The sequence below is a fragment of the Dendronalium phyllosphericum CENA369 genome (assembly GCF_016056275.1).
GTDB lineage: Bacteria > Cyanobacteriota > Cyanobacteriia > Cyanobacteriales > Nostocaceae > Dendronalium > Dendronalium phyllosphericum.
Window position 1 is genome coordinate 116,277 of record NZ_JAECZA010000001.1, and the last position, 57,671, is coordinate 173,947.

At 41.6% G+C, this 57,671-nt stretch carries 46 protein-coding genes and 1 pseudogene (2 of these 47 cut by a window edge); 29 read left to right on the plus strand and 18 right to left on the minus strand.

Annotated elements, in window-relative coordinates; genetic code table 11:
- On the plus strand, positions 1 to 2,151 hold the 3' portion of the coding sequence (locus I8752_RS00565) for a GumC family protein (protein WP_214430370.1). It extends 48 nt beyond the left edge of the window; only the last 2,151 of its 2,199 coding nucleotides appear in the window; the start codon falls outside the window, past its left edge; its stop codon occupies positions 2,149 to 2,151.
- Positions 2,152 to 2,225: 74 nt separating this feature from the next.
- Here I8752_RS00565 and I8752_RS00570 read toward each other — a convergent pair whose 3' ends face one another.
- Positions 2,226 to 2,705 (minus strand): hypothetical protein, encoded by a 480-nt coding sequence (locus I8752_RS00570; protein WP_214430371.1) that lies wholly within the window; start codon positions 2,703 to 2,705, stop codon positions 2,226 to 2,228.
- 263 nt (positions 2,706 to 2,968) lie between these two features.
- Between I8752_RS00570 and I8752_RS00575 the strand changes: the two genes are divergently transcribed.
- Entirely contained in the window at positions 2,969 to 4,264 is a 1,296-nt protein-coding gene (locus I8752_RS00575) for a hypothetical protein (protein ID WP_214430372.1), read from the plus strand.
- Between the two features lie 91 nt (positions 4,265 to 4,355).
- On the opposite strand, the gene I8752_RS00580 is transcribed toward I8752_RS00575, so the two are convergent.
- The 3 genes from I8752_RS00580 to I8752_RS00590 all read right to left on the minus strand — a co-directional run bounded on the left by I8752_RS00580 (position 4,356) and on the right by I8752_RS00590 (position 9,129).
- The gene (locus I8752_RS00580) at positions 4,356 to 5,501 is read right to left on the minus strand and encodes a SpoIID/LytB domain-containing protein (protein WP_214430373.1); all 1,146 of its coding nucleotides are present in this window, start codon (positions 5,499 to 5,501) and stop codon (positions 4,356 to 4,358) included.
- A 258-nt stretch (positions 5,502 to 5,759) separates the two neighbouring features.
- Positions 5,760 to 8,438 carry a non-ribosomal peptide synthetase gene (locus tag I8752_RS00585; protein WP_225895366.1) on the minus strand — a complete coding sequence of 893 codons (2,679 nt, stop codon included), beginning with the start codon at positions 8,436 to 8,438 and terminating at the stop codon, positions 5,760 to 5,762.
- Positions 8,439 to 8,451: 13 nt separating this feature from the next.
- Complete coding sequence (locus tag I8752_RS00590; RefSeq protein WP_214430374.1) at positions 8,452 to 9,129, minus strand: DUF6875 domain-containing protein; 678 nt, start codon at positions 9,127 to 9,129, stop codon at positions 8,452 to 8,454.
- Between the two features lie 868 nt (positions 9,130 to 9,997).
- Here I8752_RS00590 and I8752_RS00595 point away from each other — a divergent pair.
- The 5 genes from I8752_RS00595 (at position 9,998) to I8752_RS00615 (ending at position 16,173) form a co-directional block, all read left to right on the plus strand.
- Positions 9,998 to 11,614, plus strand: coding sequence for a serine/threonine-protein kinase (locus tag I8752_RS00595; RefSeq protein ID WP_214430375.1), 1,617 nt, complete (start codon positions 9,998 to 10,000; stop codon positions 11,612 to 11,614).
- 595 nt (positions 11,615 to 12,209) lie between these two features.
- Positions 12,210 to 12,971, plus strand: coding sequence for an FHA domain-containing protein (locus tag I8752_RS00600; protein ID WP_318780803.1), 762 nt, complete (start codon positions 12,210 to 12,212; stop codon positions 12,969 to 12,971).
- A gap of 166 nt (positions 12,972 to 13,137) precedes the next feature.
- Positions 13,138 to 14,682 carry an NAD(P)/FAD-dependent oxidoreductase gene (locus tag I8752_RS00605; protein WP_214430376.1) on the plus strand — a complete coding sequence of 515 codons (1,545 nt, stop codon included), beginning with the start codon at positions 13,138 to 13,140 and terminating at the stop codon, positions 14,680 to 14,682.
- A 22-nt stretch (positions 14,683 to 14,704) separates the two neighbouring features.
- Complete coding sequence (locus I8752_RS00610) at positions 14,705 to 15,412, plus strand: actin-binding WH2 domain-containing protein (RefSeq protein WP_214430377.1); 708 nt, start codon at positions 14,705 to 14,707, stop codon at positions 15,410 to 15,412.
- Between the two features lie 53 nt (positions 15,413 to 15,465).
- On the plus strand, positions 15,466 to 16,173 hold the full coding sequence (locus I8752_RS00615; protein ID WP_214430378.1) for an actin-binding WH2 domain-containing protein: 708 nt from the start codon (positions 15,466 to 15,468) through the stop codon (positions 16,171 to 16,173).
- 60 nt (positions 16,174 to 16,233) lie between these two features.
- Here I8752_RS00615 and I8752_RS00620 read toward each other — a convergent pair whose 3' ends face one another.
- Both I8752_RS00620 and I8752_RS00625 read right to left on the minus strand, forming a co-directional pair.
- Positions 16,234 to 16,584, minus strand: a complete 351-nt coding sequence (locus I8752_RS00620) for a Rieske (2Fe-2S) protein (protein ID WP_214430379.1) — start codon at positions 16,582 to 16,584, stop codon at positions 16,234 to 16,236.
- Between the two features lie 234 nt (positions 16,585 to 16,818).
- Entirely contained in the window at positions 16,819 to 17,421 is a 603-nt protein-coding gene (locus I8752_RS00625; RefSeq protein WP_214430380.1) for a Uma2 family endonuclease, read from the minus strand.
- Positions 17,422 to 17,701: 280 nt separating this feature from the next.
- Here I8752_RS00625 and I8752_RS00630 point away from each other — a divergent pair, with 280 nt between their 5' ends.
- The 4 genes from I8752_RS00630 to I8752_RS00645 all read left to right on the plus strand — a co-directional run bounded on the left by I8752_RS00630 (position 17,702) and on the right by I8752_RS00645 (position 23,699).
- Positions 17,702 to 19,819 carry a caspase family protein gene (locus tag I8752_RS00630; protein WP_214430381.1) on the plus strand — a complete coding sequence of 706 codons (2,118 nt, stop codon included), beginning with the start codon at positions 17,702 to 17,704 and terminating at the stop codon, positions 19,817 to 19,819.
- Between the two features lie 44 nt (positions 19,820 to 19,863).
- Complete coding sequence (locus tag I8752_RS00635) at positions 19,864 to 21,222, plus strand: hypothetical protein (RefSeq protein ID WP_214430382.1); 1,359 nt, start codon at positions 19,864 to 19,866, stop codon at positions 21,220 to 21,222.
- 259 nt (positions 21,223 to 21,481) lie between these two features.
- The gene (locus tag I8752_RS00640; protein WP_214430383.1) at positions 21,482 to 22,645 is read left to right on the plus strand and encodes a KamA family radical SAM protein; all 1,164 of its coding nucleotides are present in this window, start codon (positions 21,482 to 21,484) and stop codon (positions 22,643 to 22,645) included.
- Between the two features lie 4 nt (positions 22,646 to 22,649).
- Positions 22,650 to 23,699: a D-alanine--D-alanine ligase family protein gene (locus tag I8752_RS00645; protein WP_214430384.1), complete on the plus strand. Its 1,050-nt coding sequence runs from the start codon at positions 22,650 to 22,652 to the stop codon at positions 23,697 to 23,699.
- Positions 23,700 to 24,064: 365 nt separating this feature from the next.
- On the opposite strand, the gene I8752_RS00650 is transcribed toward I8752_RS00645, so the two are convergent.
- Both I8752_RS00650 and I8752_RS00655 read right to left on the minus strand, forming a co-directional pair.
- Positions 24,065 to 25,429 carry a DUF3370 domain-containing protein gene (locus I8752_RS00650; RefSeq protein ID WP_214430467.1) on the minus strand — a complete coding sequence of 455 codons (1,365 nt, stop codon included), beginning with the start codon at positions 25,427 to 25,429 and terminating at the stop codon, positions 24,065 to 24,067.
- Between the two features lie 40 nt (positions 25,430 to 25,469).
- Positions 25,470 to 25,982: a pyroglutamyl-peptidase I family protein gene (locus I8752_RS00655; RefSeq protein WP_214430385.1), complete on the minus strand. Its 513-nt coding sequence runs from the start codon at positions 25,980 to 25,982 to the stop codon at positions 25,470 to 25,472.
- Between the two features lie 58 nt (positions 25,983 to 26,040).
- Here I8752_RS00655 and hisH point away from each other — a divergent pair, with 58 nt between their 5' ends.
- Positions 26,041 to 26,676 carry an imidazole glycerol phosphate synthase subunit HisH gene (hisH, locus tag I8752_RS00660; protein WP_214430386.1) on the plus strand — a complete coding sequence of 212 codons (636 nt, stop codon included), beginning with the start codon at positions 26,041 to 26,043 and terminating at the stop codon, positions 26,674 to 26,676.
- Positions 26,677 to 26,813: 137 nt separating this feature from the next.
- Positions 26,814 to 27,368, plus strand: coding sequence for a 16S rRNA (guanine(966)-N(2))-methyltransferase RsmD (rsmD, locus tag I8752_RS00665; protein WP_214430387.1), 555 nt, complete (start codon positions 26,814 to 26,816; stop codon positions 27,366 to 27,368).
- A gap of 143 nt (positions 27,369 to 27,511) precedes the next feature.
- Here the strand turns inward: rsmD and petG are convergent, their stop codons facing one another.
- Positions 27,512 to 27,628, minus strand: coding sequence for a cytochrome b6-f complex subunit V (petG, locus tag I8752_RS00670; RefSeq protein WP_214430388.1), 117 nt, complete (start codon positions 27,626 to 27,628; stop codon positions 27,512 to 27,514).
- 210 nt (positions 27,629 to 27,838) lie between these two features.
- On the opposite strand from petG, the gene I8752_RS00675 reads away from it, so the two are divergent.
- Complete coding sequence (locus I8752_RS00675; protein ID WP_214430389.1) at positions 27,839 to 28,213, plus strand: c-type cytochrome; 375 nt, start codon at positions 27,839 to 27,841, stop codon at positions 28,211 to 28,213.
- 218 nt (positions 28,214 to 28,431) lie between these two features.
- Positions 28,432 to 28,689: a hypothetical protein gene (locus I8752_RS00680; protein ID WP_225895367.1), complete on the plus strand. Its 258-nt coding sequence runs from the start codon at positions 28,432 to 28,434 to the stop codon at positions 28,687 to 28,689.
- A 459-nt stretch (positions 28,690 to 29,148) separates the two neighbouring features.
- Here I8752_RS00680 and I8752_RS00685 read toward each other — a convergent pair whose 3' ends face one another.
- Positions 29,149 to 29,379, minus strand: a complete 231-nt coding sequence (locus tag I8752_RS00685) for a helix-turn-helix domain-containing protein (RefSeq protein ID WP_214430390.1) — start codon at positions 29,377 to 29,379, stop codon at positions 29,149 to 29,151.
- Between the two features lie 2,199 nt (positions 29,380 to 31,578).
- Here I8752_RS00685 and I8752_RS38335 point away from each other — a divergent pair.
- A complete protein-coding gene (locus I8752_RS38335) occupies positions 31,579 to 33,480 on the plus strand; it encodes a right-handed parallel beta-helix repeat-containing protein (protein ID WP_214430391.1) in 1,902 nt (633 codons plus the stop codon).
- Positions 33,481 to 33,700: 220 nt separating this feature from the next.
- On the opposite strand, the gene I8752_RS00695 is transcribed toward I8752_RS38335, so the two are convergent.
- The 3 genes from I8752_RS00695 to glyA form a co-directional block, all read right to left on the minus strand.
- Positions 33,701 to 34,954, minus strand: coding sequence for a competence/damage-inducible protein A (locus I8752_RS00695; protein ID WP_214430392.1), 1,254 nt, complete (start codon positions 34,952 to 34,954; stop codon positions 33,701 to 33,703).
- Positions 34,955 to 35,067: 113 nt separating this feature from the next.
- Complete coding sequence (locus tag I8752_RS00700; protein ID WP_214430393.1) at positions 35,068 to 36,114, minus strand: glycosyltransferase family 4 protein; 1,047 nt, start codon at positions 36,112 to 36,114, stop codon at positions 35,068 to 35,070.
- 450 nt (positions 36,115 to 36,564) lie between these two features.
- Complete coding sequence (gene glyA, locus I8752_RS00705; protein WP_214430394.1) at positions 36,565 to 37,848, minus strand: serine hydroxymethyltransferase; 1,284 nt, start codon at positions 37,846 to 37,848, stop codon at positions 36,565 to 36,567.
- Positions 37,849 to 38,387: 539 nt separating this feature from the next.
- Between glyA and I8752_RS00710 the strand changes: the two genes are divergently transcribed.
- Together I8752_RS00710 and I8752_RS00715 are read left to right on the plus strand one after the other, a co-directional pair.
- Positions 38,388 to 38,585, plus strand: a complete 198-nt coding sequence (locus I8752_RS00710; RefSeq protein WP_214430395.1) for a hypothetical protein — start codon at positions 38,388 to 38,390, stop codon at positions 38,583 to 38,585.
- Between the two features lie 126 nt (positions 38,586 to 38,711).
- Positions 38,712 to 39,191, plus strand: a complete 480-nt coding sequence (locus tag I8752_RS00715) for a Tic20 family protein (RefSeq protein WP_214430396.1) — start codon at positions 38,712 to 38,714, stop codon at positions 39,189 to 39,191.
- Positions 39,192 to 39,194: 3 nt separating this feature from the next.
- Here I8752_RS00715 and I8752_RS00720 read toward each other — a convergent pair whose 3' ends face one another.
- Positions 39,195 to 39,968 (minus strand): fumarylacetoacetate hydrolase family protein, encoded by a 774-nt coding sequence (locus tag I8752_RS00720; RefSeq protein WP_214430397.1) that lies wholly within the window; start codon positions 39,966 to 39,968, stop codon positions 39,195 to 39,197.
- A 132-nt stretch (positions 39,969 to 40,100) separates the two neighbouring features.
- On the opposite strand from I8752_RS00720, the gene I8752_RS00725 reads away from it, so the two are divergent.
- The 3 genes from I8752_RS00725 to I8752_RS00735 all read left to right on the plus strand — a co-directional run bounded on the left by I8752_RS00725 (position 40,101) and on the right by I8752_RS00735 (position 41,511).
- On the plus strand, positions 40,101 to 40,244 hold the full coding sequence (locus I8752_RS00725; protein ID WP_214430398.1) for a hypothetical protein: 144 nt from the start codon (positions 40,101 to 40,103) through the stop codon (positions 40,242 to 40,244).
- A gap of 176 nt (positions 40,245 to 40,420) precedes the next feature.
- Positions 40,421 to 40,747 carry a 30S ribosomal protein S6 gene (gene rpsF / locus I8752_RS00730; RefSeq protein WP_214430399.1) on the plus strand — a complete coding sequence of 109 codons (327 nt, stop codon included), beginning with the start codon at positions 40,421 to 40,423 and terminating at the stop codon, positions 40,745 to 40,747.
- Between the two features lie 212 nt (positions 40,748 to 40,959).
- Positions 40,960 to 41,511, plus strand: coding sequence for an Npun_F5560 family protein (locus tag I8752_RS00735; RefSeq protein WP_214430400.1), 552 nt, complete (start codon positions 40,960 to 40,962; stop codon positions 41,509 to 41,511).
- A 629-nt stretch (positions 41,512 to 42,140) separates the two neighbouring features.
- Here I8752_RS00735 and I8752_RS00740 read toward each other — a convergent pair.
- Positions 42,141 to 42,494, minus strand: coding sequence for an STAS domain-containing protein (locus I8752_RS00740; RefSeq protein WP_214430401.1), 354 nt, complete (start codon positions 42,492 to 42,494; stop codon positions 42,141 to 42,143).
- A 574-nt stretch (positions 42,495 to 43,068) separates the two neighbouring features.
- Between I8752_RS00740 and I8752_RS00745 the strand changes: the two genes are divergently transcribed.
- On the plus strand, positions 43,069 to 43,698 hold the full coding sequence (locus I8752_RS00745) for a DedA family protein (protein WP_214430402.1): 630 nt from the start codon (positions 43,069 to 43,071) through the stop codon (positions 43,696 to 43,698).
- Positions 43,699 to 43,773: 75 nt separating this feature from the next.
- Here the strand turns inward: I8752_RS00745 and I8752_RS00750 are convergent, their stop codons facing one another.
- Positions 43,774 to 44,973: an argininosuccinate synthase gene (locus I8752_RS00750; RefSeq protein WP_214430403.1), complete on the minus strand. Its 1,200-nt coding sequence runs from the start codon at positions 44,971 to 44,973 to the stop codon at positions 43,774 to 43,776.
- A gap of 992 nt (positions 44,974 to 45,965) precedes the next feature.
- On the opposite strand from I8752_RS00750, the gene smc reads away from it, so the two are divergent.
- Positions 45,966 to 49,580 (plus strand): chromosome segregation protein SMC, encoded by a 3,615-nt coding sequence (gene smc, locus I8752_RS00755; RefSeq protein ID WP_214430404.1) that lies wholly within the window; start codon positions 45,966 to 45,968, stop codon positions 49,578 to 49,580.
- A gap of 58 nt (positions 49,581 to 49,638) precedes the next feature.
- Positions 49,639 to 50,625 carry a PRC-barrel domain-containing protein gene (locus I8752_RS00760; RefSeq protein ID WP_214430405.1) on the plus strand — a complete coding sequence of 329 codons (987 nt, stop codon included), beginning with the start codon at positions 49,639 to 49,641 and terminating at the stop codon, positions 50,623 to 50,625.
- Positions 50,626 to 50,960: 335 nt separating this feature from the next.
- On the opposite strand, the gene I8752_RS00765 is transcribed toward I8752_RS00760, so the two are convergent.
- Positions 50,961 to 51,200: a hypothetical protein gene (locus I8752_RS00765; protein WP_214430406.1), complete on the minus strand. Its 240-nt coding sequence runs from the start codon at positions 51,198 to 51,200 to the stop codon at positions 50,961 to 50,963.
- A gap of 403 nt (positions 51,201 to 51,603) precedes the next feature.
- On the opposite strand from I8752_RS00765, the gene I8752_RS00770 reads away from it, so the two are divergent.
- On the plus strand, positions 51,604 to 51,741 hold the full coding sequence (locus I8752_RS00770) for a hypothetical protein (protein ID WP_214430407.1): 138 nt from the start codon (positions 51,604 to 51,606) through the stop codon (positions 51,739 to 51,741).
- A gap of 75 nt (positions 51,742 to 51,816) precedes the next feature.
- Positions 51,817 to 52,131 carry an S-layer protein gene (locus I8752_RS00775; protein ID WP_214430408.1) on the plus strand — a complete coding sequence of 105 codons (315 nt, stop codon included), beginning with the start codon at positions 51,817 to 51,819 and terminating at the stop codon, positions 52,129 to 52,131.
- A gap of 304 nt (positions 52,132 to 52,435) precedes the next feature.
- Here the strand turns inward: I8752_RS00775 and I8752_RS00780 are convergent.
- Positions 52,436 to 53,179, minus strand: a pseudogene (locus I8752_RS00780) (ferritin-like domain-containing protein).
- A 101-nt stretch (positions 53,180 to 53,280) separates the two neighbouring features.
- Between I8752_RS00780 and I8752_RS00785 the strand changes: the two are divergent.
- The 3 genes from I8752_RS00785 to I8752_RS00795 form a co-directional block, all read left to right on the plus strand.
- The gene (locus I8752_RS00785; RefSeq protein WP_214430409.1) at positions 53,281 to 53,889 is read left to right on the plus strand and encodes a thermonuclease family protein; all 609 of its coding nucleotides are present in this window, start codon (positions 53,281 to 53,283) and stop codon (positions 53,887 to 53,889) included.
- Positions 53,890 to 54,004: 115 nt separating this feature from the next.
- Complete coding sequence (locus I8752_RS00790; RefSeq protein ID WP_214430410.1) at positions 54,005 to 54,994, plus strand: helix-turn-helix transcriptional regulator; 990 nt, start codon at positions 54,005 to 54,007, stop codon at positions 54,992 to 54,994.
- A gap of 153 nt (positions 54,995 to 55,147) precedes the next feature.
- On the plus strand, positions 55,148 to 57,671 hold the 5' portion of the coding sequence (locus tag I8752_RS00795) for a TonB-dependent siderophore receptor (RefSeq protein WP_214430411.1). 89 nt of this gene lie beyond the right edge of the window; only the first 2,524 of its 2,613 coding nucleotides appear in the window; it begins with the start codon at positions 55,148 to 55,150; the stop codon falls past the right edge of the window.

Below are 57,671 nucleotides of genomic sequence, written 5' to 3' on the forward strand. Positions count from 1 at the left end.
GCTCAATTAAATGACAGTGATGAGGGTGGATTAAATCTGGGTCAAATAGGAGCAGTTCTGCGTCGCCGAATCCTGTTAATTCTTGGTATAACAGGCTTTTTAGCAACGGCGGCGGTGTTGAAGGCAGAAACCGATCCTCCAGTATATCTGGGGACATTCGAGATTTTAACTAGACCAGTAACGGGTGAGAGCAAAGTTATACAAGATGTTCCTCAAGCCCTAGGTGATGAAGATGCAGCCGGAAAATTAAACAACACAACAATTCAAGTTTTACAAAGTCATCGAGTTCTCGATCCGATTATTGAAAAGCTGCAACCTAAATACCCAGACCTGACTTATCAATCACTAGTTGATAGCTTAGTTATTCAACCTGCTGTCAAGAACGGACAGATTTTACAAGTTCAATATACCGATGATGACCAACAGAAAGTTATCGATGTTTCCACTTTACTTGCTGATGCTTATCTGAAGTATAGCTTGCAAGATCGTCAATCAGACATAGATCAGGCGATTAAATTTGTTATTGAACAAAGAAAGCCATTGGATGAGCGAGTTAAATACTGGCAAAACCAATTGCGAAACTTGAGATGGGAAAATAGCTTAATCGATCCAGCACAGAAAGCTAATGAATTATCTGGTCAAATTGCTAGTTTTCGGCAAGAGCAAATAAATAATCGGGTGGAAATAGAAGAATTAGTAGCTAGATATGAAGATTTGCGAAGGGAATTAGTGCAACAGCCAGGTGAAAGGGCTGGAAACAGCGTGTTAAGCGAAAATGCCAGATATCAAAGGATACTGGATCAAATTCAAACAGCGGACATTGAAATCAAGCAAAAGTCAGCCGTGTTTACGGATGACAATCCAGCAATGGAGACATTAAGGCAAAGGAAAGCTTATTTACTTCCCTTACTTGCACAAGAAGAAATGCGAGTTCAAAGAGATTTTCAAAGTCGCATCCGCTCTTTGATAGCGCGCGATCGCGCTCTTGAAGATAAAATAAAAAATCTCAACAATAGTGTTAGAGAATTAGCAACTATTAGCCGGAATCACGATAACATTCAACGTGAATTACAAATTGCCAACAATGGACTGACGCAATTTACAGCTAAACAACAAGCATTAGAAATTGAGAAATCTCAAAAGCAACAACCTTGGTCGTTACTCGATCCGAAACTCACTGAAGTGAATGAACCTGCTACCGTCTCAGACAGTGCTAAGAGAAACTTAGCCCTAGGAGGTATTTTAGGTTTATTGTTGGGTGTAGGAGCAGCTTTAGTTGTGGATAAACTCAGCGATATCTTCTACTCTGCTCAAGAACTCAAAGAGACTACTAGACTACCACTACTAGGGACAGTTCCTTTAAGAAAAGAACTTGAAGGAGCAGGAGCAAATGTCTCAAGAGGGGTACAACAACCACTTCGTGCTTCCTTTTTTGAAGTTTTTCGCTCTCTATACACCAATATTCTGCTTTTAGGTTCAGATACTGCTATTCGTTCTTTGGTGATTAGTTCAGCAGGACAAGGAGATGGTAAATCTACCATTGCAATACAGCTAGCACAGGCCGCCGCCGCAATGGGTCAAAGAGTATTACTGGTAGATGCTAATCTACGTTGTCCTAGCCTACACAATCGAGTAGGACTGATGAATATTCAAGGATTGACGGATGTAATTTCCCAAGATTTAGACTGGCACAACGTCATCGAGCGATCGCCCATAGAGGAAAATTTATTTGTCATGACTGCTGGGCCCATTCCTCCAGACTCGGTTAGGTTGCTTGCATCTCATAAAATGCAAGATTTGATGAACGACCTCCAAGCAAGTTTCGACTTAGTTATTTATGACACCCCACCTCTATTAGGATTTGCAGATGCCTACCTCCTAGCTAATAATACTAATGGTATTGTGCTAGTGGCTGGTTTAGGTAAGCTAAAACGCACTGCCCTACAGCAAGTCTTAGAAGAAATTAAAATATCAGGGACTCCTTTCTTAGGGATGATAGCCAACAAATCCAAAGATGCTACACCTGTTTCTCACAACTACTATCAGCAATATTACAAACAGAGCAGTAGTGCTGAGAGGGTCAGTGTAGAAGTGGTAAATGAAAGTAATTCCTCAGCTACTTCTGCTTTAAGAAGAACTAGAAGACCTTAGACTGGATAATTAAGACAATCAAAAGTCAAAAGTTTTTCTTTTGACTTTTGTATTATTTACATAGCAACAAAAACTTACTTATCGGGCGATTTCAAAGCCTCGTCTAAAACTTGTCTAGCCTGTTCTGCCCTTGCCCGCGCTTCTTGGTAACGCACATTAGCTTGAGCAAAATTTTTGAGAACTTTAAAACCTTCCTTGAGGCGTGTAATTTCCTCTTCAGTGACTGAGTTATCTGAAAATAGAACATCAACAGCCTTGCGAATTTCTAATGCTTCAGTGCGAGATTCCTGAACTTTTAGCTTGAGTGTAGCTAGGTTGTTTAGAACCTGGACAGCTTGTGTAATAGCGTCCTCACCGCTAGTAGAATCAGTAGTTGGTTCTTTCACTTCAATTAATTGTTGAGGGCCAAATCCTTCTTCTAATTCCGTGGATAGCTTACCTGCATCCATCAGTTCCACCAACTGATCCATCGCTTTTTCACGGGCTTTAGCTGAATCTTTGCCAGGAACAGTGAGGATAATTTCTGGGCTTTGAGCGAGAGTATACTGAGCCATATTTAGGACAGAAAAGTTGCTGGTTAACCAAGCCAAGGTAGATTATCTTAACATGAAGAGAGTGGCAAATAGCAGCTTTTTAATTCAACTAATCTAATCTTCTCTGGCAAGCTGCCAATGCTGTTTCTAGATATTGGCAAGTGTCAAGCTTAAAATCAAAGTAGGCTGGGCGATCGCAAACTAGACAAATCTGAGAATAAGGGACTCAATAATAAAACTTTATACTTAAGAGAGAAAGTGAATTTCAACAAAAGGGGAGAGCTATGGCTCCTAATCCCACCATTATGCAAGCTGTGGAACAACTGGGCTACCGCGTTACCATTGGTGATGTGGCAACCCAGGCAGGATTAAATGTTGCGGAAGCTGGACAAGGATTACTAGCTTTAGCTTCTGATGCTGGCGGACATTTACAAGTAGCAGAAACTGGTGATATTGTTTACCAATTTCCGCGAAATTTTCGAGAAATTTTACGTAACAAATACTTGCAATTACGATTGCAGGAATGGTGGAAAAAGGTTTGGGGGATTTTGTTTTACCTCATTCGCATTTCCTTTGGAATTGTTTTAGTTGCTTCTATCTTCCTAATTACTATTACCATCATTATCATCGTCACTGCTGCCAACTCAGACCGGGATAGTAACGATCGCGGTAGCAATTTCGGTGGTGGGTTCTTCTTTTTCCCTGATTTATTCTGGTACTTTAGCCCAAATTACGATACTCACTACCAACAACGGCGGCTTGAAAGGCATCAACAAAGCAATCTGAATTTTTTTGAGGCTATATTTTCGTTTTTATTTGGCGATGGTAATCCTAACGCCAACTTAGAAGAACGCCGTTGGCAAGAAATTGCAACCGTAATTCGTAGTCATCGTGGCGCAGTAGTAGCAGAACAAATCGCCCCATATTTAGATAATCTCGGTGAGGTATATCAACAAGAATATGAAGATTATATGTTGCCCGTTCTCATCCGATTCAACGGGCAACCAACGGTAAGTTCTCAAGGAGAGATTGTCTATTACTTCCCAGAATTGCAAGTACGTGCAGCTAAACAGCGTCGGGAGTCAGTCCCAGTGTATTTAGAAGAATTGCCTTGGCGTTTTAGTGCAGCTAGTTCTGGGCAAATCACTTTAAGTGCTGGGTTAGGTATACTCAATTTTGTTGGTGCATTGGTTTTGGGAAGTTTGTTAAGAGATGGCACAGTTGCCGCCCAATTAGGTGGTCTAGTAGCTTTTGTACAAGGGATTTATTGGCTGCTATTGGCTTACGGAATCGGTTTTTTAGGCATACCATTGGTGCGGTATTTCTGGATTAAGTGGCGCAATCGCAAAATTGTGGCACGCAACCGCGATCGCCTTTTGCGAGCTAGGCTATTGGCAAGTCCAGACGCAGCTTTACAGCAAAAAATTGACTACGCCCGTCAGTTTGCCAGCGAAAAAGTCATTGGGCGAGAAGACTTAGTATATTCCACCGAAACTGACTTACTAGAACAGGAAGTCGAGCGTTCTGCCCAAATTGATGCTGAATGGCAAAAACGCCTCCAGCAAGGGAGTGGGGAGTAGGGAGTGGGGATTGGAGATTGGGAATTAGGGATTAGGGATTAGGGATTGGGAAAAGTACTTTTTTATCTTTTTCCCAGTCCCCAGTCCCTAATTACTTCGTCTTAATTGGTGTGAGGGCTACACCTTGGTAATAATGACCTAAAATTTGCAAGTGGTTGGCTCCTTGTTTTGCCAGATTGTATGCACCCCACTGACTCATACCTAAAGCATGACCGAAGCCAAGCCCTTGCAATACAAAACTGCCATCTGCTCCTTTGGAGACGCTAAAGCGGGTGCTTTTAAGTTTGAGTGCAGTCCGCACTTCCTCACCTTGTAGTACTTTTGTACCTCTGTCGCCAACTATTTTCAAAACTTTGACACTGCGGAAAGGAGAGTAGCTTTCTGGAATCATATCCTTAACATTGCCAACCCCAGAAATTCTGGCACTAATTTCAGCAGGCGAGAAGGTTTTTACCCAATTACACTCGCTGATATTTTGATCGTAGTCCTGAACAGCGCGCAGATAAGGTTCTTTACTTCCCCAAACATCCTCCACATTTTCGGTATGTCCTCCAGAACAAGCATGAAAGACTGAAAGAATAATTTGGTTTTTGTAAGTTAGTACCTGCCCTGCTGTAGAATCGACTGCGGCATACGTAGCAGGAGATTCACTGCTGACACCTTTGTAAATTTGCCAGCGATCTGGACTATCACCTAAATCGTAAACAGGATTATTGCGTTGTTTTTCCCGCTCGTAAAGGGCATAAGTACGAGCCGCGATCGCTTGAGCTTTGAGGGCTTCTTGGGGCCAGCTGGCATCCATTTCCCCACCTATAACGCTGTAGAGATATTCTTGGTCGTCAACCCAGTTAACGGCGGTTAAACCTTTTTCTGTGGGGACGACTAGAATTCTACCTCGAAACCAGCGATCGCCAATATAAACGAATCCTTTACCTGTCGGCTCAATCCAAAACAAACCAGACTGCCACTTATCCAAAGCAACTCCGCCAGGAATCGGCTGGGCATAAAATGCACTCATCCCCGGTAATTGTCCGAGAGTACGACCAGTACTATCTTTAATAAGTGCAGTTGTGGAACTACCGACTTTTACTTGATTGACATTCCTCTCAATTGCCACACGCAAAATTACAGCTGCTTGAGTTGGAGCAACCAAAGCAATCCACAAGAAAATACTGAGCCACCAATGACGTACTTTGATCTGGGAAAATAAAGAGCCGAGGTACAGTTGGAATTTCATACCGATCGTTTAAATCAAAATTAGTATCTGTTTGACGCTCCGGACTCTAGCGCCTAGTACTTAAAATTAGACAGTTCTCCAACACAGGAGGTTGCCACTTCCTACTAATTATGCATTGCATTTTGATTAGCCTGTGGGGTACAAGTCAACTAATCGTCGTTCTTGCTTTAAGCGATCGATTTTGGTATGTAGCTTTTGTGTCTAATTCATGCATGGGGAATAGCCGGGCTAGCGCTAAAGCAGCAACCCCTTCACGAATTAGTAATTTTCAGCCAAGCCTTTATCTATGGCAACCTTCAATTTTTCAGCCAGCAACTGGACATTAGGCTTTTTCAAAAGACCAAAGTGATCGCCAGGAATCTCATAGCTTTCCAATTCTCCCGCTACTAACTTAGTCCAGCCCAGTTCTGGCTCAACTCGAACCAACTTCTCCCTAGCCATGAAGAGAGTAATGCGACCTAAGTAAACTTGCGGTACATAGTGTTTGGCATACTTTAAAACAGCACCGTAATATGCCGCGTGCCCAACTAAGTGTTCGAGAGTTTTAATTCTAAAAAACTTATGTTTCAAAGCGAAGGAGCCATAACTTTTGCTCAACTTCTCTATGACATTTTTTACAATGTACGTAGGGCCAATTTGTAAAAGCTGATTCAAGTGAAATGAAAGTCTCTCGGAGCTTGATATTGCTTTTGTTGTACCTGGTAGAAAAGTATCTAGCAAAACTAGCAAAGCAACTTTTTGACCTTGTGAGATTAATTGTTGAGCCATTTCAAATGCAATAACACCTCCAAAAGAATGACCTCCTAGTAGATAAGGTCCTTCAGGCTGGAGAGTTTTTATTTCTTGAATGTAGTCAAATGCTAGTTCTTCTAGTCGATTCTGCTTAACTAGCTTTTCCTGCTCATGGCCTGATAATAGTCCATAAACAGGTTGCTCTGGATCTAAATAAGAAATTAAAGGTTGATATATGCTAATACCTTGGCATAGAAATAAAGGTGGTTTAGAACCACAGGGTTGAAGCGGTACTAAATATGACCAAGACTTCACTAATGCCGATTTGCTAAGAATTATAGCTAATTGCTCGATAGTCGGATTTTGAAGAAGAATACTCACAGGCAAATTTTTTTTAAAGACTTTCTCTACCTGGGCAAGCAGGCGCACTGCTAGTAGAGAGTGTCCGCCTAAACTAAAGAAATTATCTTTGATGCCAATAGGTTGCATCCCTAAAACTTTTTGCCAAATTTTTACTAGTTGTATTTCCACCTCATTGCGAGGAGCGACAAAAGTTCCTTCTAGTTCTTGTCTGATTTGAGCGGGTTCTGGTAGAGAACGTCGGTCTACCTTGCCGTTAGGAGTCATTGGCAAGGTTTCCAAAAGTACAAAAGCTGAAGGCACCATGTACTCAGGCAATCTCTGTTGAAGAAAACGCCGCAGTTGAGCAATCTTGACTGCGCGATCGCGATCGAGAACAATATAAGCTACTAAGTACTTATCTCCAAGAACATCTTCTCTGGCTATGACCGCAGACTGCTGCACAGCAGGGTGTTGAGCTAGTACTGCTTCAATTTCGCCCAACTCGATACGGAAGCTACGAATTTTTACTTGCGAGTCTTGTCTACCAACGTACTCAATGTTACCATCTCCCAGGTAACGAGCTAAGTCACCAGTCTTATACATTAGCGCTCCTGGTTCTTGACTAAAGGGGTTAGGAATAAATTTCTCCCTCGTCAAATCAGGACGTTTGAAGTAGCCACGGGCCAGTCCAGCACCACCAATATGCAGTTCACCTAAGTCACCAACTCCCACAGGCTGCAAATCTTCATCCAAAATATAAATCTGTGTATTGGCGATGGGGCGACCAATAGGGGCAATCAGATAATTGCTGTTTTGCTGGCATTTCCAGAAAGTAGCATCAATGGAAGCTTCTGTCGGGCCATAGCAGTTATGCAAAACATTGTCCAATTTCAATTTGCTAAAGAAATCTTCAATTAGTTTGACAGGTAAAGCTTCACCACCACAGGTAATGTGCTTGAGAGTTTGACAATTTTCGATTCCCTTTTGCTCTAGTAATGCACGCAGCATAGAAGGCACCAAGGCCATGACAGTAATTTGCTGCTCAGAAATCAGCTTCACAAGGTAAGCAGGATCTTGATGTCCGCCAGGGCGAGCTAAAACCAGTTGCGCTCCGAAGCACAACGACCAGAATATCTGCCATACCGAGGGATCGAAGCTCAGAGAAATATTCTGTAAAACTTTGTCTGCTTGAGTTAATTCAAAAGTTGTTTGCCGCCATTGGAGTTGGTTGTAAATTCCCCGATGGGGAATCATTACACCCTTGGGTTGTCCTGTAGAACCAGAAGTGTAGATTATGTAGATGAGATTATCGGGTGTTACCTCACAAACCAAATTTTCTAGACTATTTTGGGTCAGCATTTCCCACTCTGAGTCTAAACAAACTACTTGCGCTTGATGAGCTGGTAGGCTTTTTAGCAAGCGCGCTGTGGTTAGAATCACAGGTGTCTGAGTGTCTTGCAAAACAAAGGCTAGGCGTTCTGTAGGATATGTGGGATCTAAAGGCACATAAGCGCCTCCCGCTTTGAGAATTGCGAGCAATCCCACTATCATCTCCAAAGAGCGCTCCAAACAAATGCCAACGAGTACCCCAGATTCAACACCTAAGCTACGTAAATGGTGCGCTAGTTGATTTGCCCGTCGGTTGAGCTGCTGATAAGTTAGTTGTGTATTTTCAAATACCACAGCAGTTTTATCGGGCGATCGCTCTACCTGAATCTCAAACATCTGATGAATGCATAGATTCTGGCAATGAACTGTTTGGGCGATATTCGATTCCTGGATAATGCGATCGCCAATCAGCTGAGTTAAAGTGTCTAAATGAATACTTTGTTTATCTGCGGTCTTCTCAGTATTTATATTCATTTTGTATAGATGATTACTTTATGAATAAATGTTCTTTTTTAAGTTGTTCTTGAGCTAACGCTAATGCTTGATAAGCACTGTTTAATTTTGTTCGATCTCCAATTTTGTGAGCGAAATGCTTTAAATAAGCTTCGAGATACCTTATACGTAAGTAGGGTTGGTCATCCTGACTCTGAAGAAAAGGAAGATCGGATTCAACCATAAAACGAATTGCCAATAAGGGAATGGGACTACGAAGCGGACGAAAGTTGGGGTTATGCAGACCAGAACTTTGAGTATGCTTGTGAAATTCACCTATCATTAATCCTGACTCCACAAACAACGGTTTAAGTTTTCTTTGAACTTCATCAATTAATTCAAAAGTTTCATTTTTATGGATATCAGGGAAGATCAGTAAAAAAGCTCTGTTAATTGCTAATTCTTCATCTTCTACATCTATCTTCAGGAATATATCGCGATAGCTTCTAACAATTTCTTCTAATTGCTGTGAATCTAAATTTTTCGCACGAATAACCGCCATACGAATGCTGTTTGTTTTGAGAGCGTGATTCACATAAGGGCAAACTGGCCCAGTTCTGCCTAAATCTGGGTGATGTCTTCCTAAAAAATTTTTAACCCACTCCATGACTTCAATTAAGTAAGGAAGGTCTTGCTGGAGTTGTTCGATTTCAATAGGTGTATAGAGTTGCATTATTTTGGAACAGACGCACTAACTGTGTAATTTCCCATTCAAAATTATTCATAAACTTACAACAAGCATATGAATAACTATCACCAATTCAATCAAAATATCTTGACGATTATCTATCTTTGGATTGATATAGTTTAGAAGATGATAAAATGCTCTGCTATTTTTAATGAAAAATAATTTATTGCTAGTTTTTGCATGTTTCAGACTATAGCGTTTGACTTTTTGCATTATCAACCCGCTATTATATTTACCAAAAAAATTGTAAAGCTGATATTGAAATACTGATTTGCATTATGAAGTTTTAGTATAGATTTAACATAACTTTATGATGTAATTAAAAATCTAAATATAATTACTTATTTCAATAAAGTATAAATAAAATAATAGAATTTATGCTTTGACAAACAATGAATTAGAAGGTCTACACTTTACTCCGATGTCAGTGCAAGTAATTTGTTGTAGCAAAATTATCGTTTCAAAAAAATACACTTGTCTCGCGTATTCCCTTAGTACAGCAGATACACAATAAACCTAACCTTGGGTAACGCTGTACTAACACCAGTCCCTTGAATGGAGAAACTCTATTTAAAGCTTGCCTAGAGGGAAACTAACCTACTTGCGCGGCTGTCAGGAAACCGCTCAGGGAGGGTATTACAATCAGGCTAAATGCTTGTCGGAAGTGTAAGTATAATAAATTGTCTAATTTTTAGATTAGTTTACGTAGTAGTTTGCGTAACTCTAGGTTTACTTTAGGAACTCTTCAAAGGATTTCCAGCAAAAATCACCTGGTAAGAGTCGATTGCAATCTCAATAATTGAGACAGAGTGTAAAACTCCCCGTGATTATTCGTGCAGCGAGTTGACAGTGCATGAGCTACTGCTTAAATCCTACCTGTCCCAATCCAGAAAATGTGGCATATAGCCAAAGATGTCAGTCTTGTGGCTCGCGACTACTGTTGCGCGATCGCTATCGGGTACTCGAACCATTAGGTCAAGGTGGCTTCGGAGCAACTTTCTTAGCTCTAGACGAAGCCTTACCAGGAGAACCGAGTTGTGTGATCAAGCAACTGCGTCCCTCAGGAACCGCACCACATGTTTTACAGATGGCGCGAGAACTCTTTGAGCGAGAAGCTAAAACCCTAGGCAAGATTGGCAATCATCCGCAAGTACCAAGGTTACTTGATTATTTTGAAGAGCAGGAACAATTTTACTTAATTCAGGAATACATCAGCGGTGCTACCTTACAGCAGGAGGTTAAACTTAACGGGATCTTAAGTGAAACCGGAGTCAAACAATTCCTGAGTGAGATTTTGCCATTACTGCAATATATCCACGAGCAAAAGGTAATTCACCGCGATATCAAGCCAGCTAATTTAATTCGCCGCACTCAAGATGCCAGAATGGTACTCATTGACTTTGGTGCTGTCAAAAACCAAGTCAGCCAAGTAGCAACCAACCAATCTGGACATACAGCACTAACCGCATATGCGATTGGTACTCCTGGTTTTGCACCACCAGAGCAAATGGCGATGCGTCCAGTCTACGCCAGTGATATCTATGCTTTGGGAGTGACATGCATTTACCTACTAACTGGCAAAACTCCTAAAGATTTGGATTACAACCCCACAACAGGTGAGATGATGTGGGAGCAACTGGTGCATGTGAGCGACCATTTGACTAGTGTGCTGCGGAAAATGTTAGATGTATCTGTTCGCAATCGCTATCAGTCGGCTACAGATGTACTCAGAGCATTAGAGATAGAACCATATTTAGAAAGTTTATCTAAGGGCTTATTAGTTAAATCTGATACTACTATTAAAGAGCGATCGCACAACCGTCACGAAGATTCTGCTGTTTTATGCAGCAATCCTTCTGCTCCTCCTACTGGTATTGGAGTGGCACAAGTAGCAGCCGCAATTCGAGCTAGACGAGCAAAGGCTGTGGAAGCAGCTGGATTAGATGCAGGAGGAATGCGTCACGGTTATGGGACGGCTAAATCAACTTTGCCCAATAGCAACAGTAATGGTTCGCAAACTCAAGTTTCTAAAGTAGTGCGGAAATTAGATACCCAAAGTTTACTCACAGCCTATCTCAAGGGAAGACGGGACTTTGCCCTTCACAATTTAAATTTGCTAAACCTGCAAGGTGCTGACTTATCCGAGACAAATTTTCATTCAGCTCAATTGCAAAATACTAATCTCCAGGGAGCTAATCTGCACAATAGCGACTTTGGCAGAGCTAGTCTAACTAAAGCAAATCTCAAAGATGCTAATTTGAGCAAAGCTTATTTCAACCATGCTGATTTAGAAGGAGCAGACCTTAGAGGTGCAGACCTCAGCAATGCCTATCTCAGTAACGCCAATCTTCGTGGAGCTAATCTGTGTGGAGCTAATCTCAGTGGTGCTAAGATTTCTGACGAACAGATGGCACTAGCAAAGACTAACTGGATGACAGTACGTCCCAATGGAAAACGAGGCTTGTTGTGATTTGAGAGTTAAAATTTGGAATCTTAGAAGGTCGATTCCAAATTTTAAATTACAAATCAAAGTTATTTGAATTGCCCCATTGCTATGAGGGCAACGATCGCTAAAAACTAGCAGTTAAATTTATTGTGTTAGCATTTTGGAAGTGATACCGAATTGGGATAAATAATATTGTTTGAGAGTTCTGGAACAGCTTTGTAGTAAAGGCTTTTAATCTAACATCTCAAATCAAAAATTTGTCCGGCCGGTTTTCGTGCGATCGCAGCGACTTGCTGTGAAGTTATGAAATTAGAAAATTTTGCTAGTATCTTGCTATTTTAAAAATTAATTATAATTTTGCTTGAGGATTTATTACAAAATTCTTAACAATTTCCATCTGTTAAAAACCTAATATTATACTTTACAATAAACAACAAAGCATTACAATAATTCTTACTATTGAATTTTTTTATTATATTTATGGTTGTAAGGAATATTATAGGTAAAGTTCTATGGATAAAATTTTCAAGTTTAACCAACTACAGCCGCTGAATTGTCCATAATAATAGCGGCAAGAAAAAAGGCAATTATTCTAATTATCGACTGAGATTAATTATTCATGATGACTGAAATCAGCAAGTCAAACTTGTGGCCTGTAACAGAATTGGCTATGATGGCTGAGTCGCAAGATCGAGAATTAAAACGACGATTAAGTTTATATCAAGTATTCCTGAAGTTGTATGAGCATCATGGCACGCTTCTAGATGAAATACTTCAGCTAGAAAACTCACCCCAGCCTTCATTAGCTCTAATGACGATACCTTATGTAATGGGTGTAGTTGATGGTTCTGCTGTGTATGTGATGACTAATTTGTACAAACGAACGGAAACTTTACAACAATCACAAAAGATTTGGACAATCGGTCGAGATCGCAATAGTGGAATCTACCTTGAAGATCGATATATGTCTCGTCGCCATGCTGCTATTCAATATATTGAGAATAAAGGCTTTTGCTTAATCGACTTCAAAAGCACAAATGGTTCTTTCGTAAATGGTAAACGCACTCTCCAATCAATTGAACTAAAAGATGGCGATCGCATCCGATTAGGGAATATGACTTTTGATTTTTTCTCTAATGATTCTAACCGCATCTTACCGACCGTAGCTATGGAGTTACTAATGCAGCTTACGCCTCGAATAGGTGGTACAGAAGAAACACTTGGCATAGTTAGTAATTTACAAACACCTCGACCTAACAACCTAGATAAAACTCAACAGATTTCTCAAGACCACAGCTTGATTAATAACTTAAATGCCAAGCAGCAATCAGAAATTTTAGACCGCTTTTTTAATAGAGAGATACCAATTAATCCTAGCTAGAAAATTTTCAGTCCAAAGATTTAAAATAAAATTTCAGTTTATTGAACTTATTGTTTATACATCTCAGACGGGAGCATTCCAAGTTTGAAAATCTAACTTCTGTGTTTTGATTCCTAATCCAACAAAGATACTATCGATAGTAGTAACTCTGCTGGAATGAACTTTTATGTCGCTCACTGAAGAAATTCTCTCTCAATTACCGGGTGATGTTTTGGGAGGGTTGCGTCGAAGCGATCGCATCCTTACATCTATTAGAGAGAACACTGCACCATTACCAACAGTAGTAACAGAAACTCAACAGCCTTTAGACTCCGTAGACTGGGATGTAATTATCTGCGGTGGCACTTTAGGCATTTTAATTGGTTGCGCCTTAGCAGTGAAGGGACTGCGAGTGGCGCTGATGGAACGGGGTATTTTGCGTGGGAGAGAGCAAGAATGGAATATCTCCCGCCAGGAATTAGAAGTATTTTTGGAATTGGACTTACTGACAGAGGCGGAGTTGGAAACAGCGATCGCCACTAAGTATAATCCGGCGCGTGTCAGCTTTCACGGTGGTACAGAAGTTTGGGTAGAGGATGTCTTAAATATCGGCGTAGATCCAGTTTATTTACTGGCTACGTTGAAAAGTAAATTTTTAGCTGCTGGTGGCAAGTTGTTAGAAAATACACCCTTTACTGAGGCGGTGGTTCACCCGAATGGGGTGATGGTAAATAAATTTACAGCTAGGTTGTTAATCGACGCAATGGGACATTTGTCTCCCATCACCCAACAAGCACGCCAAGGAAAAAAACCGGATGCTCTTTGCTTAGTTGTGGGAAGTTGTACCCAAGGTTTTCCGGAAAATAACTCAGGCGATTTGTTGTTATCATTTACATCTTTGCAAAATCAATGCCAGTATTTTTGGGAAGCTTTTCCAGCCAGAGACGGTAGAACCACCTACTTGTTTACTTACATGGATGCACATCCACAACGTCTAAGTTTAGAAGCTTTGTTTGAGGAATATCTGCGCCTCTTGCCAGAATATCAGGGTGTGGAATTGAGCCAGCTAAAGTTTCAACGGGCGTTGTTTGGCTTCTTTCCCACTTACCGCCAAAGTCCCCTAAAAACACCGTGGAGTCGCATTCTGCCAGTGGCAGATAGCAGTGGTAGCCAATCTCCTTTGAGTTTTGGTGGTTTTGGTGCAATGGTGCGTCATCTGAAGCGTTTAACATTTGGCATCAAAGAAGCACTGCAAACAGATCGATTATCTGCAAAAGCACTAGCACTACTGCAACCTTATCAGCCGAGTCTGAGTGTGACTTGGTTATTTCAAAAGGCGATGAGTGTTGGTGTGAATCAAAAAATTGCTCCAGATCGAGTTAACCAATTACTCTCTGCGGTATTTCAGGAAATGCAACAGTTGGGTACACCAGTACTCAAACCATTTTTACAAGATGTGGTACAGTTTTCGGCGCTAACACAAACACTATTGAAAACTGGTTTCTCCCATCCTGGGTTAGTTGTCAAGATAATTCCGCAGGTAGGGTTAGAAAGTTTGCTCGATTGGATAGTGCATTACAGCAATTTAGGTGTATATACTGCCTTATTTTGGTTCAGTCCAATGCTAGAAACGTGGATTAAGAGTCAACCCAGCGAACAGCAATATTATTGGCATCGCTTGTTTGACTCCTGGAAGTTTGGTTCTGGCTGTGATTACGCGGATGAAACTTGAATTAATCTAGTGTGAGGATAACATGATCGAACGGAAATCAGTAGGAATCAAATACTTTGCAGTACTCATTGGCTTACTGCGCGATCGCGAAGCATTTCTCGAAGAAATTCGCCAAGGTGTGAGACTGCCAAATAAAATCATTTCTTTGCTGGTTTGTAGTTCTCTGTTTATTGCCATTTATGGCGGAATCATTGGTGCATTTCATAGCTGGATGCAAGCTTTATCTTCCGCCATTAAACTACCAGCCCTCTATTTAATTACACTGCTGATTTGTTTGCCAACATTGTACTTTGCCAATGTGATTTTTGGTTCAAAGCGCACTTTTAGTCAGCATTTTGCACTAGTCTTAACTGCGGTTTCTGTCACAGCCGTACTTTTATTTAGCTTTGCACCGATTACATTATTTTTCTTAATTACTACCAATAACTATCAATTCTTGATTTTATTAAATGTGTTGATATTTGCAATGACAGGATTTATTGGTATTTCTTCTTTATATCAAGCAATGAATTTAGTTCTAGAACAAGAGGATGAAAGTAGCAAAACTCGTAAGAAAATTTTACAATCTTGGCTATTCCTTTATGCTTTCGTAGGTAGTCAGCTAGGATGGACTCTCAGACCTTTTTTTGGTACGCCCGGTTCTCCTTTTGAACTATTTCGAGAAAGAGAAGGCAATTTTTATCTCAGCGTGATTCAAGCTATTAGCTATCTTTTGGGAATTCGCACCTGAATTATGAGTAAATAATCAAAGTTTAAATCATCTTGATGATATCTTAAATTGTTATGTTGGAAAAGCCATCTTATAAAATTAAACACTTTGGTGTTTTGATTAGTTTGTTACGCGATCGCCAGGGATTCTTAGAAGAAATCCGTCAGGAAGTGAGATTACAAAATAAAATTAGTTCTCTGTTCGTTTCTAGTTCTATTTTCTTTGCAATCTACGGTGCAATTATTGGTGCATCTCACAGTTGGGCACAAGCATTATCAGGGGCTATTAAACTGCCGGCATTTTATTTATTAACACTCATCATTTGTTTTCCGACTTTATTCTTCTTTAATGTTCTATTTGGTTCGCGCAGTAGTATCCAACAGCATTTTGTTGTCTTGCTGACATCTGTATCAGTGATTAGCGTACTTTTATTCAGTTTAGCCCCAGTCACGCTATTCTTTCTCATCACCACCCCAGATTCTTACCAATTTTTTAAACTGTTGAATGTATTGATTTTTGGGATCACAGGTATCTTTGGTGTGAAATTCCTTTATGAAGGAATGCAGTTACTTTCTCAACAAGATGAAGTTGGCAAAAAAACCCGAACTACTATTTTAAGATCCTGGTTATTGCTTTATGCCTTTGTTGGTATGCAGTTGGGATGGTTTCTCAGACCGTTTTTTGGTGCTCCTGACTCGAAATTTGAGTTATTTAGGGCAGTGAAGGGTAATTTTTATCTTGATATTGTCGCCGCAATTACTGAAATTTTGGGTGTGCGTTAAATGGATATTAGACTTTAGATTTTGAATCTTTCAATCCAAAATCTAAAATTCGCTCAACTATTACAACCCCACCCAAATACTTCCTTCTTCTAAACGGGTGGGAAAGACTGGTAGGGCTTTTTCTTTGGAAACTACACCTAATACTTTTCCAATACCAGGAGGAAAAGTACTCCATTCCTTAACATTGCCAGTGGCTAGATCGAACGCACTGCGGTGAAAAGGACAGATAATTGCTCCATCATCGGTGACTTTGCCCTTCCGCATGGGTAGCTTCAGGTGGGGACAGGAATTCTCTACCGCGTAAATTTGGTTGTTGTGGTTCAGCAGTAAAATAGCGCGTTGTTCGACTTTCACTACTTTGCGCTCGTTCAACGGTAGTTGATCTTGAGGAAGAACTTTAATCCAGTTCATCAATACCTCGCTTGATTTTTACAGGGCTGGTTGACAAAAGGCCTTGTAAACTTATACCAATTTTCTGTAACAATGAACTTGATAATAGTAGTAAAAATTTACCATTGCTTTGAACTTACAATGAGAAGTACAAAGTGTATTTTTTCATGGCACATTGGTGGGGAATTGATGAGTTACCAAAGCCGGAAGACACATCTGAAGATTTTGAGTATGAGCGATCGCACCAAAATTGATTCACCAGATTTTTGCCATCTGCAAGACGAATCCTGGTAGTACTGAATTACCGCTGACTGTTTCGGGATCGTCCAAAATTTCAACTTCTTGGTTGAGGCGATAGATGTAGACTTTTCGATTTTGGCGATCGATTAACCAACCGAGTGATGCACCATTGGCAATGTATTCTCGCATTTTGTCTTGCAATCCCCTGAGGGTATCGCTCTGAGAACGCAACTCAATGGCAAAGTCAGGACAAATCGGTGCAAATGAGGCTTTTTGTTCGTCAGTTAAGGCATTCCAGCGTTCTAGTTTTATCCACGCAGCATCAGGCGAGGGAATTGCTCCATTGGGCAAAGTAAAGCCTGCACTGGAGTCAAAAGCTTCGCCTGTCCCATCTTGTTCTGCCCAGTTCCCCAGTTGTACGGCAATATTGAAGTTGTGATTACCTGTATCTGAAAAGGCTGGTGGCATAACGATTACCTCACCACTAGCACTACGCTCGATTCTCAAATCGGGATTGGCTTGACAGAATTCATAGAACTGTTCAGTTGTCATCGATTTGATAGAAGGAAGATTGACAGTTAGCGGGACGCTTTGAGTTTGAATTAATAGCGTTGTCATTCTTTGTCGCTCATTTTGTGAAATTGAGCAAGCACAGGCAGGCTACCTTGAGTTTATACCCTCTTAACTGAAGTGCTGGAAGCGATCGCCTAGTCGTTGTCAAAACTCATACTAAAAATTCTGTTAGATTTTCTTAACCTAGAATTCGCATAAAATCCAGAATACTACTTGAATAGACTGTATTACGCCATCTCAAAGTTTAGTTGTAACAGTATATTGCGCTGCAAACGATTTGGAATATCTGAGATTTACATAAAACTTCTAAACTCGTGGAGTCCAAATGACTGAAGAAACTCATAAAGTACCGAATTTATATGCGTTATTAATTGGAATTGATTGTTACATGCCTAATATCCTACCCGATGGCAGTTACTACAAAAGTCTGGGAGGATGTGTCAGGGATATTAACCATGTGGAAGCTTTTCTCAAAGATACGCAAAAAGTTCCCGATACGCAGATTTTGAAGCTGACAGCTTCTATTAATCCCGACAAACCAGACAAACAACAGCCTCTAGAACCTCCAGAAAAGCTGCCGACTCGCAAAAATATAATAGATAGTTTTAGAAAATTAGGCGAAATCGCTCCCCAAACAGCACAGGTTTACATTCAATATTCTGGGCATGGCGGACGCGCAAAAACAGTATTTCCTGAAATCAAAGGTGTTGGTGAAATCGATGAGGGATTAGTACCTACTGATATCGGTACTTCAGAAGGACAGTATCTCCGCGATTTAGAACTCGCTCAACTCTTAAAAGAGTTAGTAGATAAAAAACTCACAGTCACTCTTGTACTAGACTGCTGCCATTCGGGTGGTGCAACGCGGGGAGACGCAGAAATTCGGGGTATGGATGTGGAGGATGATAAACCCCTGCAAGCTACGTTTGAGCCTGTTGCTCCATTAGAAGTTTTGGCTGCAACTTGGCAATCTTTAGGCGGAGGAACTCGCGGACTCAAAGCAAGTGGAGTACCTGAATCTAGAGATTATGTTCTGTTGGCAGCATGTCGGCAAAACGAATACGCTTATGAGTATGCCTTTAATCGGGAAACCAGAGAACGCAACGGAGCGCTTACCTACTGGTTGCTAGATACGCTCAGACAGCAGAATCCCGGACAAACTTACAAAGATTTATACGATCGCATCCATGCTCAAATTCACAGTCAGTTTCCTTCGCAAACGCCGATATTGCTAGGTGAAGGCGATCGCTTGATTTTTGGCACTGAGCGAGTCAAAACTGTATTTGCTGTACCTGTGATGAAGGTAGAACAGACAGAAACAAAAGAAATGCGAGTTTTACTAGCAGTTGGGCAAGCCAATGGAGTCACAAAAGGAGCAGAGTTTGCCATTTATCCTCGCGCTACAACTGATTTAACCGAGAAAGAGAATCGAGTTGCCATTGCTAGAATTATCCAACGCGGAGGCACAGATTCACTGTGTAAACTAGAAGCGATCGCAGCAAAGGAACTGAAAGTTGAACCCGGCGATCTAGCCGTTCAAATTGCGGTTGCAGCAAGTTTGGTGCGTAAAGTCTCCCTATCTCCAGAAGGCGAACAAAATCAGAAAGCACTTGCAGTGCTCAAAGCAGCTATTCCTGGAAATGGTTGGGTGGAATTGGATGAGACAAGAACCGTTGGCGACAACGGTGAAGGAGTAGACTACTTTGTAGAAATCAATAACAATGGTGAATTTGAAATCCGCGATAGTGGTGGAGCTATTTTCCAGAATATAAAACCTGCTTTCAAGATTGACGATCCAACTGCTCCAGAAAAGATTGTCAAACGCTTAGTTCATTTGGCAAAATACCAAGCTGCCAAAACCATTGATAATGTAGATACAGACTCGCCATTGTCAGGAAAGTTAGTTGTGGAATGGATGGGAACCTCTGATACTTACGATCGCGGAGATCCAATTCCTACGATTTCTCAGTTGCAGAAGTTTAGCGATCGCACTCGACCTACTGTGAAAATTGGAGATTCTATCTTTTTATCTATCCGTAATAACTCCACCGAGACGCTGAATGTTGCCGTGTTGAATTTTGAATCTGACTGGTCAATTCAGCAGATTCACCCGCAAAGACCTACAGAACTTTTCATTACCCTTGAGCCGGGAAAAGAAGAGAAAATTCCCCTCCAACCTACCTTAGAAGGAGAAGGAAATGAAGTCGAAAACACTGTTAAAGTTTTTGCAACCAAAGACCAAGCAAACTTTCGCTGGCTAGAGTTACCATCTCTAGATGAAGAAATTGTCCAAAAGGGATTTGCAGCGCGACCGCTTAATCCCCTCGAAGCCTTGCTAGCGGCAATTGATGGAGAGCAACCAACAACACGTAAATTAACTGTTGCAGCATCTCCAAGTCGTGAGTGGACAACCAAACAAGTAACACTAATTATTACAAAATAGCGAAGTTGGGGTTTGAGTACGCAAATTTTCCAGCAATCAAAACTATGAAACAATGGCTCTCTGCAATCCTCTTACCTATTGTTCTGATGCAAGCACCTGTGTTTGCCCAAACAAAATCTCCATCTGCCGTAAATGAGCAAATACCTGCAAAACAAGTAATAACTCCAACACCAAAGCCCGCAGTACCAAATTTAGTACCGTTGAAAGGCACAGAGCAAATGCGCCTGCAACTAGTTAATTGTGGAGGATGGCTAGATTGCGCTTTAGCTAGGCTATTGTTACATCCCAGCGCATATATCGATCGCCGCGAACTTTGGTTTGATAATTCTACTCAGGTTCCTGTTAGCATCTTGAACACAGCAATAGTTGTAGAAGGTGACTTTACCGGATATCAGCTTAACAACCAAGCTATTTTTCTTGCTGAAGGTATCAAAACTCTACCTGCCAATCAAATTGTCAGTATTCCACTGATCTTGAAGCGTTCTGCAATCCCTCCCGATCGCTATAGTGGGGCAATTTATCTCACATTGCAAAATCGCAGCGATCGCTTCTCACTTCCAGTTAATCTCAGCGTCAGAAGTGGCCCTTTATTGCCACTCTTAGTTCTGTTCTTTGGTGTAATTTTAGGCAGACTTTTTAAGTATATGCAAGAGCGCGGAGAGCCACAGGCAAAAGCATTAGAAGAAATTTATCGTTTAGAAGCAGATATTGCAAGTGCAAAATTAGAAGACCGAAATAAACAACTGTTAGCAGATATGGTAAACGAAGTTCGCACGCTCGTAGTCCGCGAACAATTAGATACCGTATCAACTCAAGTACAAACAATTCGCGATCGCCTCGAAACGTTAGTCAAACTGCAAGCTTTAGAGGATCGGCTTAACGAGCAAGCAACTACTTTTCCTACAGATGTTGACGAATATACACTGAAGATTAGTAAAGCGCGACAGTATATTGCTCAAAAAGAAGATGCTAAAGCCAAAGAGCTATTAGAAAAAATTAGTTCGGATTTAGACAGCGTTGGTGCAAGAGCAGGTGGAGACTCCGGGATTGAAGCTTACAAAAGATCCCTAGAAGAAATTGTCACAGCAACCAATCGCATCAACCAACCTATCAAAGAAAAGATTACACCAAGTTCCTTAGCGAAGTTCCAACAGTTTTTGATTAATCTATCTGGTGTGTCCGATCGCGTTCGGGCGGAAGCAACTTTCTGGGTGGTGCGTCCGCTACTATCTTTGATTTTGCTTGTTGGTTTATCAGCTGCGGGTATCAGTTCTCTTTATATAGAAAATGGTACAACATTCGGTGCTAGACCTTTTGCCGATTATCTAGGACTGATTTTATGGGGACTCAGTGCTGATGTTGCTAGCCGTAGCTTAAGTAATCTCCCAGGAGCAAAGCAATAGGCTTTTGTGTTTTAGTGCATATTGGCTGGGGGGCGGAGGGAGTGTTTCCAGGTTTTATCTAAAAGATTGTGAAGCAACTTATGGGCGCGACAGCTTCAAAGAAGAATACAGAATTCATACTGAATTATGACGACTGACAACTTTATTCTTTCTTATTAAATTCCCTAAAAATACAGACGACTTCTAGTATCAGCAATGCCATGCTAGCTGTAAATCAGCGATCGCTATAGTTGCTGATTAGTATAATTAATTACGAACCGTGAAACAAAATACTGTCCTTGATAAGCCTTTGATAGCCAGGTCGAGGCGTGAGGAAATTTGCCTTCTTTTTGGGGAATCTTACGATCGCGAACGCTGGAACGACTGGCGCTGGCAGATGCGGCATCGATTGACCAAGTTAGAACACTTTCAACATTTGCTGCGGCTTACTCCCGCAGAACAACAAGGGCTTTTAATCGCTCCAGAGAAGTTTGCTGTAGCCGTAACACCATACTTTGCATCACTGCTTGACCCCGAAGATCCGCTTTGTCCGCTGCGGTTGCAGGTGATACCACGGTCAGAAGAAATGGTAGTTGATACTACAGATATGGCAGACCCATGCGGTGAAGACCGTGACAGCCCAGTACCTGGATTAGTACACCGCTATCCCGACCGAGTGTTATTGCTGGCTCTAGATGCTTGCGCTGCTTATTGTCGTTACTGCACCCGCTCTCGTTTGGTTAGCCAAGGTGAAATAGACCCGATAACACGGCGGTTGGATGCGATCTTAGCTTATCTAGAGAAACATACTGAGGTGCGCGATGTATTGATTTCTGGTGGCGATCCGCTGTTGATGTCTGACGAACCCTTAAACAACTTGCTAGAACGGATACGCGCCATTCCGCATATTGAGTTTGTACGTATTGGCTCCCGTGTGCCCAGTTTTTTGCCACAGCGAATTACCCCGGAACTTGTTGCCATGCTTCGCAAACATCGTGTATGGCTGTCTTTGCACTTTTGTCACGCCCAGGAACTCACTCCGGAAGTTGCCCAAGCTTGCGATTTACTCGCAGATGGTGGCATACCTCTCGGTAGTCAAAGTGTGTTGCTGAAGAATGTGAATGATTCCGAACAGGCGCTGAAGGATCTGTTTCAAGGTCTACTCAAACTCCGCGTGCGTCCTTACTATCTCTATCAGTGCGATCCTGTTGTTGGCACTAAACATCTGCGGACGAGCGTACAAAAAGGTATAGAACTGATATCTAAACTGCGCGGTCACACTACCGGATATGCAGTGCCAACCTACGTTATTGATGCTCCAGGTGGTGGTGGTAAAGTGCCTATCCAAGCAGAAACTCTACTGGCTTATGAAAATGGTGTAGCACAAGTGCGTAACTGGGAAGGTAAGACATTCACCTATATAGATCCAACGGAGCAGGATTAACGCCATGAGGCTTTTCATCGGTTTGTGTTACGACCTTAAGGAAGATTATCTCAAAAATGGTTTCACCTCTAGCGATGTCATGGAGTTTGACGAAGAAGAAACCATTATTGGACTAGAAAATGCATTAAAGAATTTAGGTCACAAAGTTGAACGTATTGGCAATGGTAGAGAACTTACCTTGCGGTTAGCAAAAGGCGATCGCTGGGATTTGATTTTCAACATTGCCGAAGGATTGAAAGGTCGCTCTCGTGAGGCTCAAGTGCCAGCGGTTTGTGAATTATTTGCTCAACCTTATACCTTTTCTGACCCGCTTACCTGTGCTTTAACCCTAGATAAAGCTCTTGCCAAACGTGTGGTGCGCGATCGCGGTTTGCCCACAGCACCATTTGCAGTGGCGAACACCTCTCAAGAAGCGGCGGTTGTGGCACTCCCCATACCGCTATTTCTCAAGCCCGTAGCTGAAGGTACTTCTAAAGGTGTCAGCAATCGTTCCTTCGTCAAAGAACGTGAAGAATTGGTTGCAGTCAGCCAAGACTTACTCGAACAATTCCACCAGCCAGTACTCATAGAAACCTTTCTTCCAGGAAGAGAAGTTACAGTAGGCATTGTTGGTAACGGCAATACAGCACGGGTATTAGCTGTGATGGAAGTGATGCTGACAGATCGAGCGGAATCTGTTGCTTACACCGCGCTCAACAAACAAGAGTATCTCGAACGGGTATCCTATCGCCTAGTTCCAGATGAGGAACCTCTAGCAGCACAAGCCCAGCAATTGGCATTGGATGTCTACCACACCCTCAATTGTCGGGATGTGGCTCGTGTGGATCTGCGTTGCGATGCTAAGGGAGTGTTGCAATTTCTGGAGGTAAATGCATTACCAGGACTAAATTACGTCTATTCAGACTTACCGCTCATGGTGAATATGGCTGGATTGTCATATGTAAAACTTATCGATGAAATAGTCAAGTCCGCCTGGCACAGGTATTTTCCTGCAACTATGAGAACTGAATGTGAAAGTGTAAGAGAGCAACACGAAAAAGTGAGATTGTCGTGAAGGAGGCTAGAGGAGGAAAGAAAATGTTCTTTACCCCTCTACTTCCCTGCCCTGGAGCCGTCTTAATGATAAGTCTTTAACCCAACACGATATATTGCCGTAGTGGTCTGTCGCATTAGTTCTGAAGGTTTTAGGAACGAACCGCGTAGACGCGAAACGGCTTCCCGCAGGGTAGTACGCAAAGTACGCGAAGAAAGAGAAAAAAGAAGAGAAATTTAAAAGTTAATTCACCTAGCAAAATTAATGCGATGAACCAGTAGTTACATAGGTTAGGACAATTGCGATTGCTCAAAGCCTTACAGTAACTGGGTTTTTACTCAGCACTCAGCACTCAGCACTCAGCACTTTGCTATAACTAATCCAGTTTAATTAGCAGCTTGAGTTGATACTGTTAATACCTGCGGTGGTGTCGCATCTGGTGGATACAAAAAGTCTACTTCTACCAATCTGCGATCGCCTCTCTTCATATTTAATAAAACTAACGGTTCTCCTAGTTGGCCTCTCTTTTGCACCAAATGCACAAACTGGGTTTGTGGTTTACCTCGGTCATCGTTATAACGTACTCGTACTGTTCCTCGGAAGAAGGTTTGACGGGCTGGCGTACTCAAAAAGCGCAGTCCTGGTTTCCCTAATTGGTCTTCTTTCAATGGCGTTTGCATTGATATAGCAACTTTTTGCAGACTTTGAGTATTGTTATATAGGGGTAACTTCAAACTGTATTGAATTCCATAGTTGCCATGAGCGCGATACGCGGTATCAGGATAACGCACCAGCATAGTAGCACTCTGAATTTGACCAGTTCCCAAAGTTCCACCATGTAAAGTATCAAGGGCATAGGAAAACACTTGCCCAGGTTGGGGAATAGTTAGATACTTTGTTTGGGGATTATCTGTTAATAAGGCTCTCCATTGAGTACCACTAACTACTCCCGCTACACGACCATAAATTATTGGCTTATTAGTTTCTTCTAAGGGAGTAGGTGTTTTATCTCTTGGCCCTGATAAATCGCCATTATCTAGTAAATTTTGCCACTCTGCTAATGTTGGGGCACGCTCGCTACCATCAGCATTCGTCCGCGCAAACATGGCCAAGCTAGCTGCATAAACAGTGCCATTACTCCGCAGTCTAATCAAAGTAGACCGACCATTTAAAGGTGGCGTGAGTCCTTTGACAGGAATGGGCAGATTGAGTAACATCTGACTTTGCCCTGGTGGAATCACAATTTGAGCGGGGAAAATATCTTGTCGTCGTCCCCTCAACACATCAGACATGACGCGATCGCCCGGCCCTGCGAAAACTGTACCCAAAATATTCTGACTAAAGCTTGGCAACTCAATAAATGGCGCATCCGGTTGACTCAAATAACTCGCCGCCTGCAAGATACTTACTTTCACTGATTCCGAACTAGGATTATGCAGAATAATTCCTAAATAAAGCGATCGCAAATCTTCTGGGGGATCGGCCTTAGCAACGTGGTGGACAAAAACATCAAATCTTCCCCGAAAGGGAAAATTTAGATGCGCTGTTGGCACTTTTTTGCCAGCTGGTGGAAAGGTAGAGAGTAAAATCCCTTCTTTTAAAACTAGTTCTGGACTATTGCTATTAAACGTTGGGATCGTATCCAATTGCCCTGGTAAAGGGCGAACTTCTTGTGGTTGCACCACTTCTTCAGGTGGTAGGGCAGCAGGAGTTGATTGTGCGAGTGTCAAACTTAGTAATAACGGCAACATATACTTAGATGTTTTCTCCACCATACAGACGCTCTTCATTTTATGAAAGTGCCAGTCTGTTAATAATTAATACAAAATCAGCAACAGTTACCGCCAAATTTTCGGGAGTTAAAACTGGAACGTGGACAAAGATACAACGTGTAGTTAGTTGCTTTTGGAGCAGGTAGTTTAATACTGAATAATAAAGACCTTCGCAAACAAATTTACCGCAGTCATGGCTAATGTCAATTGCCATCGCTCCCAAGATTAGTTGCTCTAAATCAACTGTTGTCTGCAAAACACTTTCGTTACAGCTAGCAGTAACTTCAATACTTAATTGCGTGCGGCGGGCAGCCATCCCACAACAGATAATGTCATCTGGCTGGAATTCATCAATTTTTTGAATTACCTGCGAACTAGCAAGCCGAACATCTACAGGTAACAGGCGTAAAAAATTTAAGTTATGGGGGAGCAAGTCAAGTTTAGTAACTTCAAGTAATAAATCATCAGAAGAATTTGACTGTTGATCGCTTAACCAAGTGTCAAAAGAAGTTAATAATATTCTTTTCTTCATAACAAATATTATTTAGAATAGAAAAACCCTCCATAATAAATTTACAAGGAGCAGGTCAATGCCAATTATTGCGGTCGTAGATTACGACATGGGAAATTTGCACTCAGTCTGCAAAGGCCTAGAAAAAGCTGGAGCAACTCCTAACATTACTCATTCTTCCAAAGAATTGGCAAAGGCAGATGCAGTACTATTGCCAGGAGTAGGAGCTTTTGACCCCGCAGTGCAACATCTGCGATCGCGCGATTTAGAACAACCAATTAAAGACACCATTGCCTCTGGCAAACCTTTCTTAGGAATCTGCTTAGGTTTGCAAATTCTTTTTGAATCAAGTGCGGAAGGTAATCAACCAGGACTGGGAATTATTAAAGGAAAAGTCCAACGGTTTCGACCAGAACCAGGAATTACAATTCCCCACATGGGATGGAATCAGCTGGAAGTGACTCAACCAAAAAGTATTTTATGGGAGCATTTACCATCTCAACCTTGGGTATATTTTGTTCATTCTTACTATGTTGAGCCAATTGACCCGCAAATTCGTGCTGCAACTGTTACTCACGGTACTCAGACCATAACAGCTGCGATCGCTCGTGAAAACCTCATGGCCGTTCAATTTCACCCCGAAAAATCTTCTAATATCGGATTGCAAATCTTGTCTAATTTTGTTGCTCAAGTCCGTGAGAAAATTGCTGCATAATATAAAGAGTGCTGAGTGCTGAGTGCTGAGTGCTGAGTGCTGAGTTAGAAGAAAGAGTACTGAGTTAGAAGTTAGAAGTTAAGAGTTATTTATTTTTTCTCGTAACTACTGAACTAATGACTAATAACTATTGACTAATGACTTTAAGAATTTACGGCAATCGTCAGATTAAAACTTTACCTGGACAAGAAACCAGACCCACTAGTTCGCGGGTAAGGGAGGCAGTTTTTAATATTTGGCAGGGAAGAATACCAGGTTGTCGCTGGCTAGATTTGTGCGCTGGTACTGGTTCAATGGGCGCAGAAGCTTTGTGTAGAGGAGCTAGCTTATTAGTAGGAATTGAGCAATCGAGCAAGGCCTGTGCAACTATCCGTCAAAATTGGCAGCAGGTAGCTGATAGCGAACAAGAATGGCAAGTCTTGCGGGGAGATGTCATCCAGCAGTTAAAAAACTTATCAGGAAAGCAGTTTGACAGAATTTACTTCGATCCGCCTTATGCTAGTGGATTGTATCAGCCAGTGTTAGAAGCGATCGCCTCTTATCAATTATTAGATGCCACTGGCGAAGTAGCAGTAGAACATAGTCCCCAAGGTTGGACACCTCCAATAATTACGCCTTGGGAAATTTGCCGCCAGAAAGTTTACGGTAACACAGCTCTTACTTTCTACAGAACACTAGAGTATAAGGAGTAGGAGAGCAAGCTTCGCCTTGGGAAAGGCATAAAGGGGAAGGGGAAAAGGAATTATACAAAGTTCTTACCTTTCCCTTATCCCCAGAGGGAACCCCACCTTCCCCCTTTATCTTCTAAATCCTAACCCAGCACGAGCGCACTTCTTCACCCTCCCCCTAACTGGTTGCCGCGCTTGTATTGCTTATAAGCAGCGTAAAATAGTCCAGCGAGGGTAACTACAATTAGACCAAGGACAATACCTGACAGCAGGGGTTCAACCACTTTAAATCTCCTGTTTGCAATTCTTCAAGATTCATATCTCGTCTTTGATTTTACCAAATCGGGGGCGAATCCCGCTCACAGTAAAGTTTTTAGGTGACAGATGTTCGTAAAAAACCTGTAATCTGTGCTTGCAGACACAATCAAGAACTTTTAAGCTATGTGTAGGAAATGAAAAATTTTGAGCACACCTAGACTTTCACGGCAAACCTTTTGGATAACCAAATTACCAAACATGAAACTCTGATTCAGCGGCTCGCTTTGTTAGCTTTGGCGATACTGCTAGCAGTCCCTTTGGCCATTTTTGGTGTTCAAATGGTTCGAGCTTCCGATCCATACGTCAAAAGTGTTCTTTCTTTGACAGGAGACCCAGTTCAAGGACATGCTATCTTTCAAATCAATTGTGCTGGTTGTCACGGACTAGAAGCTGATGGACGGGTAGGCCCCAGTTTGCAAGCTGTCTCCAAGCACAAATCCCGGTATGGACTAATTCACCAAGTTATTAGCGGCGAAACTCCACCCATGCCTAAGTTCCAGCCTAGCGTGCAAGAGATGGCAGACCTTTTAAGCTATCTAGAAACTTTGTAGGTTTAATATCTAAAAGTAAGGGCGCTGTTTCGTTCGCCCTTACTATTGTATTCTTCTTTCAAATTGGTATTAGTTGGGCAGCTTCTCCACACCCTTACAACCGTGTTTGTTGAAAGCGTGATTTTCAACTAAACATCTTTACTACAAAAATGTTTTAAATATTACACCTGCCAAATCAGTATCAGATCTCAACTATTGATGCATCTCTATGTGCAACAATGATTGGCGTGATTATAAAATCACGCTTTAAAGAGAAAGAAGGTGTAATATTTATGAGTCAGTCCCCTAACCCACAAGCAAAAAGACTTCTATACATTGTTGGTGTTGCTCTTGGTCTTGCTTTGTTGCTGACTGCTTTGATTTATTTCTTACTGGGAATTGGTGTAATCAAGTCAATTTCGACATATGTGATTTGGGCAATTATTCTTTTTTCTATTGGTGCAGGTATATTGAGTGGTGTTGGAACAAGACGCTGATATTCAATATTGCTACAGTAAAATCACGTAAACTTATATAAAAATTCAATTAAAAACTATATTTACTGTTGAAATTACTGACTTTTAGCTTTTGTATAGATCCCAAATTAGTTTTTTCTTAACAAAGCTTCCAAAAAGTAGTGACGATCTCCGATCGAATTTAAAATGAAAAATTAAAAAATCACAGAGTTCATCTTCAAAGCTAAAAACCACAAGCGCGATCGCCTCCTCACACAGCCCAATCTTTACACAGTAATTCTGCCTGTTGCACTAGTGTCACCTGCAAGTTCTATAAATTCGCTCATCATCTGGGCGGTTTCAATAGCACGGTGCTAGTATCTTTATCTTCTAGCATTTAGGCAAAAGACCGATGCTGTAACAAATTACAATGCGATCGCGTTTTGATTTAGTAAGTCTCTAATATTTATTTGAGTATTTTATCTGCCTTTCCATACTTCTTCAAAATTCCTCTTCACTCAAGTAAAGTTTAATAAATTCTTCAGCAGCTTCTGAATTAATTTTGTGCAAACCACTGCGAATTGCTAGTAGTGTGTCGGGGGGTGGATCGCTAATTTCATTGACCCAGTTGTTTACTGCGGAACGTCCAATACCCATTGCAACTGCTAGACGATTCTGAGTTATGCCGTAAATTTCCAGTACCCGCTTAAGCGCTCTACCTGCTTTTTTCATGCCTCTGATTTTGTCAGAGGCTTGTGACTTGGTAAATGTCCTATTATTTGGACTTTAATGTAAAATCACAATGTCCAAAACTTTGGACATTGTTAATACTTGCCATGTAATTTAATAACCCTCCCCAACCTTCCCATCGAGAAACCGTCAATATTCTTCTAATGGCTCCCATTGAGGTATCAACAGCATTGTTTATTGGCTGTATTGTCTTAGCTTTGCCGAAGTACCAGCCTGAAGTAAGCCACAATTTGTCCCCAACAACTAGGACGAAGAAATGACGAGTATAACTATCAAGCAAATAACCATGGACTCAACAGATAAAAATATCTGTATAGGCCGATCGCACACAATAATGCGATCGCCAGTCAACTCGAACGATGCAAAAAAAGCAAAAAATTTAATTACTAGATCGCGATATTTTTAAGATTGGTAGTAAAAAATCCGTACCCGCTATTGCAATTGAAACCATTATTGCTAATGGGAGAGTTATTGAGCTAATAGCAGTTAAAACCGACAATATGACCAATTTTAGCCTTTTTAAGTCAAAAAAGGTTTAGACATCATCATCTCAAAAAAGCTACGATATGATGAAAAATCGGTATTTTTACAGAACTAGACTTGTTACTGCCATTGCATTGCATAAATAGACCAAACAATATAAATTTTTGCAATACAATCTAAACTAAATCAAGAAAAGATGAGCTTACTTGAGTTCGATGTTAGCGATCGCTTTTTAGCTAAAACAGTATAAATTTCGATGTATTCGAGTAGAGCGATCGCTCATTGACTTTTTTTTCTTCTTCCAAGAATTTAAGTCTGACAAATGTGATTTTTTGACTAAGATTAAAATCTTTACGTTTATAAATATTGTGGTATCAATATGGACTATTTTGTAATTACAGCAGATTAAGAGAGCCGATACAATAAGCATCTTTCAATTGATTGATGAAAAGCCAATTAGGTTAAGCTTTTCAAGCGCGGCTTGCTGCGATAGTTGATTTACAGATAAAGAATTTATGACCAGCTTTTTCAAGGTGATGCAGTCTATTTTAATTTTGGGTAAAAGCCTTATGGTAAATGGATTCAGCGCTATTAACCCCTAAAAACTGAGATGCAGATTGCCAACGTAGATAACAAGTTATCGGCTTTGTTACTCATCGCCATGAAACTATATTCCTAATTATATTAGAATAAAAGTAAAAAAAAGATTTACATTTAATATAATAAAACTCTGAAATAATTTCATAGCAAAGGTTACAGGTTTCATTTGTAATATTTAACCTTATTCAAGCTTTTTATAATTTTATTAAAAAATACTGAATTAATAAAACTATTCTCTTTCAATCATTGTAGGGGTAATAAAAGCGAAGAACCTGGAAATTACTTGTATGAATTGATTGGTTGGCATCGAAAATATTTAAAGTTAACAATTGTATTAATAATTATAATCTTATTATTTAATTTATTCTGCAAAATCAATGTTTTTAATAATGTACTTTAGATAGATCTAATTTATCAACATTATAATATTTGATATCAACTTAGTTATTAAAAAAATATATTAAAGCTAAAACTAATATAATAAAATATTCAAATATTGATTATATGTTGTAAAGATACCAAATTTTTAATAGCTTTAAAAAGGATTAAAAATAATTATATTTCAATCAAGATGTAGTCTTTTTACAATATAGAAAAACCCATAATCTTTTAAATTTACTAATAATAAACAAGCATGATTTTTTTAAATTAAAAATTAATATAAATACCGAAATGCTGTCCAGGCAAATATTCTACTTGAAAAACTATATAGTTTTACTCAGTTTTATAATGCCTTTAAAATATTAGATCTATTTTTAAATAAGGTGATTAAAAATTATTTTTTGATGATTAATGACATAAAAAAATCAAATAGATTTAAAATAACTTTTGCTATTTACTAAACATAAAAACTAAAATAATTGTTCATTAAAAAGAATGAAATTTATTTTTCTTTCCACTTAAGTATATTTACGCTGAGTTTTTTTAAGTGGATTCACCCTTAGATTTTAGTTTTTTACAGGTTTATAAAAAAGGCAAATCAGTGGTTCTAAATCTCATTCTCCTGAATGACAACTAGACCACTAGTTAAGTCATAAAAAGAGTGATTTTGTCCAAAACATATATCTGAAAACGTTGATCTAAAAGGAAATTCAAAGCATGGCTATCATTAACGTTACTACCTCTGCAGACAGCGGAGCAGGTTCTTTGCGTGCAGCGATCGCTTCTGCTCAAGCGGGGGACACCATCAAGTTTGCTTCTACCCTTGCTAACAAGACCATCACACTTACTAGTGGGCAGCTTAGTATTACAAAAAACCTAACGATTGATGGTACAGGAACAGCGAATTTAAAAATTAGTGGTAACAATGCTACAGGAGTATTTCTTGTCGAGCGCCAGATAGGTGCTACGTTTAAGAACCTCACTATCGCTGATGGTAAAACAACCGGAAAAGGTGGTGCGATTCAAACCTATGACTATGGCAGCATCACAGTCGATAACTGTAAATTTACCAACAATCGCGGTGGTACAGGTGGAGCCATCTATCTTGGCTATGGTGGTCGTTCTACGGTAGTTAACAGTAGCTTTGATGGGAATGATGGTACTTCTGCAAACTCTGGTTGGAGTGGTGGAGCGATCGCCACAGCTGGTGCTGGTAACCTCGTTGTTAAAGACTCCATATTTACAGACAACAAAGGGGTCAATGGTGGTGCGATTTATAGCTTGCTAGGCACATTGACTGTAGAGAACTCGGTCTTTGAAGGCAACAGTTCAGCAGGTGGTATGGGTGGTGGTGCAATCTTCACTGATGGAGCAACTCCTGTAGGACCTGGTTCTCCAATAGCAGGTACAATTACCGTCCGTGGCAGTTGGTTTGAAGATAACCATACTGAAGGCGAAGGTGGCGCGCTTTTTCTTTATGGTTACGCTAAAGACCAGATCGTACTTGAAGACAGCACTATAGTCGGCAATAGTGCAGGTTACAACGCTCAAGGAGTATCACGAGGAGGAGGAGTACGAGCTACCAGCGACCTCACTATCAAGAACGTCACTATTGCTAACAATACCGCTGAAAGGCAAGGAGGAGGTTTGTGGATAGATAGAAACTCCAAAGTGGATATCATCAACAGCACCTTTTCTGGAAATAAGGTTACCAAAGATGCGGGTGGAGCCATGTTTATTGACACCGATCCTGCCTCTCCCATCAATATTGTCAATTCCACCATCGTTAACAACTTTGCCGGACGGGCTAGTGGTGCAATCATGTTCGGTGGTAATAAGAACGTAACCCTGACAAATTCGATTGTTGCCAACAATACAGCAGGTAATAAATACCAACAGCAAGTTACAACTTCTCTCAAAGATGGCGGTGGCAACATTGAATGGCCTAAACCAGGATACGGCGACAGACGGGTTGTAGCAGGCAGTCGAATTGTCGATCCTCTTATTGATACCTTACAAAATATCGGGGGAGATTTAGTGCATCCCTTGAAAACAGGCAGTCCTGCCATCAACACTGGCATCAAAAATGCGATCGTACCTACTATTGACCAAGGAAGCGTGCTACGGGATACTCAACCAGATGTTGGTGCTTACGAAGTAGCTGCCAAGAGGTCTCCTCAACCAATTAGTGCCGTTAATTCAGAGAAATTTGCCATATATGGCACTATGGGTAACGATGTCCTGACTGGTACTAGTGGTAACGATATCCTCATGGGAGGCTATGGTAACGATACTCTGATTGGTGGTGGTGGTATCGATATCTTAATTGGTGGAGGGGGTGACGATCGATTTGCCTTCCAAAGCTTTTCAGATAAGGGCGACTATATCATCGGTTTTGACCGCACAAAGGAAGCGATCGACCTCAGCCAAATTATCGATGGGTCTAATTTCAAAAGTACCAATCCTTTCACTGATTACATAAAACTAGGGCAAGTTGGTAGTAACACAGTTGTTAGCATTAACCCAGATGGTGACTCCAACCCAAATCAATTTCAACAGTTTTTAACTTTGAGGAATATTACAGCCAGCAGTTTAACTGTCAATAACTTCATTTTATAAGACTAACTCAGAGCGGTTGTACTTGTTGGAGTCAGCTGTCGAAGCTTAAGCCTGTTTCAGATTTGTCTTAATTCTCATGCTACAAGAACACGGTCAACAAAGACACATTGTTGGTCTTAGTTAAGAGATTGGTAAAAGGAATTCAGAACCAACTCATCCCCTCTTCGCTAGCAAAGAGGGATTGGGAAGGTTGCTAGGTCAAAAGGACTTTATATTTGCGCTACAATCTTGTCAACAACTGCCGTCGTAGTAAATCCAAGGCTGTATTTGCACTTAAAAGACGAATTAGAGTCCGACCTCGCATTGTTCCAAACCGATACTCAAAACTCGTTACTTCGTCATTTGGCCCAGCCAAACCAATGTAAACTAAACCCACCGGCTTGGTGTCCGTTCCCCCAGTTGGGCCAGCAATACCAGTGATACTCAATCCCCAAGTCGTTGAGAGGCACATTTTTACCCCAACTGCCATTTGCTCTGCAACAGTAGCACTTACCGCCCCAAATTTATCTAAGTCTTCTGGGTTAACCTTTAATAGTCCAACTTTTACTGAGTTATCATAAGAAATCACCCCACCCCAAAAGTAATCTGAACTTCCGGAAATCTCAGTCAACATTTGCCCTAGCCCGCCACCAGTACAGGATTCTGCAACAGAGAGAGTTTCTTTTGTCGATCGCAACAACTCACCGACTACAGAAGCGAGAGTTCGATCGTCTGTACCGTAATAATCCAGTCCTGCAATTTCTTTAAGTTGTTTCTCAATTGGCAAAATCAAAGCTTCTGCTGCAACTTCTGAACTAGCTTTAGCAGAAATCCGCAATCTGACTTCACCCTTACCTGCATAAGGGGCTACTGTAGGGTTAGGCAAGTTAAGATAAGGAGCTACTTTTTCCGCCAACGCAGATTCACCAATACCCCAAAACTTTAAACTCCGGCTGTAAATAATTTCTTGACCCCAGCCTTGGTTTTTGAGAAAGGGTACTGCGGTTTCACGCCACATATGATGCATTTCTGATGGCACACCAGGAAACGTGAAAATTGTGATGTCGGAACGTGGTTGCCAGATGATACCAGGCGCTGTTCCTGTAGGGTTGGGTAAAATTTCTGCACCTTGGGGAATCAAGGCTTGCTTGCGGTTACTTGAAGTCATAACCCGACCCCGCCCAGCAAATTTTTGAGCTATGTCTTCAATGATTTCTGGGCGTTCTACCAAAGGGACACCAAAAAAATCAGCGATAGTTTCGCAGGTAAGATCATCTGGCGTAGGCCCAAGACCACCAGTAAAGATCAAAATTTGCGCTCTGGAAATAGCGATTTCAATAACTTGCTTCAATCGTTGTGGGTTATCTCCAACCACGGTTTGATAGTAGTGTGGAATACCTAGTTGCGCTAATTGTTGCGCCAAAAATTGAGCATTACCATTGAGAATATCTCCTAGCAATAGTTCAGTACCAACACAAATTATTTCTGCACTCATCGGATTAGGGATTGGGGATTAGGGATTGGGGACAAGGTTAAAGGTTAAAGGAAAAGAACTTTGTTTAATTCCTTTTCCCCTTTGCCCAAGATTGAGCAGCTTTTCTCTAGTTCTTAAGATTGTCTAGAGATTTTCCACAAACGCCAGATGGCGTAACTTAACAGTGAAGTTGCACCACAGGCGTAAGCAATACCGCTAGGTATACCAGCAATGGCTAATGCCAAACTGCCTACCCACAGAGTTAAAGAGTAAATAAATAAAACCGTCCAGCGATGGGATAAACCAGCATTTAGGAGTCGATGATGCAAATGACGTTTATCCGCAATAAAAGGTGATTTTCCTCGGCAAAGTCTTGCCAAAATTACCGCTGACATATCTACAATTGGCACTGCCAAAATTAGATAAGGCAAAATGACAGCCGTGAAAGCAGGGATTTTGACTAAACCAATTACACCCACAGCGGCTAGGGTAAATCCCATAAAATAAGCCCCACCATCTCCCATAAAGATTTGTGCGGGATTAAAGTTGTAGCGGAGAAATCCCAGTGACGCACCAGCTAGGGCTGCTGCAATCAAAGCTGCTGCTGGTTGCCGCATATATAGAGAAACAAGCAACATCACCACAGCGGCAATTCCAGACACCCCAGCAGCTAAACCGTCTAAACCGTCAATCCAGTTAATGGCATTGACCATCCCTACTAGCCAAATAACTGTGATGGGCAAACTCAGCCAGTTAAGATCGACTATCCCAATTGTGGGAATGCTAATGAAATCTATACTTACACCTGCCTTCCATGCACCAGCCGCAACAATAATCTGCACGAGCAAGCGTGTTAAAGGAGATAAATTTAACAAATCGTCTGCTAAACCAATCAAAAAAAAGCCAAAGCCGCCTAGGGTGACACCCCAAATTTGCCATTCTTTTTCAGGTGTGAGATTGCCAAATCCGCCCAACCACCAAACAATCAACAGGGAAATTATAGTACCTAAGAATATAGAAACTCCTCCCAAGCGAACCATTGGGCGTTGATGAACTTTGCGATCGCTAGGTCGATCGACACGTCCACTTTTTATACCAATTTTTTTGACATCGGGCGTAGTCCAGAGAACGACTACCGCAGCAACAAGAAAAGCAATCAGATGATAAATCTGAGCAGGCATCGGTATTTTCTATAAGTAGTTTGTAAAACAAAAATCTGCCGAGGAACGTTTCTAGATATTTCTACTATATTTCAGACTTCGATCGGCATGAATTTAAATTTAGGGTCTGGGGACTGAGGATAAGGGAGCAGGGGAGGCTTCGCGGTCAAAGGGAAATGGGTAATGGGAAAAGGAATTAAATAAAGTTCTCCCCCTTTCCCTTTAACCTTTACCCCTTACTTTTTTTCCTGACCACTGACAACTGACCAAGCCCCGTTGGGGCGGGGTGTGGGGTGTAGGGGAAGAAATAGCCCCAACAACTAGTGGGTCACAAGCCCCGTCCATAAGGCACGATTGCATTGGTCGGGGTAACAAGCCTTGACCAATGCCATCTTACCCATACCCTACCCCCTACACCCTATTGCTGACCACTGACTCATACCCAATCCCCAATACCCAATTCCTAATTACCTATGCTAAAGCTGGGGTGGGAATCTCTAGGTGAGGGTACAAGGGAAAGCGATCGCACAATGCTGCGACTCTTCGCCGACAATCAGCTGCAACTGGATCGGAATCAGGAGAAAGCAAGCGATCGGCAATAATATTCCCAATTTCGGTAAATTCTGCAACTCCTAAACCTCTTGTGGTCATTGCCGGAGAACCCAACCTCAGACCGCTAGTCACGAATGGCGACTCAGGATCGAAGGGAACTGTATTTTTGTTAGTGGTAACATTCACAACACTCAAGTACTGTTCCGCCAACTTACCTGTGATGCCAATAGACCGTAGGTCAACCAGCATTAAATGATTTTCAGTGCCATTTGATACTAGCTTTAAGCCTCGATTCAATAATTGTTCTGCCAAAGCACGAGCATTTGTAATAATCTGGGCAGAATAAGTTTTAAACTCCGGCTTTAGGGCTTCTCCAAAAGCTACTGCCTTCGCCGCAATCACGTGTTCCAATGGCCCGCCTTGAGAACCGGGGAAAACTGCTTTATCGAGTTTTTTACCTAGTTCGGCATCGCGGGTTAAAATTATCCCACCCCTAGGGCCGCGTAGAGTTTTATGGGTAGTTGTGGTGACTACATCGCAATAAGGAATTGGGTCGGGATGCAGTCCACTAGCAACCAAACCAGCGATATGAGCGATGTCCGCGAGTAAGTAAGCGCCGATTTCATCAGCAATGCTACGAAACTTTTCAAAGTCAATTACACGAGGATAAGCGGAATAACCACAAATCAGGAGCTTAGGACGCTCCCTCAGCGCCAGCTCCCGAATTTGGTCGTAGTCTAATTGTTCTGTTTGTTGGTTAACACCGTAATGGCGAACTTGAAACCACTTACCCGACACATTTACCGGGGAACCGTGGGTAAGATGTCCTCCATGAGACAAATCCATACCCATGATTGTGTCTCCTGGTTTTAGTAGTGTCAGGAATACTGCAAAATTTGCTTGGGCCCCAGAATGGGGTTGGACATTGGCATGAGCAGCACCAAACAGTTGTTTAGCTCGGTCGATCGCTAGTTGCTCGACTTTATCGATAAATTCACAACCGCCGTAGTAGCGTTTCCCAGGCAAGCCTTCGGCATATTTATTTGTTAGTACCGAACCTTGAGCTGCCAGTACCGCAGCAGAGGTAAAGTTTTCGCTCGCAATCAACTCCAAGTGGTCGCGTTGGCGCTCTAGTTCTTGGTTGAGTAATTTTGCGATCGCGGGATCGGATGTAGCAAGAAAGTCTGAATTAGTCCTAGTCACTTCAATTATCCTTAAGAGAAATTTGCACAATGGTTGCTTTTGGCTGAGTGCAGCACCTAAGTAATAGCCTAAAGGTCTGACTATTGATGTTTACTGATGCTGATTTACTTATTATTAGATACCAACTTGATTAGTGCGTTAAAGATCGTATATGGAAATAGGCAGTGGGGAAAAGGCGAAAGGGAAAAGCAAAGCCCAAGAAGTTTGTTTAATTACTTTTGTCTTTTGCCAAAGCGAAGCTTTCTCCTGCTTCCCAGTACCCAAAATATATGTATAAGTTTTAACAGAAGAACTCAATAATAAAACATACAACATACAATAGATTCAGGTTGGCTAGGCAATTGTTTGTTATTACCCCCATTTTTACCAAAAAGATCGCAGAGGATGCTTTCAAGTGTCTTCCGCAATTAAAAATTGCAAGAGTTTATAACGCGCAGCGCGCTCTCACCCTGCCTTCAAACGATTTATAGGGTGTCTACCAAGCGTTTCCTCCTCTGGACAAATACAAGTAACTAATGAGGATTTACAGGAGGGATTAGATGCTAGTCATTTTAACAGGCGATCAAATCCTTGCCCCCGAGCAGGTTTGCCAGTCTTGTTTACTTGCTGACGCAAGCGGTCAACCCCGTTGGCGTAGGGGTCAACTTCGTTGTGGTCAAGCCATTCGCAAACTCACTGAACAACAACCAGAACAGTACGAGTGTATGATGGGCTTCCGCATTGCGTACATAGAATAGTTGACAGTTAACTGTCAACTATCAGCAATCCACTAAAAGTCAATGTGTAATAGTTTAGTAAGACCGAGCAACTGCGTTATCCTAGGCTCAAGTAACTCTCGAAATTTAGCCACAGGAGAATGCACAATGACTTGGCGCGGGTCTACAACTGTTTCCGACCGGATTTTTGCTTGTTTACCTTATTTGCTACCTTTGATTGATGGTCTAGTCTTTGGTGGATTTTTGCTCACACAGTTTCCAGCACTGCGAGTATTACTTATACCGTTACAACCAGTTTTAATAGTTTACGGTAGCTTAGGCTCGTTGGGTCAACTAATCGTTTTCTTTGCCTTGTTCATGTTAGTGGTAAGAAACGAAAAAATCAGTCACTTTATTCGTTTCAACACAATGCAAGCGATCCTTTTAGACATTGTTGTATTTTTGTGTTCTATACTGCTGAGAATTTTGACTCCCATTCCTGGTGCTAGCTTTGCAATAGAAACAGTGGCAAACACTATATTTCTAGGTATTGTCGGAGCAGTTGTATATTCCGTTATCCAGTCCATAATCGGACGTTATGCAGAAATTCCGGCAATTTCTGATGCAGTGTATATGCAAGTGCGCTAGTCGTTAACGGGATGCCACGGTGTTTTCCAGGCGGCCAATACCTTCAATTTCAATGCGAACGCGATCGCCTCGGTGCAACGAACCAATACCCTCTGGCGTACCCGTTAGCACCACATCCCCTGGTAGCAGTGTCATCACTTGACTGATATAAGACACGAGAATATCGGGGGGAAAGACCATCCGATCGATACAAGCAGATTGTCGGGGATTAGCATCGTCATTCACAAAAGTCTGCAATCTAGCTCCAGGATTTAGTTCTCTGACGATCCAAGGGCCTAGAGGGCAGAAAGTATCAAAACCTTTGGCTCTAGTCCATTGACCATCTTTTTGTTGTAGATCCCTTGCTGTAACATCGTTGGCGATAGTGTAACCCCAAATTTTAGTTTGAGCTTCTTGCGGCGTGCAGTTAAAGGCGCGATCGCCGATTACTAGTGCTAACTCACCTTCGTAGTCTACCCGTTGTGATTGGGGAGGATATTTAATCTCTGTCTCGGAGGCGATGATCGATGTAGGTGGCTTGAGAAAAATTAATGGCTCGCTGGGTACAGGAGTACCCATTTCTGCTGCATGGTCTGCGTAATTCTTGCCCACCGCCACAATTTTTGAGGGAGCGCAGGGAGGAAGAATTTGATAGTTGTCTGGGTCTAAAATTAGCTCTGTGGCTTGTCCTTGTAACCAGGGCGGAGCATCCAGCACCTGCACCTTGAGGGATAGTTGTAGCAATCCATAGTAAACCTTGCCTTCTAGATTTTGAACTCGCACATAGCGCTGCGCCATAAGCTTGATTAATATCCTTATTGTCTGCGATTAAAAGCTGTGAGCTCTTAGCAATCTTCAGTCAGTGGTAGAGGCTTGAGCCTCAGACTGAGCTGCCATCAATGATGGTAACTGAGGCATGGGGAGGATAAGATGAGGAAGCTATCGATCGCTCATCTTCGCGGTATTTGTAATCGATCGGGACACCTCTCTGTTCGGGTAACGCTCAACAGCGTCAGAGCTTGCCGCAGGCTAGGATATGGAGGATGGATTGGCTTCCTCCCTAGCCGCCTGTAGGCAGCTTCTCGTTAGAGATGGAAATTTCAGTAGATTTGGCTAATGATTCAAATTGAAAACTGGTAAGATTATAGTTCCTTGTTGCTTCAGATGTTGAGCAATACTAGTATTATTCATTGAAATTCTCGTATAAATTAACATCAGCAGCCATTTTGTCCATAGGGAGACTTCAAAACATGTCCACAGTTTACGAAACAATGTACATTCTGCGTCCTGACTTGGGAGACGAACAGGTAGAGCAAGCAATTACGAAATACCAAAACTCGATCCGAGAACAAGGCGCTGTTGATATCCAAATTCAAAATCGAGGTAAGCGTCGTCTCGCTTACGAAATTAAAAAGCATCGGGACGGTATCTACATCCAAATGAACTACAGCGGGCCAGGAACTGTGGTTGCTCCTATGGAACGTGCAATGCGTTTGAGCGAAGAAGTAATTCGTTACCTGACTATTAAGCAGGAACTCCCCCAAGAAAAAGCAGATAAAGTTGCTGTCAGCGCTTAAGGAAAGTTCTGAGTAAAAGGTACTGAGTGTTGAGGTTTTAGAGCCTCAGTATTCAGTACTGAGGAAATAAAGTCTAAAAAAATTTTTATCTTGTGCCTTTTTTTTGATTTGGTTGGGAATGCTAAATTAACAAGTACTTGCCAAAAGCAGTACTATCATCGCAGTTATACCTAGGATTCGACAAGATTCGTCAATGGGAGCTGTAAGCCACTGTGAGCCAAACTGACACACCCAACATTCAAGCTCTCTCTAGCGAAGTCTCGCAGCTGCGCCAAGAGTTGCAGCTTCGCGATCAATTAGTGCAACAGCTTTCTCAAGAACTCTTCCGGCTAGTGAAGGGCAATACTAATTTTATGCCCCAGCGAACCGAGCCTGATATCGATATCAGTCAGTTGCAGGCATTACGAGAACAATTGCAAGCTGTTGAGCAGCAAGTGACGTTCTACCAAGAACAGATTACGACTCGTGATGCCGAAATTTACCAATTGCGGCAGTCAGTACAAGAACTAACCGATCGCAGTCGGATGTTAGAGCAAGTAGTACAGGAGTTACCTCAAATTTACCGTCGTAAGTTCGAGGAGCGCATGGCTCCTGTGAGAGAAAAAGTCGCAATTCTACAACGGGAAAATCGCCAACTTCAAGCAGAATTACAAAGTGTTAGCTATCGCTTGGCACTCAAAACCCGCAATGCCAGTCACAGCGGTATCGATTTGCCAAATTTTCCTCGCCCAGCATCTAGCCAAAGTAATATTCCTGCTGTATGAGATGTTTAAAGCTGTAATACTAAATTAGTAATTCAGCTTTACAGCTAAATGCTTGATATAAGACTCCTATTTGATTGGGTAAAAAAACAGGCTACTTCTGTGCCTATCTGCTTTCCTGTTCCCTATTTTTGCCTTGACGAATAAATTCTCTAATTAAATCGGACTGCCATACAAGCTGTTTTAGATAGTTTACTAAGTTTCTCAAACAGTACAATCAATAAAAATTTTTCTGCTTATAACGATCTCAAATAAAATAATTGTACTGATACTAGATGGATTGACATAACCCATCTCCAGAGTCGGATTTTCAATCAAAAATCTACAAACATATAACTCTGTGAAATTTTTATCGAGTATTCAGTTACATACCAGGTGCAGTTTGGGTAGCAAAAAAGTAAAATTTGCTATGACTTGTTTTGGTCATTTCCCACTGCACCCGCTTTAGCTAGCACTATCATTCGACAACCAAATTTATTTTCCTGTCATTGATACCAGTTCGCTGCCAAGCCATAAGTTGAACTCACACCACGTTTTTGTGGTTGGGCGATCGCTAGTTATAGTGAGTGACGCTAGCTAAAAATCACAAATGTTTTTTGCTTGTCAGATACATTTGTCTGTACAATAAAAGGTTAGCCTGCTAGCACCAGATTGTTATCTTTGGAGTTAGAAAAAATGTCCTCATAAGTATTAAAAATTTCAAACACCGAATCTAGTTGAGTCAGTTCCAAAATCAAACGCACAGGAGCTTGGACGTTGCAAAGAACTAAGCGACAACCGCTTTGACGTGCAGATGTTAGAGCTTTGACTAACGGAACTAATCCAGAACTGTCCATAAAATCCACTTGCGACAAATCAATAACCCAGAGTTGATCGGGCTGAGGCACTATATCTACCATCTGTTCGCTCAAAGCCGTACCACTCTCCAAGTCTATGCTTCCTTGGGGTTTGAACAAAACTACTTGCGATTCTTGTGAGATATTCATATGTTTGACTGGGTAGTTGAAAGACTCTACAAAAACAGAAATATGGCATCAATACTGGCGCAGTTACAACAACAAAACACTGCTTCATTCACTTGTTTAGGAATTAACAGCGACGCAGTTGGAGTAGTTTGCTTCAGTATCTATGCCGTATAATTTGTGTTAACTTTCATAACTATAGGCATAAACGCCTAAGAATTTTAGTATCAAACATATCTTTTACTAGATTTTTATATTTTTCTCGGATATTTATAAATTTTTCATAAAAACTTGTTGCTTTGTGTGCACAATTATGTGTTTGTGGTATTAACTGTTAAGCAGACAATCGTCAATATTCAATAGGCTATAAACAATATCTATAAATAGATATAGACTAAGCGAAAGCGCATTTAATTTTGAGAAATACTCATAGTGGTTGTTGAGAGCTGACAGTTAACTGTCAACAGTCAACTTTGGTCAATGTACAATTTAAAAGCGTAGCAGCTTATCATTTCTATGTTGAAAGCTTGATTGACACCCCAGACACAAACGAGACAAGATAGAGTAAAGGTAAAAAATTGTAAAGCGGCGGTGCGGGATGTCTCTCGATCTAATTTCCCTAGAAAACATCCAGAATTTTGCCCATCAGTATGGTTACTGGGCAATTTTTTTGGGAATTTTGCTAGAAAACTTGGGCATTCCTCTTCCTGGTGAAACTGTCACCTTAGTGGGCGGGTTTCTAGCGGGTAGTCACGAACTGAATTATTGGTTAGTTCTCGGTGATGCCGTCGCAGGTGCTGCGATTGGTGGTACTTTTGGTTATTGGATTGGTAAACTTGGTGGTTGGTCTTTTCTGTTACAAGTAGGCAAAGTTTTCCGGATTTCTGAAGAACGATTGCTAAATATTAAAGAACAATTTAGTCAAAACGCTGCTAAAGCTGTATTTTTCGGTCGTTTTTTTGCATTACTACGGATTTTTGCTGCGCCACTTGCTGGAATAGCTGAAATGCCCTTTAATAAATTCTTTTTCTACAACTTAGTAGGAGCTAGCACTTGGGCCACCGTAATGGTGACATTAGCTTTCTTTGCAGGCAGAGTTGTCTCTTTAGAACAGTTAGTTGCTTGGGTTAGTAAATTTGCGATCGCCGCTTTGCTTATCCTTATAGCCTTAATTGTTGTCCCCCTGTGGTTAGAATCTCGGCAAGTGAAACGGGCTACGGGAGAGTAAACAATTAAAAATTAAAAATTAAAAAGGCAAAAGAAAGAATTCTCTGTCTTTACTTTTGCCTTTTTAATTTTGTCTTTATCTAGCCTGCTGTGCCCAAATTCGAGTTGGTAGTCCCCAAACGTAGATAAAGCCTTCGGCTGCTTTATGGTCAAATTGGTCTTCAGATCCGTAAGTTGCTAAGTCAGGGCTATAAAGTGAATTGTCACTCCAACGCCCGACTATGGAGGCATTGCCCTTAAACAGTTTTACCCGCACAGTTCCCGACACTCGTTCTTGGGTCTGTTGAATAAATGCATCCAATGCACTTTTAAGTGGACTGTACCACAGACCGTTATAGACTAATTGCGTGTAAGTTTCTTCAATTCCACGCTTGTAGTGGCTGACATCTGCCGTCAAAGTCAAGCTTTCTAAATCCCGATGGGCTTGAATTAGCACTAACATAGCGGGTGATTCGTAGATTTCTCGTGATTTTATACCCACTAAGCGGTTTTCTATCATATCAATCCGCCCAATACCGCGATCGCCTGCCAGTTGATTGAGTTGTTGAATTAACTCAACTGCGTTGGTAGATTTACCGTTGAGGTCAGTGGGAATACCTCTGTTGAAACCAATTTCAATATACTCTGGCTCGTTAGGAGTATCAGCGATCGCTTTAGTCATCTGATAAATTTCTTCTGGTGGTTCTGCTGCTGGATCTTCCAGTACACCAGCTTCGATGCTACGACCGAGTAAATTCTTGTCGATGCTGTAGGGAGAAGATTTTTTAACTGGTGCGGGGATACCAAACTTTTCACCATAAGCAATGGTTTCTTCGCGGCTCATACCCCATTCTCGCGCTGGTGCGAGTATCTTGAGATTGGGATTGAGGGCAGCACAGGAGACATCAAAGCGAACCTGATCGTTACCTTTGCCCGTACAGCCGTGAGCGATCGCATCAGCACCGTATTTTTCAGCAGTTTCTACTAGTATTTTGGCAATTAGCGGTCGGGCGAGGGCAGTTCCTAGGGGATAACGATTTTCGTAGAGGGCATTAGCTTGAATCGCGCTAAAGGCGTAATCTTTAACAAAACTATCTTTAACATCTGCTACTAGAGATTCACTTGCGCCTGATTTCAAAGCTTTTTCTTTGATTGGTTCTAATTCATCTCCTTGACCTAAATCTGCTGCCAGTGTTATCACTTCTTCTACACCCCACTCCTGTTTCAGGTAGGGGATACAAACTGAGGTATCTACTCCGCCAGAATATGCCAGGACAACCTTTTTGGCACGACCCATTAGTTTCTCCAGTTAGGAAAACAAACAATGAGTCATTATTATATCTAACTAATACGCTTCTATAGCAATTCTATCTAGGTTGTGATTAATTACTTTTTAAACGTAGCCGCTTCTGTGCCTACTCTAACGATAATGCTTAAAGACAAAACCTAGGGTACTGCCAAATACGCCAGAAAAGAAACAGAGAATTTGATGAATCTTTGAGGACTGCTTTATCTTAATTAAAAAATAAATTTATTGGAAAATGTAAGTTTATATCCGATCGCACAAGCTAGTTAGGCTAATTATCTGATTGGTAAATCATGTTTTGATGACATAGCGATCGCTCGTACAGCATACTGATTTATTTGGCTTTGAAAATATCAGTACATAGAAAGATACACAATCGCACTTCTCTTATATTTTTGTTACTAATTAGACATTTTAATAGTAGCTTGATAGCTATGGGTTATTGTTTAGTGTTTAAGTAAAAAGAGCAAAGTGCAATAACTTTGCCATGAAAATTTTGTCACAGAGATTTTTCTTGAAATTACACATTGCAAGACAGCAGACAGTCCTATGGGGCTAGGAGATACTTTTTCAACCCAGGCGACTGCCTTTTCCAAAGGCTTGTCGTTAGATATTGCTTGCTATCTTTGGTTTTTTATAGTACATTTGTACGTACAAGAGAAATCCTGATTGAATCACTCCCCACCTTACTAGTGGGGTTTTATTTTAATTTTTGGAGTAATGGGGAATGACAGTCCATTTTGACAACTAAGATCGTATGGCTGAATTGGTTAACTATACCAACTGATTTAATTCACTGTTAGACTCTTTTTACCTCCTCTGCGTTTTTTGAATAACGAACCTTTAGCCACCTAGAGGTATCTAAATCCGCACAGAAGTGTGTTAGTCTGCGTTCGATAATCCGGAATTTTCTCTCGTCACGAGTTGAGAATCCTGGTTTAATTGATACACTTTTACTTCATTAGCCCAGTTAACCAGCGCCTATGGTACATGTTAAGCGCGTGGAACTTACCAACTTCAAGTCCTTTGGCGGCACTACCCAAGTCCCCTTGCTACCTGGGTTTACTGTCATTTCTGGGCCAAATGGTTCCGGTAAATCTAATATTCTAGATGCACTGCTATTTTGCCTGGGACTCGCTAGTTCTAAAGGAATGCGAGCCGATCGCTTACCGGATTTGGTAAATAACACCCAAACTGCTAAAGGACGTTCTGCGATTGAAGCTAGCGTCACAGTCACTTTTGATTTGTCGGATTTGTCAGTTGTCAGTAGTAATGAAGAATTGGCACAAGATGACGAACAAACCCAACAGCAATCAACACAAAATGGTCAACGTCCAACAGAATGGAGTGTAACTAGAAAGCTACGGGTTACACATCAAGGAAGTTATACATCGAATTATTATATTAACGGTGCAGCCTGCACGCTGACGGAATTACACGAAGAACTAAATAATCTGCGGATTTATCCTGAAGGCTATAATGTCGTGTTGCAAGGGGATGTCACCAGTATTATCTCGATGAATGCTAAAGAACGTCGGGAAATTATTGATGAATTGGCTGGGGTGGCGGCGTTCGATCGCAAGATTAACCAAGCTAAAGATACTTTAGATGAAGTGAAGGAAAAGGAAGATAGCTGTCGGATTATCGAGACAGAATTAACCGCACAGCGCGATCGCCTTTCTCAAGATAGAGCGAAGGCAGAGAAATATCAAAAGCTTCGCACGGAATTTCTGGCTAAACAATCTTGGGAAGCAGTTTTATCATGGCGTTCTTTGCAAGCACAGCAAGAAAAGTTAGCAACTGATATTCAAACGGGCGATCGCAATTCTGGCGAACTCACTACTCAACTGACAACTCTAAATGCGGAGATTGCCCAAAAAAGCGCCGAATTAGAACAACTCAATGCCCATGTGAAAGCATTGGGAGAAGAGGAACTTTTGGCGGTACAAGCTATCCTCGCTACCCAAGAAGCAGAACGCAAACAACTCCAGCGCCAACAAACGGAATTAACAACAGCTTCCCAAGAAACTGCCAAACGTCTGGTGCAAACTCAGCAAGAAATTCAACAACACCAGCATTCTTTAAGCGAGATTGCTCAAACACAAGTTGTAGAAGGCCAATCTATCGTCTACTGCGAACGGCAAAGAGATGAAGCGCGACAAGCGCTCTCAAATTCGCGCGAAGCAGCAGCAGAAATTGCCTCGGCTTCGGAAGCGTGGGTACAGCAACAAACAGCATTTAACCGTCAAATCGAAACTTTGCTGCAAACTCTCGAACCGCAACGTACAGAACAAGCACAACTGAGAGAACGTAATAACCAACTGCAAGAACTTATCCAAGAACAAACTCAGCTAATTGCTACTTTAGAGCCGGAATTAGCCGAAAAACAAATTGAATGTAGTCGCGTTGAAACAGAATTTAACGCATCTAGCGAACCGATCCAAAACTTAGCCCAAAATCTCGCAGCAACAGAACAAGAACTACAAATCCAGCAAGAAACGCAAAAGCGGCTTTCGCAAGAACTACGGGAAAAACAGCGACAGTTAGATAAACTAGAAGCGCAAGCCCAAGCACAGCAGGAAGTGCAAGGCACTCAAGCAAGCAAAGTCATCTTACAATCGGGAATGCCTGGAGTTTGCGGCTTAGTCGTGCAGTTAGGGCGAGTTGAACCGCGCTTTCAACTAGCTTTGGAAATTGCGGCTGGCGGACGTTTGGGACACATAGTGGTAGATGATGATGGCATAGCCGCAGCGGGGATTGAACTGCTCAAACAAAAACGGGCGGGGAGAGCAACTTTCCTCCCCCTGAATAAAATTCATGCTCCGAAATTTACTCAAGATGCAACGCTGCGTTTGGCTAACGGATTTATTAACTATGCTGTTAACTTAATCGATTGCGATCGCCGCTATAAAGATGTATTCAGTTACGTTTTTGGGAACACGGTGGTATTTGCCAACATCGAACAGGCGCGAAAAAACTTAGGACTCTATCGCATCGTTACTTTAGAAGGGGAATTATTAGAAACCAGCGGCGCGATGACTGGTGGTAGCAACACCCAGCGTTCGGCGTTGCGGTTTGGCAATGCGGAAGCGGCGGAATCTGAGGAAGTAGCGGCTTTGAGAAATCGCTTGGTTGATATTGAGCGGATTTTAGAACGTTGTAATGAAGCGATCGCTTCATTATCTACCAAAACAAAACAACTATCGCAAGAACTTACAGAAGCACGACAAGCGCGGCGAGAGAGGCAGTTGCAATTAGAGCAGTTGCAGAAAGATATTAAGAGTTTGACAACACAATTAGAGGGGACGCGATCGCAACTCTCCCAAAACAGCGAAAAATTCGCCACAGCTCAATCCCGTTTGTCAATTTTGGATCGGGAATTACCAGGACAAGAAACTCAACTGCAACAATTGCGACATGCTTTAGCTGAGTTAGAAGCTTCCCAAACACCCAGTGAATGGCAGCAAATTCAAGCAACCATTAAAACTCAAGAGCAAGAATTACAACAACGCGAGACAGCATTACGAGAAGCCGAGCAAAGATTAAAAAATTTAGAAAATCAACAGCAGCGGCTACAAGAGAGAATTCAAGAAGCAGAAGAACGAATTACCCAATACGATCGCGAGCAACAGACGCAACAAAATCAAATCGCTACACTCAGCACTCAGCACTCAGCACTCAGCACTCAAATCGCCGAAACCCGAACTAAATTGAGTGAAATGGAAAAAAGTTTGGGAGAAGAAAAACAAAAACGCGATGCTACAGAACAGGAAGTGCGATCGCATCTTCTCCGCCAGCAACAATTGGAATGGGAACTAGAAAAACTCCAAGAAACTCAGATGAAGCGGCGAGAAGAACTAGTAACTTTACAAAGTCAGTTGCGGGATGTGGGAGCAGAATTACCAGATCCCTTGCCAGAAGTGCCTGATAAAGTAGATTTAGAAGAATTACAAAAAGAATTGCGATCGCTTAGTAAACGCTTGCAGGCAATGGAACCCGTAAATATGCTGGCGTTGGAAGAATACGAACGCACCCAAAACCGCCTCCAGGAACTCTCTCAAAAATTGCAAACCCTAGAAGCAGAACGCACCGAATTACTTTTGCGAATTGAAAACTTTACGACATTACGGCAACTTGCTTTTAAAGAAGCTTTCGATGCTGTCAATGAAAACTTTCAATCTATTTTTGCCACACTATCCGACGGCGACGGCTACCTACAACTGGAAAATCCCGAAGATCCTTTTAGCAGCGGACTGACTTTAGTCGCACATCCCAAAGGTAAACCCGTACAGCGCCTAGCTTCCATGTCTGGGGGAGAAAAATCACTCACAGCTTTAAGCTTTATTTTTGCCCTACAACGCTACCGTCCGTCGCCATTTTATGCATTTGACGAAGTAGATATGTTTTTGGATGGAGCAAACGTCGAACGATTAGCTAGAATGATCGAAAAACAGGCACAACAAGCGCAATTTATAGTTGTGAGTTTGCGTCGTCCGATGATAGAATCAGCCGAACGCACAATTGGCGTTACTCAAGCGAGAGGAGCTTATACCCAAGTTTTGGGAATTAAGTTACAATCCTCCAATACATCTGCTTGAGTTTTTGTTAATAATAGTGTATAGATAAACCGGATTCGAGATCAGGACTCGGTATAGAATGACCTCCGAACAGATAATTAGGCGTTCCGACATATTAAATACCCAAGTGATTACCCGCGACAACGGCAAGCGGCTAGGTATCGTGAGTCAAGTTTGGGTAGATATAGATCAAAGAGAGGTTGTGGCTCTTGGTTTGCGAGACAGCCTGATCTCTATTTCAGGTTTGCCGCGCTACATGTACCTCAACAATATCAATCAGATTGGCGATGTCATCCTGGTTGATAACGAAGATGTAATTGAAGATATTGAAGTTGAAACTCTCAGCAACCTGATTAACTGGGAAGTAATCACAGAAACAGGTGAAGTCTTAGGTAGAGTTCGAGGCTTCAAGTTCAACGGTGAAACTGGCAAAATTTCCTCGATACTCATTGCTTCTTTGGGAGTGCCTCAAATTCCCGATCAATTTCTCAGTACCTATGAGTTTTCAGTGGATGAAATCGTCAGCACTGGCCCTAGTAGGTTGATTGTGTTTGAGGGAGCTGAAGAAAGAGTGAACCAGTTGACAGTTGGTTTCCTGGAACGCTTGGGTATCGGCAAAGCACCCTGGGAGCGAGATGCAGAAGAAGAATACGGCTATAGTCCGCCTCGTGAAGTTGCAGTAGACAAACGACTCCCCAGTGGAGTGCCATTGCAGCCGCCCAAGCCGAAAGTTCGCACTCCCGAACCCATAGCACGGGAAGAGGAGTGGAATGAAGATTATGTGGAAGAAGAAAGACCACGGCGCGAAGTGATGAGGGCAAGACCTTACGAGTCCATTCAATACGAAGAAGACGAGGAAGAAGATAACTGGAGTGATGAAACGGGTAGAGATAGATATCAACAGCCAAAATACGAATCTCAGCCCTACAGTAAGCCGTATACCGACCAGTATGATGATTACGACGATATAGACGGCGATGCTTGGGAGGATGCTCCAAAGCCAGTGAATATTCCCAAGAAAGTCAAGGAAAGACAGCCAGAATACGAAGAGGAAGGCGGATATTAAGTTTATCCCTTTCTTTAATGAAATTCTAGGTAGTTTCAATAATTTAGTAGGGTGCGTTATGGACATTAGTTCTAACGCACCTAAAATTTAGGATGCTGTGTTATGTAGCAAAGTGCTGAGTGCTGAGTAAAAGCTTCGTGAAATCAAGGCTTTGAGCAATCAACACTGTCCTAATATTAGTGACTACGGCTATATAAAGTAGTAAGAAGTAATACCTATTATCTAAAATCCAGCAACAGATTCAAACTCTGAAATTCCCACTGAATCTGACTTTAATTCCCACTGAATCTGACTTTTTTAATTACGAATTATGAATTACGAATTACGAATTGGTATTAGTGTGATTCGGGGGCACACCATTGAGCTATTTGTTCAATTCTTGCCTGCTGCATCAATTCCAAAACTTGCGAACCATCACAACCGTAGGTAGATGTCAATAATTGTTCGCCTTGATTTTTCGCTTCACTAGCAGATACACCAAAGGTCATAATTTCTTCATCTAGGTTACCTGTAATTTTCTCAATTGGAATAATGCAGATATATCGTGGTTCGTTCTGTCTTATTTGCTGCACCATTACTACTTACCAATCTAACTGATAATATTTGTCTATTCTTAATATATCTATAACCTTAGATAAACGCGATTAATAGTGAAATAGTCTTAATATTGAGATGGTTAGCGATGGCAATAAATTCTTTAAATAAAGTTAAGTCTAAGTTAAGATTTTTATCAAAAATGAGAAAATCGAGAACTCTCAACACTAATATATGAGACAATGAAATATAAGCATGAAAAATATTTTCTCGTAAATTTTTGTTCGATTTTTGGCTGGTAAACGTGTTGAAATAAACGCCTTTATCAGTTGCAATAATTTATTTCAAAACCTGGAAGTTAATAAATCAAGCGCTTGATTTAATGTCATGTAGCGTTGGTTTTTATTGGCTGGAAATATTTACTTAAAATGGGAGATTATTAAGATGGCAGTTCGGAATAACTTAGTTACTAATTTATGGCAGAGAGTACAACAAGATTCAGTAGTTTGGGGATCTTTAGCCCTTTGGGTTAGTGGATTAATTGTATTGTTAGTCATGCTTGCAATGTTTTCTAATGCTTAATCTGATTCAGATGCTTTTATTTCCTGGGTTTGCTACCCAGGAATTACAATCAAGACAAATGAATCTTTTCAATTTATGAACGTTAAAATTCTGGCAACAGCGATCGTAGTGTTAGGTACAATCGGTGTAGTTGTCCCTGTTCAAGCTCAAGATATTAACAACAAGCCAACAAACTCAAATCAAGTTCTGAATGCTTGCATTCAAAATCGGGCGGAAACTTTACCAAATCCCTATAGCGATGTGTCACCAGATCATTGGGCTTTCAAAGCAGTGATGACTATGCACTATTGTGGGGCTTTTCGCCAAGCTACACCACCAGCCTTATTTGAGAAATTGCAACCAACTGAAAATCAGCAGCCACAACAGAGGGAACAGCAGTTTCAAAAATAGAGAATAAGCTAATCTGACTTGAAAAAGGGTGTAGGGTGTAGGGTGTGGGGTGTGGGGTGTAGGAAATATTCCTTTTTCATGCATGGTGATGAAAATTTTTTCATCGGGACTGCCTTTAAGTTGCACAATCTTTTGCCTTAGAAAGACGAGGGGATGCAATTTAAATGATTATTAGCTTACGACTATAGGAATAAAAAAGAATTAGCAAAAGTGGTGACTTGGGTGCGAACGCGCTTTCTCAAAATTGAAAGAATGACCACCACTAAACACTTCAGCGGTGGCTTTTCAATTTTAATCAGATATTTTAAGCAACTATTAACTCAGAATCATTTTCAGTAGGCGCGCCATCTTGGACGAGAGAACGGGTTTCGCCGTTGCGTTGCAGAATACCATTAATCATGGCAAACGTAGCGTTCACTTTGCGGGTGCGCCACTCGTCCACTAATACTTGTACTTGGGTAGCAGACATCCGCCGCAACATTGCTTCGTAGAGATAAGCAGCATGACCTGTTTCATCTTGGGCAATACTCAACATGCTTAACTTTAAGTTGCGAGATGTTGGCTCATCATCTGGTAATACATTTGCCATGCGGGTAAAGTCTTTACTAGCATCTAACTCCAGAATATAAGTACTAGCCATAAATACATCCCAGTCGATAGCCGCAGGTTTTAGCTGTTCTGGGGAGTAACCCTCAAAGTATGCGGCAAAGAAGGGACTGCGCTGCTATGATTTATTTGTAGATGTAGTTTTGGGTTGACTCTTAAAATCTATAACTTGTTTATTTAGCTGTTTTAAGGCATGAGCAAAAATTTGACCGTGCCTAGTTTCATCCGAGGCATGTTTTGCGAGTTTTTGGGCTAGCCATGTATCGCCTTCAGCTGCGGCGCGATCGCTAAGTGCAGATAAAAACGGTACAGAACCAGACTCTGCCAATTGAAACCCTGCAAGAACGTTAGGACGGGTTTGAGAGTAGCGGATTTGAGTGGCAAGGTAATAAGCATTGACACCCGAACTCGCTAGATGCATGAGATAAGTTAAGAAGTTCATGTGAAGATTGTAAATGGGGTATTGGTTATTCCCATTGTTTATTCTCCATGCTCAAAACCATTTGCTAATATCATCCCTCAGAGGTAATTTGGTGAGGTTAGATGGAGAAGCTAAGTAAACAAGTGCTAATTTGTTTGAGTGCAGCGATCGTCATTTTGAGTTTAATGAGTTGCGATGTCTTACGACAAGCCGCTTCGCGTCTACGCTTCTTTGGTGTTTCTGGAGACTTGGTTGAACGAGTTAGTGATGGCGATACTTTGGCAGTCAAAGATGCCCAAGGCAATAAATTCACCGTGCGCTTTGCTTGTATGGATGCACCAGAAATAGCGCATTCCACGAAAGAAAAAAATAGCAAACGCGCTAGCGATCGCAATCAATTTAGCTGGGGAGTGAAGGCGCAACAAAGAGTGCAGCAATTAGTGCAACAAGGAGGCGATCGCGTTACGTTGAATATTACAGATAGCGATCGTTATGGGCGCAAAGTTGCAGAGATTCGCTTGAAAGATGGCACTTTTGTCCAACAAGTTTTGTTGCGAGAAGGTTTAGCAAAGGTATACCGCCCTTATTTAAATAAGTGTCCGAGTAGAGATTTAGTAGAACAAGCTGAAGCACAGGCGAAGCAACAACAGCTAGGGATTTGGGGTGATGCTAAGTTTACCAACCCCTGGGAGTACCGCAGTTTTCAAAAGATAGAATCCCGCACTCGATAGGGGATGAGAGATTGAAAATTGCTAACTATGATTGTGCCCTTCTTGCAGAAGATTTTCAATTACAATCGCCTATTTTGATTGATAATATTCTCAATAGCTTATTGAGAATATTATCATGACTATTCGTTTAAACTGGACAGAGTTTGATGAATTATATGATGCTGTGCAGTTTAATGATTGTGAAGGAAAAGTAGAATTGTCTACTTGGTTTGGTCAAGCCAGTGGTTACTGGACTATGCTGCGCCATAACCTGGAGTTAGTAATTCAACAAAGCGAATATTCACAAACAGTAATTCTTGAAGGCGAACACGATGATTCGCCTTTTCTGACATCTAAATTTTTGCTGTCTGGTGGGATGAGAACCACTACGCCAAATGTACCTGGAGTCAGCGACGATTATGAAGAAGTTGCAGGCTACAACTACTTATTTTACTTACCTGATATTCGGGAGTTTGAGCATTTTCCTGCAAACAAACCTAAGCAATGTATCAGTATTTACTGGCATCCCGATTTACTTTCTAGTTTCCAGGGTAGCTTTCAAGAATTACCAACCCTGCTCCAGCAGTTGATTGAAAATACTACAACAGAACGGTTTCATCAACCGTTAGGAGCCATCACACCTGCGATGCGGTTGGTACTTAGGCAAATTTTACAGTGTCCGTTCCGAGAAACACTCAGACAAATGTATTTAGAAGCAAAGGTGTTGGAATTACTGACGCTTCAGATTGCTCAGTGGGGAGAAAATAATCTCTTATTGCGGCGATCGCTATTTTTTCGTCCCGATGAAATTGAACGTTTACATCACGCGAAAGCTATCCTCAATCAAACCCTTCAGAACCCACCTTCTCTACTAAACCTAGCCAGACAAATCGGACTCAATGACTTTAAGCTCAAGCGGGGATTTCGAGAAATGTTTGGCACTACTGTGTGTGGGTATGTGCAATCCTTACGGCTAGAGCAAGCACAACAGTTACTACTCGGCACTAATTTAACGATTGCAGAAATTGCTTCTCAAGTGGGATATGAAAGCATAAGTCATTTTAGCTACCTATTTAAGCGACGATTTGGCGTAACCCCTAGAGATTATCGTCGGTGCAAAGGCTGATAGTAAAAGGTGAATCCCGATTGCGATAAAAAAAATCCGGTTTCAGATATATGCGATCGCCTAAATTTCCGTATTCTCATAAATAGAGTTAGATAATAATAATTCTCAAATAATAGGCTCTGTTTTTAGAAATATGGTTGGGTGTGTGGAGTTATGAAGCTGTCGCAATCTTTGTTCATTTGCTGTTTTCTTATTGCTGTCGTCATACAACCAACTCAGGCAAAGGAAGTAACTCAAATTCCTCGCGGACAAAAGCTAGACAGTTCCGCAAGAACAGTCAAAGAATGGCTGGCTCAGATCGAACAACAAACGCCACAAATAGAAGTCGTGCAGGTGACGCAAGTCAAAGCAAATCCGACTGATAAGGGTGTTGAGGTAATTTTACAGACTACCAAAGGGGAACAATTACAACTAGTAAATCGCAATTTCGGCAATAGCTTTATTGCTGATATTCCCAATGCACAGCTGCGTTTACCTAGTGGTGAAGCATTTACATTCCGCTCAGATAAACCAATAGCAGGAATTACTGAGATAACTGTTACTAATTTTGATGCCAATACTATTCGAGTGACTGTTACAGGTGAGAGTATTGTGCCAGTAGTTGAATTGTTTGACAGTCCAGATGAGGGTTTAATTTTTAGTGTGGCAACTGCTGCATCCACAGCACAACAACCTCAAACCCAACCAACTCCCGAACAACAACCGCCTGAAAGTCAAACACAGCCAACTCAACCATCAACCAATAATAGTGATGAGCCGATTGAATTGGTAGTAACGGGTGAACAAGACGGATATCGCGTACCAGATAGCACAACTGCGACAAGAACTGATACTCCTCAACGTGATATTCCCCAGTCAATTCAAGTTATTCCTCAACAAGTCATCAAGGATCAACAAATTACGCGGATTGGTGATGCAACACGCAATGTTAGTGGCGTAACTCAGCAAGGGGGCTATGGTGGGTCTACAGATAATTACAACATTCGGGGATTCACAACTTATAACAACTTGAGAAACGGTTTTGCTGTTCAAGACGACCTTGTGAATCCGACAAACATTGAGCGGATTGAAGTTCTCAAGGGGCCAGCTTCAGTGCTATATGGACAGTTTGAGCCGGGAGGTGTGGTGAATTATATTACCAAACAACCGCTCAGTGAGCCTTACTACTCTGCTGAATTTACAGCCGGAAGTTTTAGTACTTATCGTCCCTCAATTGATATTTCTGGGCCGCTGAACTCAGACAAAACATTGCTGTACCGCCTGAATGCTGCGTACGAAAACTTTGGTAGTTTTATTGATTTTAATCATCAGGAAACATTTGCGATCGCACCAGCATTAACCTACAAAATTGGTGATGCGACAACATTGACACTGGAGTATGAATACCTCAAACTCGATCGCACCTATTATGATGGTCTGCTCCCCGATCCAAGCGTTTTTAGAGCTCCTATCAATCGTTTTCTGGGGGAGCCAGACAATCGTTTCTCCAAAGAGACACACTCTGTATTTCTTAACATCAATCATCGCTTCAGTGAAAACATCCAGTTCCGCAGTGGCTTTTCCGTGACGGTTAATAATTCTGAGGAGTCAGAGTTTCGACCGAATAGCATTGATGCAGATGGTCGTACCGTATTGCGAAGATTTGGTGCGGGTCCTGGTTATTATCAAAACTACTCTCTGCAAAACGATTTAATTAGTAATTTCAATACAGGTTCCATCCAACATCAAGTTCTTCTGGGGTTGGAGTGGAATAAATATATCTATGGCTTCGATTATCTGCGAAGTTCTGTTTCACTGACTCCCAGTATTGATTTATTCAATCCTGTGTATGGCGCTTCCCGACCAGCAGAGTTTGATGAAGCAGCAGAACGCGATCGTTTCGATCGCAATACCATCGCCATTTATCTGCAAGATCAAGTAACATTGCTGCCAAATTTGAAGTTATTGATCGGCGGCAGGTATGACTTTATTCACCGCAAAAATCGCGCGCAACTGCTGGATTCTTTGGGTAGAGATCCAATAGATGATGCCACGGTCGATCGGTTGTATAATGATGCCTTTTCACCTCGCGTTGGCATTGTTTATCAGCCGATAGAACCGATTTCAATTTACGCCAGCTACAGCCGCTCGTTTAATCCCAGCGACTCGCGGACAGTAGATGGAACTCAATTACCACCAGAGCGCGGTACTCAGTATGAAGTGGGAGTCAAAGCGGAACTGATTAAAGACAGGTTATCTGCTACCTTTGCTGCCTATGATATCACCAAAGAAAATGTTGCTACAACCGATCCCACTCCAGGTAACTCTGACTTTTCGATTGCTGCTGGAGAAGTTAAAAGTCGCGGTTTAGAATTTGACATTTCTGGGCAAATTCTACCAGGCTGGAATGTGATTGCTTCTGCCTTTATCAACGATGCTTTTGTAAGTAAAGATAACAGCCTGCCAGTAGGCGACTCCCTGGTAAATGCTGCTGGTAGTGGGGCTAGTCTGTGGACAAGCTATGAAATTCAAAACGGTAATTGGAAAGGATTTGGCTTTGGTGGAGGACTATTTTATACTGGCGATCGCGAAGCTGAACTCCCTAATACATTCAAAATTCCCTCCTATGTGCGTGCAGATGCCACGATTTTCTACAAACGCGATAACTGGAGGGTTGGACTGAACTTTAAGAATCTTT

Bases quoted from the DNA above. Each gene is read 5' to 3' on its own strand.
- I8752_RS00750 (WP_214430403.1), bottom strand. From the start codon at position 44,973: ATGGGTCGTGCCAAAAAGGTTGTCCTGGCATATTCTGGCGGAGTAGAT.
- I8752_RS00650 (WP_214430467.1), bottom strand. From the start codon at position 25,429: ATGTTGCCGTTATTACTAAGTTTGACACTCGCACAATCAACTCCTGCT.
- I8752_RS00790 (WP_214430410.1), top strand. From the start codon at position 54,005: ATGACTATTCGTTTAAACTGGACAGAGTTTGATGAATTATATGATGCT.
- I8752_RS00760 (WP_214430405.1), top strand. From the start codon at position 49,639: ATGACCTCCGAACAGATAATTAGGCGTTCCGACATATTAAATACCCAA.
- I8752_RS00710 (WP_214430395.1), top strand. From the start codon at position 38,388: ATGCTAGTCATTTTAACAGGCGATCAAATCCTTGCCCCCGAGCAGGTT.
- I8752_RS00595 (WP_214430375.1), top strand. From the start codon at position 9,998: ATGAGCTACTGCTTAAATCCTACCTGTCCCAATCCAGAAAATGTGGCA.
- I8752_RS00655 (WP_214430385.1), bottom strand. From the start codon at position 25,982: ATGAAGAAAAGAATATTATTAACTTCTTTTGACACTTGGTTAAGCGAT.
- I8752_RS00715 (WP_214430396.1), top strand. From the start codon at position 38,712: ATGACTTGGCGCGGGTCTACAACTGTTTCCGACCGGATTTTTGCTTGT.
- I8752_RS00765 (WP_214430406.1), bottom strand. From the start codon at position 51,200: ATGGTGCAGCAAATAAGACAGAACGAACCACGATATATCTGCATTATT.
- I8752_RS00620 (WP_214430379.1), bottom strand. From the start codon at position 16,584: ATGAACTGGATTAAAGTTCTTCCTCAAGATCAACTACCGTTGAACGAG.
- I8752_RS00570 (WP_214430371.1), bottom strand. From the start codon at position 2,705: ATGGCTCAGTATACTCTCGCTCAAAGCCCAGAAATTATCCTCACTGTT.
- I8752_RS38335 (WP_214430391.1), top strand. From the start codon at position 31,579: ATGGCTATCATTAACGTTACTACCTCTGCAGACAGCGGAGCAGGTTCT.
- I8752_RS00630 (WP_214430381.1), top strand. From the start codon at position 17,702: ATGACTGAAGAAACTCATAAAGTACCGAATTTATATGCGTTATTAATT.
- I8752_RS00585 (WP_225895366.1), bottom strand. From the start codon at position 8,438: ATGAATATAAATACTGAGAAGACCGCAGATAAACAAAGTATTCATTTA.
- I8752_RS00685 (WP_214430390.1), bottom strand. From the start codon at position 29,379: ATGAAAAAAGCAGGTAGAGCGCTTAAGCGGGTACTGGAAATTTACGGC.
- I8752_RS00680 (WP_225895367.1), top strand. From the start codon at position 28,432: ATGATTGGCGTGATTATAAAATCACGCTTTAAAGAGAAAGAAGGTGTA.
- I8752_RS00590 (WP_214430374.1), bottom strand. From the start codon at position 9,129: ATGCAACTCTATACACCTATTGAAATCGAACAACTCCAGCAAGACCTT.
- I8752_RS00740 (WP_214430401.1), bottom strand. From the start codon at position 42,494: ATGAATATCTCACAAGAATCGCAAGTAGTTTTGTTCAAACCCCAAGGA.
- I8752_RS00605 (WP_214430376.1), top strand. From the start codon at position 13,138: ATGTCGCTCACTGAAGAAATTCTCTCTCAATTACCGGGTGATGTTTTG.
- I8752_RS00610 (WP_214430377.1), top strand. From the start codon at position 14,705: ATGATCGAACGGAAATCAGTAGGAATCAAATACTTTGCAGTACTCATT.
- I8752_RS00600 (WP_318780803.1), top strand. From the start codon at position 12,210: ATGATGACTGAAATCAGCAAGTCAAACTTGTGGCCTGTAACAGAATTG.
- I8752_RS00785 (WP_214430409.1), top strand. From the start codon at position 53,281: ATGGAGAAGCTAAGTAAACAAGTGCTAATTTGTTTGAGTGCAGCGATC.
- I8752_RS00580 (WP_214430373.1), bottom strand. From the start codon at position 5,501: ATGAAATTCCAACTGTACCTCGGCTCTTTATTTTCCCAGATCAAAGTA.
- I8752_RS00775 (WP_214430408.1), top strand. From the start codon at position 51,817: ATGAACGTTAAAATTCTGGCAACAGCGATCGTAGTGTTAGGTACAATC.
- I8752_RS00645 (WP_214430384.1), top strand. From the start codon at position 22,650: ATGAGGCTTTTCATCGGTTTGTGTTACGACCTTAAGGAAGATTATCTC.
- I8752_RS00725 (WP_214430398.1), top strand. From the start codon at position 40,101: ATGAGGAAGCTATCGATCGCTCATCTTCGCGGTATTTGTAATCGATCG.
- I8752_RS00615 (WP_214430378.1), top strand. From the start codon at position 15,466: ATGTTGGAAAAGCCATCTTATAAAATTAAACACTTTGGTGTTTTGATT.
- I8752_RS00575 (WP_214430372.1), top strand. From the start codon at position 2,969: ATGGCTCCTAATCCCACCATTATGCAAGCTGTGGAACAACTGGGCTAC.
- hisH (WP_214430386.1), top strand. From the start codon at position 26,041: ATGCCAATTATTGCGGTCGTAGATTACGACATGGGAAATTTGCACTCA.
- I8752_RS00770 (WP_214430407.1), top strand. From the start codon at position 51,604: ATGGCAGTTCGGAATAACTTAGTTACTAATTTATGGCAGAGAGTACAA.
- rpsF (WP_214430399.1), top strand. From the start codon at position 40,421: ATGTCCACAGTTTACGAAACAATGTACATTCTGCGTCCTGACTTGGGA.
- I8752_RS00695 (WP_214430392.1), bottom strand. From the start codon at position 34,954: ATGAGTGCAGAAATAATTTGTGTTGGTACTGAACTATTGCTAGGAGAT.
- I8752_RS00625 (WP_214430380.1), bottom strand. From the start codon at position 17,421: ATGACAACGCTATTAATTCAAACTCAAAGCGTCCCGCTAACTGTCAAT.
- I8752_RS00745 (WP_214430402.1), top strand. From the start codon at position 43,069: ATGTCTCTCGATCTAATTTCCCTAGAAAACATCCAGAATTTTGCCCAT.
- smc (WP_214430404.1), top strand. From the start codon at position 45,966: ATGGTACATGTTAAGCGCGTGGAACTTACCAACTTCAAGTCCTTTGGC.
- rsmD (WP_214430387.1), top strand. From the start codon at position 26,814: ATGACTTTAAGAATTTACGGCAATCGTCAGATTAAAACTTTACCTGGA.
- I8752_RS00635 (WP_214430382.1), top strand. From the start codon at position 19,864: ATGAAACAATGGCTCTCTGCAATCCTCTTACCTATTGTTCTGATGCAA.
- I8752_RS00700 (WP_214430393.1), bottom strand. From the start codon at position 36,114: ATGCCTGCTCAGATTTATCATCTGATTGCTTTTCTTGTTGCTGCGGTA.
- I8752_RS00720 (WP_214430397.1), bottom strand. From the start codon at position 39,968: ATGGCGCAGCGCTATGTGCGAGTTCAAAATCTAGAAGGCAAGGTTTAC.